Here is a 53,379-nt window from a genome sequence, read left to right as displayed (position 1 = left end):
ATGACGACACCATCGTCATGAGCTTCGACCTCGACGCGGGGCAGAGCCTGGCAGGCCACGGCATGGACGAGGCGGCGAAGGTTCACCTGGGGCACACATGCATCAGCTTCAAGGACGTCTGCGGCACCGGCAAGAGCCAGATCAGCTTCGCCGAAGTCCCGCTCGACAAGGCGACTGAATATGCGGCGGAGGATGCCGACGTCACGCTTCGCCTGTGGAAGCTGTTCAAGAGCCGCGTCGCGAACGAAGGCGCCAGTCGCGTCTACGAACTGGTGGACCGCCCGCTCGTCGCGGTGATCGCGAAGATGGAGCATGAAGGGATCAAGGTCGACCGCGAGGCCCTTTCCCGTCTCTCAACGGAATTCACCGCCGAGATCGCAAAGCTGGAAGGCGAGATCCATGGCCTCGCGGGCCAGCCCTTCGCCATCGGATCGACCCAGCAACTGGGCGCGATCCTGTTCGACAAGATGGGCTACAAGGGCGGGAAGAAGGGCAAGTCCGGCGCCTATTCGACCGACGTCACCATATTGGAGCAGCTCAAGGCCCAGGGCGCGGAAATAGCGGGCAGGATCCTCGACTGGCGGCAGCTTTCCAAGCTCAAGTCCACCTATACCGACGCGCTCCAGGCGCAGATCAACAAGGACACCAGCCGCGTCCACACCAGTTACAGCCTGTCCGGCGCGCAGACCGGCCGCCTGTCATCGACCGACCCCAATCTCCAGAACATCCCGATCCGCACCGAAGTCGGCCGGCAAATCCGCCACGCCTTCGTCGCAGAGCCGGGCAATGTCATTCTGGCGGCCGACTACAGCCAGATCGAGCTGCGCCTTGCGGCCCATATGGCGGACGTGCCCGCGCTGAAGGAGGCGTTCGCGAACGGCGAGGACATCCATGCCGCCACCGCGCAGCAACTCTTCGGAGAGGTCAATCGCGACACGCGCGGCCGGGCCAAGACCATCAACTTCGCGATCCTGTACGGCATCAGCCGCTGGGGCCTTGCCGGACGGCTGGAGATCAGCGCCGACGAGGCGCAGGACATGATCAGCCGCTATTATGAACGCTTCCCCGGCATCAGCCTCTACATCACCGACACGATCGAAAAGGCGCGCTCCAAAGGCTATACGGAGACGCTGTTCGGCCGGAAGACGTGGTTCCCCCGCATCAAGGCATCCATCCAGCACGAGCGCCAGGGCGCCGAACGCGCCGCGATCAATGCGCCGATCCAGGGCACCAGCGCCGACATCATCAAGCGCGCCATGGCCCGCATGGGACCGGCGCTCGCGGCCCAAGGGCTGCACCAGGTCAAGATGCTGCTGCAGGTTCACGACGAACTGGTCTTCGAACTGCCCGAAAGCGACGTGGAGCAGGCGAGCGCCATTATCCGGCGCGTGATGGAGACTGCTGCCGAACCGATCGTGAAGCTCAGCGTGCCGCTGGGGGTGGAAATCGGCCATGGCCCAAGCTGGGGCGCAGCGCATTAAAGCTTTCCTGTGAGAGGAAACGCTCCAGTCTTTTGATGCCGCATTTCCCGAGCCGTTGGCCGTAAACGGTCAACTTGAAAAATACTCCGAAGTCCCTTTCCCGACCCGTCGTCCCAGCGCAAGCCGGGATGACGGGTGAGCTTCACTTCCGCGCGTATCGATCCTCGTACCGCACGATGTCATCCTCCCCGAAATAGGTGCCGGTCTGCACCTCGATGAAGACCACGGGTATCTTGCCCGGATTCTCCACTCGATGCCTCGCGCCCGAAGGGACATAAAGCGACTGGTTTTCCGTCAGCAGCGTCACGTCGTCGTCCACCGTGACCTTGGCGGTTCCTTCGACGACGATCCAATGTTCCGACCGATGGAAATGGCTCTGCAGGCTCAACGACTGCCCTGGCTGCACCACAATCCGCTTCACCTGGAAACGATCGCCGGCCAGCAGACCTTCCACCCAGCCCCAGGGCCGGTGATCCTTGGGAAAGCGCTCTGCCTGCGCTGCGCCCTTTTGCTTCAGCGCCTCGACGGCCAGCTTCACATCCTGCGCGCGCGCCTTGTCCGCGATCAGCACCGCGTCGTTCATCGCCACCGCAATGATGTTGCTGAGCCCGATGCCGACCAGTTCCATGCCCTCGCTGTCCGACCGCAACAGCGTATCGCTGCAATCAATGGCCGTCGCGCCACCGCTTAGCGTCACGCCGACCGCATCCGGGCCGGCATGGCTCCACACCGCGTCCCAGCCACCCAGGTCCGACCATGCCGATCCATAGGGCACGACCGACAGATTGTCGGCCCGTTCCATGATGGCATAGTCGATGGAAATATCCGGCGCGCCGTCCCACGCCTCCGCCGCCAGCCGCAGGAAGCCCAGATCGCCCTCCGCGACCTCGACCGCCGGCCGCACCGCAGCCAGCACGTCAGGCGCATGCACCTCGAAGGCGGCGATCAGATCCTTCGCCGCGAACAGGAAAATCCCCGCATTCCAGAGATGATCGCCGCTCGCCAACATCTCGGCCGCCCGCAGCGCGTCCGGCTTTTCGACAAAGCGCGCCAACTTGATCGGTTCACCCGATCCATCCGGCCGGGCGACAACCTGCAGATAGCCATAGCCCGTTTCCGGCCGCGTCGGCTGAATGCCGAAAGTCACCAGATCGCCGGCACGCGCCGCCGCCAGCCCCTGACTCACCGCCGCGCGGAAGGCCTCTGCGTCGGGTACCACATGGTCGGAGGGCGCGACCAGCATCACCGCCTCCGGATCGCCCGCCATCAGGTGCAGCGCGGCCGCCAATATGGCGGGCGCCGTGTTGCGCACCGAAGGCTCGATCATGATGGCCCGCGGATCGGCGCCCTCCTGCGCCAGTTGCTCCGCAACGATGAAGCGGAAGGCCGCGTTGGTCAGAACGACGGGGCGGCCAAAGGAGAAACCCTTCCCTTCCCCCGAAAGTCGCCGCACGACAGAGCGGAACAACGTCTCATCGCCCAGCAAAGGCACGAACTGCTTGGGATAGGATTTGCGCGAAAGCGGCCAAAGCCGCGTCCCTGATCCACCGGCCAATATGACTGGCGTAACCTGCTGAAATTCCTTTTCGTCAATACGCGGCATGCAACTCACTCGAACAAGGCGATCCGTCGTGATGGGACCGTATCCGACCTCTTAGCGGCATTCCATGAAAGCACCTATGGCGCAGCCCCAAAAAAAACGGTCCGCAACCAGGGCCGCTTCTGTCAGTCGAAAAGCTCTTCCAGAAAGCTCTTCTTCCGCTTTTTCTGATAATATCGGCCATCGTCCTGGCGGCCCCGGTCCGGGCGGTAGCTTGCCGGCGGAGCCGGGATGCCGCCTGACGAACGCTCGATGATCTTGTCCAGTTCACCCCGGTCCAGCCAGACGCCGCGACATTGAGGGCAATAATCGATCTCCACCCCCTGCCGGTCCGTCATGGAGAGCCCCACATGACAGACCGGGCAGAGCATGGCCGACACAGCGGCCTGGTCCCGCATTGGCTGTTACTCCCGCTCGCCGGTCAGGTTGAGCAGCATCTGGAACAGGTTGACGAAGTTCAGGTAGAGCGACAACGCACCCATCACCTGCATCTTCTGCGCCACTTCATGGCCAGCGTAATAGAAATATTCCGACTTGATGCGCTGAACGTCCCAGGCGGTCAGACCCGTGAAAACCACCACGCCGATGATCGAGATCACCATCGCCATGGCCGAGGAGCCGATGAATATGTTGATCAGGCTCGCGACCAATATGCCGATCAGGCCCATGATCAGGAACGATCCGAATTTGGACAGGTCGCGCCCAGTGGTATAGCCCCACAGCGCCATCGCCAGGAACATCACCGCGGCGGAGAAGAAGGCCTGCGCGATCGATCCGCCGGTAAAGACCAGGAAGATGCTGGCGAGCGACACGCCCATCACCGCCGAAAAGGCGTAGAAGGCCATGCGCGCGCCTGTGGTCGTCATCTTTTCGATGCGGAAACTGAAGAAGAACACGAAGGCCAGCGGCGCGAAGATCGCCACCCATTTGAGCGGCGTGCCGAAGATCGCGGCGGCCAGCGCCGGCGTATTGCCGATGAAAGCGGCGACCAGCCCGGTGATGACCAGGCCTAGGCCCATGTTGCGGAAAACGCCCAGCATGTGCGCGCGCAGCCCGGCATCGGTCTGCGCCGTCTGGCTCGCACCATAGCCCGGCATAGGAACGCGATTGTTCACGGCGTTATCACTCCATCCAAAAAACCAGTCTTGACGGATCGAGTGGCCCGGCGCGGTCTTCGTGCAACGTCAGAGGGGGGCAAACGCACACGAACCTGCACCGAGCACACTCGATGCGGTCCGACATCGCGGTTGGATGTCACATCATCCAACCACCAGAGGGGCCCGGCCCGCATCAGCAATATCGGTGGGCAAACGCGCCAATGCAAGGGATGGCGCGGAGGGAGGCTCTGCCAGCAACAATTTATTACAAATGCCAAGGCCAGTTGACGCCTTGGCCCGATCGCCGCATGGCTGCGCGCATGAGCGACCAGTTCACCCCCGCCCAGCAGCATGCCGACGCGTCCCTGCGCCTGTTCAACAGCCTGACGCGCAGCGTGGAACCCTTCGCCCCGATCGAGCCGAACCACGCCCGCGTCTACAGCTGCGGCCCGACCGTCTACAACTATCCCCATCTCGGCAACCTGCGCGCCTATGTCTTCACCGACACACTGCGCCGCACCCTGCAGTGGAAGGGGCTCATCGTCACCCATGTCATCAACATCACCGATGTCGGCCATCTGACGTCGGATGCGGATGCCGGCGACGACAAGATGGAGGCCGCGGCCCGTGCCCAGGCCAAGAGCATCTGGGACATAGCGGCCCATTATACCCAGGCGTTCAAGCAGAACATCACCGATCTCAACATCATCCCTCCCAGCGAATGGACGGTCGCCACCGACTATGTCCCGCAGATGATAGCCTTTGCGGAGAAGATCGCCCCGGCCCATTGCTACGAACTGGAAACGGGCCTCTATTTCGACATCAGCACCGTGCCCGATTATGGCGCGCTGGCCGGGGGCCGGGACGACGCGGCGCATGCCCGGATCGATCCGGTCGCGGGAAAGCGCAACCCCAGCGACTTTGCCATCTGGCGCAAGTCGCCACCCGGCGAGCAGCGCCAGATGGAATGGGATTCACCCTGGGGCAGGGGCGCGCCGGGCTGGCACCTGGAATGTTCGGTCATGAGCGAAGCCCGGCTTGGCCATCCGTTCGATATCCACACCGGTGGCATCGACCATCGCGAAATCCATCATCCCAATGAAATCGCGCAGAACCAGGCATTCCGCAGCTGCTGCGGCGAAGCGGACGCGGCGACCGCGGGCTTCACCGGTGCGAAATGGTGGATGCACAACAATTTCCTGGTGGATCGACAGGGGAAGATGAGCAAGTCGAAGGGCGGCTTCACCACCCTCTTCTCGCTGATCGACGCGGGCGTCCATCCGCTCGCCTATCGCCTTCTTTGCCTGGGCGCGCATTATCGCAGCGAGCTGGAGTTCAGCGCGGACAATGTCGGCGCCGCGCTCACCCGCCTGAAACGCCTTGTCATGGGCGTGGAAAATCTGAAGGCGCGGGCCGAGGGCGTGACATGGCAGTCGCTGCGGCTCGACTGGCTGCGCGCCAATCTGCATCCCAGGCTCGCGCCTTTGCTCGAACAGTTCGACGCGGCGATCAGCGATGACCTGATGACGCCCCGCGCACTGCCGCTGCTGGAGGAAACCATCGCCATGAAGAAGGTGCCGGTGGACGAAAAGCTCTGCCTTATCGCGGCTTTCGATCAGGCGCTGGGCCTCAACCTGCTGACCATCGGGCGCGCCGACCTGCGGATCCGGCCCCGGGATGCGGCGATCATGCCCGAAGAGATCGAGGCCGAACTGGATCGCCGCCAGCAGGCTCGCGCCGAAAAGGAGTTCGCGTTGTCGGACGGGATACGCGACGCCCTGATAGAGCGGGGGGTGGAGGTCATGGACGGCGATCCGCTGCGCTGGGACTGGCGCCTGACACTCGAGGCGGCTTAAGGTTCCAACCACTGAGGCAGAGCGTGCGGCGGATCAGCCCGCCCGTTTGTACTTATGTCAGGCAAGCGGGCATATTCCGCCCATGCTAAAAGCCGCAACCGCAGCGTTCATGGGGATTGGCGCCATGGCGACAATGCCCCCCGTTGCCCCGGCGCAAAGCTATATGTTCGAGACGGGCACGACCCTGCTCGCCAAATGCCGCAACAAGGCGCCGGAATATGCGCTCGCCTGCACCGCCTATATTGTCGGTGCGGTGGACGGCATCAAGAAAGACGTGTTCATCGGCCGGGCTCAGCCCAATTGCTGGCCAGCCCAAATGGATGCGCAGGAAGTGAAGCGTATCGTCCTGGCCTATCTCGCCCGCTACCCCGACCAACGCCAGGCGCCCGCCTCCGTCCTTGTCAGCGTGGCGCTCAACGAACATTATCCTTGCCAGAAATGACGCCCCCCGGCCCACAACTGCTATAAACTTGCGTTGGCCACTGGTTGCGCGTAGGTGCGGCCCCTATTTTACGATCTTTGGGAGACTCGACGTGGCGGCGAAGTGGACGCCGGAAAGCTGGCGCAGCCAAAAGGGCATTCAGATGCCCGTCTATCGTGATGCCCAGGCGCTTGGCGCCGTGGAGGCGCAGCTCAGCCAGTTTCCCCCGCTCGTCTTTGCCGGCGAAGCGCGCAGCCTGAAGGCCGAACTTGCCAAGGTGACCGCAGGCGAGGCGTTCCTGCTGCAAGGCGGCGACTGCGCGGAGAGCTTCGCGGAGTTCCACCCGAACAATATCCGCGACACCTTCCGCGTGCTGCTGCAAATGGCCGTGGTGCTGACCTTCGCGTCCAAGCTGCCGATCGTGAAGGTCGGCCGCATGGCGGGCCAGTTCGCCAAGCCGCGTTCCTCCGATACGGAGACGATCGGCGGCGTGGAACTGCCCAGCTATCGCGGCGACAATGTGAACGACATCGCCTTCACGGCGGAGGCGCGCGAACCCGACGCAGGGCGCATGATCCGCGCCTACAACCAGTCTGCGGCGACGCTAAACCTGCTGCGCGCCTTTTCGACCGGCGGCTATGCCAGCCTGGACCGGGTCCATGGCTGGATGCTGGATTTCATGGGTCGCAGCCCCTGGGCCGCGAAATTCGAGGCGATGGCCGACCAGATCGGCCAGGCGCTCGATTTCATGCGCGCCTGCGGCCTGTCGCCCGACACCGTGCCCCAGCTTGGCGGAACCAGCTTCTATACCAGCCACGAGGCGCTGCTGCTGCCCTATGAGCAGGCGCTGACCCGGCAGGATTCGCTGACCGGCGACTGGTACGACACCTCCGCCCATATGCTGTGGATCGGCGATCGCACCCGGTTCGAAGGATCGGCGCATGTCGAATATCTGCGCGGCATCGGCAATCCGATCGGCATGAAATGCGGCCCCAGCCTGGAGCCGGATGCGCTGATCCGCCTGCTGGACGTGCTGAACCCGAGCCGGGAAGCCGGTCGCATCACGCTCATCACCCGCTATGGTCATGACAAGATCGAAGCCGGCCTACCCAAACTGGTCCGCGCTGTCCTTCGCGAAGGTCATCCGGTGGTCTGGTCCTGTGATCCGATGCACGGCAATGTGATCAAGGCAGCCAACGGGTACAAGACGCGGCCGTTCGACCGCATTTTGGCGGAAGTGCGTGGCTTCTTCGCCGTTCACCGGGCGGAGGGCAGCTTCGGCGGCGGCATCCATGCCGAAATGACCGGGCAGAATGTGACGGAATGCACCGGCGGAGCGATCGCCATCACGGACGAGGGGCTGGCCGACCGCTATCACACCCATTGCGACCCGCGCCTCAACGCCGCGCAGAGCTTGGAACTCGCGTTCCTGCTCGCGGAAATGCTGAACGAGGAGCTGAAGGAACGCCGGGCGGCCGCCTGATCCTTCGCAACGAACCATCTCATCCCGCCGTGCCTTTGCCGCGCGGCGGGATTTTTCATGCCGTCGCCGCCGTGTCGTCGGACATGACCCACCCTGTCACGACGCTGTAACATTGCCGTGATTCAGCCCTTGCTTTGGCGGTGCAGCAAGATAGCCTCCGCACATGGCAAAGGAACCGCAAGTGGCGACCATCGCCGTTTACAGCCTGAAGGGCGGAGTTGGGAAAACCACCTTCGCGATCAACCTCGCCTGGGCGTCGGCCAGCATCTCGAAGCGGCGAACGCTGCTCTGGGATCTCGATCCGCAAGCCGCGTCAAGCTGGCTGATCTCCACCGACAGCGAAAGCCGCGATGCCGCGCACGCGATCTTCAGCAAGGATGTGGAGGTTCGCAAGCTGATCCAGCGGTCCACCGTGCCGGGCCTGGACCTGATCGCCGCGGACACCTCGCTGCGCAGCCTCGACCATCTGTTCCGGGAGATGGACAAGAAGAAACGTCTCGCCAAGCTGATCGAGAGCCTGGGCAAGGATTATGACCGCATCATCCTGGATTGTCCGCCCGGCCTGACCGAAACCAGCGAGCAGGTGTTGCGGGCGGCCGACATGATCGTTATTCCCGTCATCCCCTCTCCCCTGGCCCAGCGGGCCATGGGAGAAGTCGCCCGCTATCTGGTGCAGCGCGGCGGCAACCACCCACCGATCATGCCGGTCTATTCCATGGTCGATCGCCGCCGCGCGCTGCACCGCGCTGCGCTGGAAGCGCAACCCGGCTGGCCAGCCATTCCCATGGCCAGCGCGGTTGAGCAAATGGCTGTTCGTCGCAAGCCGCTTGGCGCTTTTGCGAGTTCGTCCCCGCCCGCTCAGGCCTTTGCGGGACTTTGGACGATGATCGAGCGGCAGGTTCAGAAACGTTAGGAGGTTGAGAGCAGGTTCGCTTGTTTTCCGCGCTTTTAACCAGCAATCGGTTCCGATCGCTCGAAAATCGCTCTAGGCGCTGGCCCGTGCCTGACGTGCCGGAAAGAGCGCCGCCGCTTCGGCCGCCGGCATGGGCCGCCCGAAATAGAAGCCCTGAATCTTGTGGCAGCCCAAACCACGGACCATCGCCAGTTCGGCCTCGGTTTCGACACCCTCCGCGGTGGTCGCCATGTCCAGGCTTTCGGCCAGCGTGACCACCGCGCGCATGATCGCGAGACTCTCGGCCTTGTTGTTCGATGCGCCCACCACGAAGCTGCGATCGATCTTGATCGTATCGAACCGCGTTCGGCTGAGATAGCCGAGCGAGGAATAGCCTGTGCCGAAATCGTCGAGCGACAGTTGGACGCCCAACCCTCGCAATTGGTCCAGGATCTTGAGCGCTCCGGTATCAGCGTTGACGAACACGCTTTCGGTCACTTCCAGCTCCAGCCGCCGCGCCTCCAGGCCGCTTTGGGCAAGCGCCGACACCACGGCGCCGACAAAGCTGGGATGGGTAAGCTGCTGGGCCGAGACATTGACCGCGATCCGTATATCCTCAGGCCAGCATGCCGCTTCCTTGCATGCGGTCCGCAGCACCCATTCGCCGATCGGTCCGATCAGCCGCGCCTCTTCCGCGACCGGAATGAACTTTGCCGGTGAGATCGGTCCCATGTCCGGGTGGGTCCAGCGCACCAGCGCCTCGAACCCGACGACACTCCCCTGCCGCGCTTCCACCACCGGCTGGAACAGCACATGCAGTTGATTCTTTTCCAGCGCATCCCGCAGCGCCAATTCCAATTGGCGCCGCTCCTCCGCCTGGGCATGCAATTGCGGTTCATAGGGGCAATGCACGCCGCCCCCGTCGCCCTTCGCTCGATAAAGGGCAAGGTCCGCGCTCCGGATCAGCGCTTCTGATTCATGACCGTCCTGCGGCGACACGGCCGATCCGACAGACGCGCCCACGTAAAGCGTATGTTCGTCGACCTGATAGGGCGCGGAAAGGCCATTGATGATCCTGGCAGCCAGCTTTTCGACGTCCTGATTGTCTCCCAATTGCGTGATGACCACGGCAAATTCATCGCCGCCGATCCGCCCGCAAAATTCCGCGCCGGAACAAATATATCGCAACCGGCGCGCGACCTGGGTCAGCAGCTGGTCGCCGATCTGGTGACCCAAGGTGTCGTTCACCGCCTTGAACCGATCGAGGTCAATCATCAGGAAAGCGCAGCAGCCAGCACGCACCGGCCCCCGTGATGCCGCGCCGCTCATGCTTTGATCGAGCACGTCGCGCAGATGAGTCCGGTTCGGCAAGCCAGTCAGGGGATCGAACCTGGCGAGCTGCGCGATCCGATCCGCCGATTCCCGCTGCTCGGTAATGTCGGAGCCGACACCGCGAAAACCGAGAAAGGCACCGCCCTCGTCATAACGTGGGGAGGCGGACAGTTCCCACCATCGCACCGCGCCATCCTGCTCAACCGGCAGCACGATATTGCTGAAGCTTTCCCGCTGCATCAGATGGCCCGCCAGCGCATGCAGCTCGGTGGGGAACAGGCCGCTCTCCCACGCACTGCCTGCCAGCAATTGCACCAGCAACAACCCTTCCACCTCGGCCGGGGTACGGCCCAGCATTTCGGCGAGGCGCGGCGATACGTCGCTCAACCGCCGCGCCGGATCGGTCTGCCACAGCCAATCGGACGCGCCATGCTCATATTCGCGCAGCAGCAGGCTGACGACCTCGCTCTTTTCCTCCAACTGCACGCTGGCGCTATGCTGCCGGGCGAAAGTCCGCGCATAAAGAAAGCAGCCGACCAGAAGCGACAGGGCGTAGCTGGTGGCAAGGGCAAGCAGCGGCGTCTGATCCCGCGCATCGAAGAGAAAACAGAGGCCGACGATGCAGGGCAGCAGGAAGCCTGTCGCCGCCAGCGGAGTGGCCGCATAGCTGATCGCGCCGCAAACCATGATGCAGCTGATCAGCGTCCAGTGCGCCACCAGCAGGGAAGCACCGTGCCCCGAGGAAAGCGTCATCATGCAGGTCGCCCAGATGAGGCCATGAAGCAGCCCGGTAAAGCCATGGAGCCGGAGATCGGCAACGCTTGCGGCCGCGCCATTCCGTCTGCGCCGCAGAAAGGCGCCGATGACCATGGAGAAGAGCAAGGCCGCGCTCCACAGCATCAGCCCCCGTACGGATCCATGGTGGCCGAAAACCTGCCAGAGGAACAGCAGGCCAAAGACGTTCATTGCCTGCCGGAGAAGCGCAACATCATCGGCCGAGCGCAATTGTGCGGCGAGCACGCGCTCGGCGGCGTCGCCCGGCACAATGACGAGACCCATCATGGCTCGAAGCGATATCCGCTCCCGAGAAATCGGTTCAGAAGATGGCCCTTGCCCGCGTTTCACCCGGTCGGATTAGCAGCAAGCAGTTAGCAATCCGTAACAGCGGCGCACGGGAAGGCGAAAAAAGCGATACCGCCAGCGCTGCCGCGCAAGGGGTCAGGCTGCGATATCGTAAGGCCGGATTTCGCCGGTCAGATAGAGGTTGCGCGCCTTCGACCGGCTGAGCTTGCCCGAACTGGTGCGCGGCAAAGTGCGTGGCGGCACCAGCTCCACAACGCAGTTCATGCCGGTGATCGCGCGGACCCGTTCACGGATCTGGTCGCGCAACCGCGTGCGTTCGTCATTGTCGGAGGTACGGCAATGCACCAGCACCGCGGGCGCTTCCTCACCACCCGGCGTGGTGATCGCGAAGGCCGCGATGTCGCCTTGCTTGAAGCCGGGGAGCTGCTCCACCGCCCATTCAATGTCCTGGGGCCAATGATTCTTGCCGTTGATGATGATCATGTCCTTGGCGCGGCCAACGATGTAGAGATAGCCGTCGCTGAGATACCCCATGTCGCCCGTGTCCAGCCAACCGTCGACCATGCAGGCTTCGGTCGCTTCAGGATCGCGGAAATAGCCGACCATCAGCGATGGGCCGGTGGTCCACACCTTGCCGATCTGGCGCTCGTTCATCAGGCCGCCATCCTCGTCCCGAATCTCCACGATCATGCCGCGCGCGGGCTTGCCGCAATTGACGATGGAACGGAAACGCTGCGGACGGCCCTCGGTCGCGTCGCCGCCCGAGAGGTCGGTTTCCTCGACTAGTTCGACGATGATCCCCTCGCCCGGCGGCATGATGGTGACGGCCAGCGTCGCCTCGGCCAGGCCATAGCTCGGCAGGAAGGCCGTGGGGCTGAACCCCGCGTCGCCGAATGCATCGACGAAGCTCTGCATCACGTCGGGGCGGATCATATCCGCGCCATTGCCCGCCAGCCGCCAGCGCGACAGGTCGAAGCGATCCTGCGCCTTGGTCTGGCTGGACATGCGGCGCGCACAGATGTCGTAGCCGAAGGTCGGCGAATAGCTGATCGAGGTGCCTTCATTGCGGCTGATGAGGTCCAGCCACGCCAGCGGACGGCGCGCGAAATCCTCGGTCTTCATATAGTCGGTCGACACCTGGTTGGCGACCACGGACAGGAAGCAGCCGACCAGCCCCATGTCATGATACCAGGGCAGCCAGCTGATGCAGCGGTCGCTGTCCTGCAATTCCATGCCATGGCTGTGCGCGGCAAGATTGCTGAGCAGCGCATGATGCGTGACCGCGACGCCATGGGGGAAACGGGTCGAACCGCTCGAATATTGCAGATAGGCGATCTCCTCGCCCCTCGCCTGCGGCAGGTCGCAGGGCACGACATCCCGCGCGATGAAATCCTCGAAGGCGATGCTCTCGACATTCTTCTGCCGACCGGACTCGCCCGCCATCTCCTCCAGTTCCTTGGGAAAGAGGAACAGCATCGGGTCACAGCTCGACAGCTGAACATTCAGCTGGTCGATATAGCTTTCCTTGCCGCCGAAGCTGGTCGGCAGCGGCAACGGCACGGGCCAGGCGCCAGCGTAGACGATGCCGAAGAAAAGCTGCGCGAAATCGGCGCCCGTTTCTGCGACCAGCGCCACGCGATCTTCCGGCTTCACCCCATGGGCGATCAGCCGGTGCGCGCAGGCGACGGCATCGGCCCGCAGCTCCGAAAAGGGATAGGGCCGGGCCAGATTTCCACGGGCATCGTGGAAATTCAGACCCCGCCGCCCGGTCGCAGCATAATCCAGCGCTTCCCCCAGCGTCTCGAAATCCGAGAAGCGGCGGGGCAGGTCGTCGGTGGTCGGCGTCGGTGCCATCATGCTTTGCGAACCCGTCATATTGGTGTCACCCAATGTCATGTTTGTCATATTCCGGCGCGCCGCTAACAGCTTTCAAGCCTCTTTGCACCGGATAGTTGCATTCCAGCTTGGGCTTTTACCGTATAAGGGGCGGTAAAATTCCGGCCCGACTGTGGCATAATCAAGGCGGCGGAGGCATGAAGCATTGCCATGGCCGATAAACGCTCCCCTCCCCCGCTCGATGAAGAGGCCTTGCGCGAACTGGCGCTGCGCTATGTCGGGCGCTTCGCCACGAGCCGGGCGAAGCTGCTCGCCTATCTCGGCCGCAAGATCAGGGAACGCGGCTGGACGGGAGAGGCGCCCGCCGATCAGCAGGCGCTGGTCGATCGGTTGAGCGAACTGCGTTATGTCGACGATGCGAGTTATGCGGTGATGAAAAGCGGCGCACTCAGCCGCCGCGGCTATGGCCCGCGCAGGGTCGCGGAAGCCCTGCGCGCCGACGGCATAGCAGAAACCGACCGCGAAGAAGCCGACGCCCAGACGAAAAAGGAGAGCTGGTCCGCCGCCGACCGCTTTGCCCGCCGCAAGCGGATCGGACCCTATGCGCAGGAGCGGCCAGACCCCGGGCAGCGGGAAAAATGGATCGCCGCCTTCCTGCGCGCGGGGCATGATTATGCCACCGCCCGGCTCTGGGTCGACGCCGCGCCGGGGGAAGTACCGGAAGCGGAGACATAAGCTGCACGGACCAGCCCGGCTCTGCATGCGGCCGCCAGACAGTCATGCTGTTTTCAAACGCAAAGCTGCGCTACTCCCCGATCATGAAGCGCCTTTCCCTTCTCCTTGTCGCAACGCTGCTGGCCGCATGCTCCCCAAACGCTCCCAAGGCGGAAAACACCTCCTCTGCCCGGCAGATCAGCGCCCTGCCCCTCACCATCCGCACCGCCGATGGCTCGCACCGTTTCACGGTGGAGGTTGCGCTCACCGAAAGACAGCAGGAACGCGGCCTCATGTTCCGGCAATCGATCGCTCCTGACGCTGGCATGCTGTTCCCGATGGACCCACCGCGTACCGCCAGCTTCTGGATGAAGGACACGCTGATCCCGCTCGATATGCTGTTCATCCACACCGACGGCAGCATCGCTTTCCTGAAGGCGAACGCCGCCCCCTATTCCCGCGAGCCGGTCTCCGCTGGCATCCCGGTCGCCGCCGTCCTTGAACTGCGCGGCGGCAGGGCGGCGGAACTGGGCATCAGGGAGGGCAACCATGTGCAATGGGGCGACTGCACCGTGTCCCTGCCCGCAAACCCCCTCAATTTCTGCCCCCGCTGACCAGAACCGCCTTGCCAAGCGCGGGCAGCAACGGCTAAGCGCTTGGCCCATGGGAATCCTTGGCAAGATCTTCACCTGGTGGGATGGCGCGACCATCGGCACCGCGCTCTACACCTCCCGCAAGGGCAGCAAGGTGGGTGAGGACCATCAGGGCAATGTCTATTATGAAGGCGGTACGGACCCCAATGGACTGACCCGTCGCTGGGTCATCTATAATGGCGCGAACGATGCCAGCCGCGTGCCGGCCGAATGGCATGGCTGGCTGCACCATTCGATCGAGGGCGCGCCGGAAAGCTTCCTGCCGCCGCCGCGCATCTGGGAAAAGGATTTCACCCCCAACGCCACCGGCACGGCCCAGGCCTATCGCCCCAGCGGCGCGCTGGAAAAGGGCGGCCTGCGCCAGAAGGCCACCGGCGATTACGAGGCATGGAGCCCCGACGCACCATGATGCGGCGCCCGGCGGGACGTTTCCTGCCGATTCTCGGCTGTACCCTGATATTGGCCGGTTGCGGCGGCGACGACCTGCCGACACAGAACCAGAGCGGTCCTGTTCGAATCGAGGGGCAGAAAATCCGCAATGGCAACGAGTCTCGCCTCACCGGCACGCCGATGAACGAGCGGGTGGCGGTGATCGGCCTGCTCAACAAGCGCAACGGGATCACCACCGACCTGACGATGAAGCCGGGCGAAGCGCTGCGCGTGGGCGATGCCATTGTTCGGCTGCAAGCCTGCGAAACCACAGCGCCCTGGGAAAATGTGAAGGAAACGGGTGCCTTCGTTCAGCTCGACGTTCGCAGCACGGCCGACAATAAATGGCGCCGCAATTTTTCCGGCTGGTTGTTCCGGGAAAGACCGGACCGCAACGTCGTGCAGCACCCGATCTATGACGTCTGGGTCAGGAGCTGCACGATGTCGTGGCCCGAAACCGGCCCCGATACGGTGAAGCTGGGCGACAAGGGTGACGTGCCCGACGGCGCGCGCGCCAATGCGTCCCCCGCCAGCGGGGAGAATGCCAGCTCTGCCCAGACGCCGGAGCCAGTCGCCAGCACGCCCCGCCCAGCCCCCAGCGCCACCCCGTCCAACGCGCCGGCCAATGATTGAAGATAGTCGCGCTGGCTGATCTCGATCGCGCCCAATGACCGCAGATGATCGGTCATGAACTGGCAGTCCAGCAGGGTGAAACCGCCAAAACGCATGCGAGCGGTCAACCAGGCGAGTGCCACCTTCGACGCGTCGGTGCGCCGCGACACCATGCTTTCCCCGAAAAACGCCCGTCCCAGCGCCACGCCATACAGGCCGCCGACCAGTTCCTCCCCCTCCCACACCTCAACGGAGTGGGCGAAACCAATTTCATGCAGATGGCGATAGGCCCGCTCGATCGGATGATTGATCCAGGTGGAGGGCCGATCCGGCGCGGCTTCGGCGCAGAGCCTGACTATGGCAGCAAAATCGCGATTGGCGGTCACCCGGAACCGCTCCCGCCGGATCGTCTTGGCCAGTGAATGGGAAATGTGGAAGCCGTCGAGCGGCATGATCGCCCGCTGTTTTGGCTCGATCCAGTAAACCTCGTCAGCCTCGCGATCATCGGACATGGGAAACACGCCGATCGCGTAAGCCTGCAACAGCACCAGCGGGTCAATCGTCATCAAGGAAAAGCTTAACGCCAGACATGGCAGCGCGCCAGTGCGACTTTCAAGGGTTCAACAATGCGGCGCCGCAGAAAATCGTGCCCGCCGGAGGAACGGGGCTGCATCGCATCGACAGCCAGCCCGCCGTCCTCAGCGCTTTGGCAGAAGCAGGCTGGAATCGCCATAGCTGTAGAAACGATAATCCCCATCGATGGCATGCCGATAGACCGACTGCATCTCTTCCGTGCCCATCAAGGCGCTGACCAGCATGAACAGGGTCGATTTGGGCAGGTGGAAATTGGTCATCAGCCCGTCCACCGCCCGGAAACGATAGCCCGGTGTGATGAATATCCGGGTCTCGTCGGCGAAGGGACGGACGATGCCATCTTCCCCCGTTGCGCTTTCCAGCAGGCGAAGGCTGGTGGTGCCGACCGCTATCAGCCGGCCGCCAGCCGCCCGCGCCGCGTTGAGGCGGTCAGCCGTCGCCTGGTCGATCCGTCCCCATTCGGCGTGCATCCGGTGATCGTCCGTATCCTCGGCCTTGACCGGCAGGAAGGTGCCGGCGCCGACGTGCAGGGTCAGCGTTTCAGTCCGGATCCCCACCTTCTCCACCGCCGCCATCAGTTCGGGCGTAAAGTGCAATGCCGCCGTGGGGGCGGCGACCGCGCCGTCCTCCCGCGCGAACATGGTCTGGTAATCGCTGCGGTCACGCTCGTCGGTGGGGCGCTTGCTGGCGATATAGGGCGGCAGCGGCATCCGGCCTGCCCGTTCCAGCAACAGTTCGACCGGCTCATCCCCCTCGAAACGGAGCGTGACGCCGCCCTCCTCATCGCGCGGGCCGGCCACAGCGCTGACGCCGTTGCCGAAATCGATCCGGTCGCCGTCCCGCACCCGCTTGGCGTTGCGCAGAAAGGCCTGCCATTGGCGCAGACCAAGCCGCTTGTGGAGCGTCGCGCCAATCTTCGCCTGACCGCGCACGCCTTCCAGTTGGGCCGGTATGACCTTGGTGTCGTTGAACACCAGCACATCGCCAGCACGCAACAGGTCCGGCAAATCGCGCACGATTCGGTCCTGGAACGGCGCATCGCCCGACACCAGCAGCAGCCGGGCCGAATCGCGCGGAGAGGCGGGCCGGAGCGCGATGCGATCGGGCGGCAGGTCGAAATCGAACAGGTCTACGCGCATGGTTGATGCCCCGCCGGACGGGGAGAGTTATTTCTTCTTCTGCGCCACCGGCTTCTTCGCGGGCGCCTTGGCCGGGGGCGCGATGATCGACGGCACCGGCGGAGCGGGCGGCGTCGGCAGTGCCGTCACCGGCGGCTTGCCGTCGCTTTCGATAGAGGCCTGTAGGATGATCGTCGGATCGGCGGGCGGCTCGCCCTCATGGATGGCGTCGACATATTGCATGCCCTCGATCACCCGGCCGAACACCGTATATTTCTTGTCGAGTTGCATGCGCGGCAGAAGGACGATGAAGAACTGGCTGTTCGCGCTGTCCTCGCTCTGGGCGCGGGCCATGGAGACGGTGCCGCGCAGATGCGGCATCGGGTTGAACTCGGCCTTCAGGTCCGGCAGCGTCGAACCGCCGGTCCCGTCGCCCTTGGGATCACCGCCTTGCGCCATGAAGCCGGGGATGACGCGGTGGAACTTCAGCCCATTATAGAAACCCTGGCGCGTCAGCTCCTTGATCCGCTCGACATGGGCCGGCGCGATGTCGGGACGCAACTGGATGCGCACGCGGCCACCGCTCGACAGGTCAAGATCCCATATATTCTGGGGGTCGACAGGCACCGTGGCCGGCGGCAGCTTGGACGCGGGGTCCAAGCCGAGCTGCTTGGCGGTCTGCTCCGCACGTACGGCCGCTTCTTCCTTCTTCATTTCCTCGGCATTGCGCCCGCCGCCCTGGGCCAGCGCCGCGCCGCTCGATGCATAGAGGGCGAATCCGATCGCCACGGTCTTGAGCGCCGACGTGAACCGCATGAATGAAGCTTTCCTCAAATTTTGCCCAGGTGCTGAGTTGCCCCTGATAGCGCCCTCTTCGCGATTGGCAACTGAACGAAGGCTGAGTGGAGCCTTCAGCCCTGCCCTTTCCGCCCAATGGCGGCAACCCTCGCCTCCACCTCCGCGCGCACGGCGGGGCTGACAAACCTGTGGATCGGCCCGCCATAGAGCGCGATTTCCTTGACCAGGCGGGATGCGATCGGCTGCAAGGAAACGTCCGCCATCAGGAAAACGGTTTCCACCCGGCCGTTGATCTGCTGGTTCATCCCCGCCATCTGATATTCATATTCGAAGTCCGCGACGGCGCGCAGGCCCCGGATGATGACGCTCGCTCCCTGCGATTCGGCAAAGTCCATCAGCAACGAGTTGAAGCCGGTGACGACGATTTCCGTGTCGATGTCGGCGCATTCGCGCCGCACCATCTCCAACCGTTCCTCGTCGGCGAACATCGGGGATTTGGAGATGTTCGTGGTGACGCCGATCACCAGCTTGTCGACCAGCTTCGCGCCCCGCCGGATGATGTCCATATGACCCAAGGTGATCGGATCGAATGTGCCGGGATAGACCCCCACCCTCTGCCTGCTCATGCCCCTAGCGATCCCTTTCCACGATATAGTCGGCGATGGCGCGCAACAGATCGGCCTCCGGCCCGAATCCGTGCAGATGCGCCTTTGCCTGTTCGACCAGGAGGCGTCCCTGTTCCCGCGCCCGATCCACCCCCAGCAGCGAGACGAAGGTTTCCTTCCCCGCCGCCGCGTCCTTGCCCAGCGCCTTGCCGGCCAGCGCGGCGTCCCCCTCCACATCGAGCAGGTCGTCCGCGATCTGGAAGGCAAGGCCGATGTCGCGCGCATAGCCGTGCAGGCGCGTCCGCCCTTCCGGCGGGATACGGGCCATGATCGCCGCCGCATCCACGCAAAAGCCGATCAGCGCGCCGGTCTTCAACTGCTGGAGCCGGGTGACGGTCGGCAGGTCGAAGCTGGTCTTTTCCGCCTCCAGGTCCATCATCTGGCCGCCCGCCATCCCGCTGGTGCCGCTGGCGAGGGCCAGCGCCTTCACCAGTTCCACCCGGACGAAGGGGTCGGGATGCGTCTCCTCATCCACCAGCACTTCAAAGGCCAGGTCGTGCAGGCAATCGCCCGCCAGGATCGCCGTCGCCTCGTCGAACGCCTTGTGCACGGTCGGCTTTCCCCGGCGAAGATCGTCATCGTCCATCGCCGGCAGATCGTCATGCACCAGTGAATAGACATGGATGCACTCGACCGCGAGGCCGACGCGCAGCGCCGAAACCCGCGAGATGTTGAACAGGTCGCTGGCCGCCTGCACCAACAGCGGGCGCAGCCGCTTGCCCCCGCCCATGGCGGCATGGCGCATCGCCTCGTACAGGCGCGCGCGCGGATCCTCGGGAACCGCCAGCAGCAGGTCGAACAGCCGGTCGATGTCGGCCGCCACCGCCGCAGCGCGGCCAGCCACCAGGCCGATCGCCGGGGGCAAGACGGAGTCGGCTCCGCTCATGGACGCCTCTCCCGCACGCTGCACGCTCAGTCCGAACCGAAAGGCTGGGCGCCGGTCACCGCACCGCTGGCATCGATGGTCAGCTTGGCGATCCGCGCTTCGGCCGCCTGAAGCCGTTCCATGCAGCGTTTCCGCAACTCCTCGCCCTGCGAATAGAGCGAAATGGATTCGTCGAGCGGCACATCCCCGCTCTCCAGCCGACGGACAATCGATTCGAGCGCGCGCAACGCATCTTCGAACGACATCTGCAACGGATCGCCCTGCTGGGTCATGCTGTCTTGCGCCATGTCCCTGCATTGGCGGCCCCCGTCCGCCCGGTCAAGCCCGCATGGGCCCGCGGCGGCCGATTCCGGCGGTTGTTCATAAAAACGTCATGACGTCGCGCCACAGGCTGGCGGACTTGTGGCAGTTTTGCGTTGACGCTGGGCATGGCTAGTGCACATAGAAGGACCGCTATGAAACATTATCTCCCCCTGATCCCCGTGGCGGCGCTTGCGCTGCTTTCCGCCTGCAACAAGAATGACGAACCTGAAGTCGTGGGCGGCCCCGCCGACCCCATGGCCGAAAAGCTGGCGAACGCCGCTCCCGTCGAGCTGCCGCCGATGGTGAAGGAAAGCCATCAATATCGCTGCAAGGACAACAGCCTGATCTTCGTCGACTTCATGAGCGACGACAAGACGGTCAACGTGCGCACCGAAAAGGATGGCGCCCCCACCAAGCTGACGGCGGCCGAAGCCGGCAAGCCCTTCGAAGGCAGCGGCTTCAAGGTCGAGGGCACGGGCAAGCAGATCACCGCCACCCTGCCGGGCAAGAGCGCGCTGAGCTGCAAGGCCTGACACCTTTCATTTTTCCTGCACATCCGGGCCGGCCCTTCCCCTGCGGAAGGCCGGCCCTTTTCTTTGGCGATGCCGATCAGGCGGCGCATCGGCGCTCACCGGCAGCAGCAGGGCGCCGGATCCCTGCCTCCTGCATAAACAGTTCCCTCAGCGGAATTCGGGCTCACCCACCTCGACAGGATCGGGGCCGAAGCGATTGGGTCCGCGTGTGCCGCCCATGATGAAGAAGATGAGCAGGACGATGCTGCCGATGATGGGAAAGAAGAGGATCAGCAGCCACCAGCCGCTGCGGTCCGTGTCATGCAGCCGGCGGACCGAAAGCGCGACATGGGGAATGATCATCGCCAGCGTGAACGGCCCGGTCAGCGGACCGCCACGGGTGCTGTAACCGGCAGCCGCCCACCAGGGGCCGTGCTGGAACCAGCGATGCGTCGCGCCAAGGCCCAGCGCGCCTTCGACGATCGCGATAGCCACGTAGCAGAGCAGCAGGAACAGAACGAACATCCAATATTCCCGGGGTCGCGCCCGGCCAGAGAATTTGGCGTAGCGGCGCAACGGCAACAGCATCCATTCCACAGGCAAGCTTCCTCATGTCGACCAGCCCGGCAAAGCTATCATGTTTTCGCGCACGCGCGAGCCTCAGCATTGTCTATCGGACGCTCCCCCGCTAAAGGCGCGCACATGTCCAGCACCGCATCCCAGATCACGCCCCAGGTCGTTGCTGACCATGGGCTTTCCCCGGAAGAATATGATCGCGTCCTGAACGCACTCGGCCGGGAACCGAATCTTACCGAACTTGGCATCTTTTCCGTGATGTGGTCGGAGCATTGCTCCTACAAATCCTCGCGAATCCATCTGAAGAAGCTGCCGACCGAAGGGCCGCAGGTGATCTGCGGTCCCGGCGAGAATGCCGGCGTGGTCGACATCGGGGACGGTCAGGCAGCAATCTTCAAGATGGAGAGCCACAATCATCCGTCCTATATCGAGCCCTATCAGGGCGCGGCGACGGGCGTGGGCGGCATATTGCGCGATGTCTTCACCATGGGCGCGCGGCCGGTGGCAAACATGAACGCGTTGCGTTTCGGGCGGCCCGATCACCCGAAGATGAAGCACCTCATCAGCGGCGTGGTGCGTGGCATTGGCGGTTACGGCAATTGCGTGGGCGTGCCGACCGTGGGTGGCGAGGTGAATTTCCACCCGGCCTATGACGGCAACATCCTGGTCAATGCGATGACCGTGGGCGTCGCGGAAACAGACAAGATCTTCTATTCGGCGGCTTCGGGCGTCGGCAATCCGATCGTCTATGTCGGCTCCAAGACGGGTCGTGACGGCATTCACGGCGCAACCATGGCCTCGGCCGACTTTGGCGAGGATTCGGACGAGAAGCGCCCCACCGTGCAGGTTGGCGACCCCTTCACCGAAAAGCTGCTGATCGAAGCCTGCCTCGAACTCATGGCCTCCGACGCGATCGTCGCGATTCAGGACATGGGCGCGGCCGGCCTGACCTCTTCCTCGGTGGAAATGGCGTCCAAGGGCGGCGTCGGCATCCAGCTCGACATGGACAAGGTGCCGCAGCGCGAAACCGGCATGACCGCCTATGAAATGATGCTGTCGGAAAGCCAGGAGCGCATGTTGATGGTGCTCCAGCCAGGCAAGGAAGGCTTTGCCGAAGCCATTTTCCGCAAATGGGAACTGGACTTCGCGGTGATCGGCCATGTGACCGATACGGGCCGCATGGTGCTGGTCCACAAGGGCGAGACGGTGTGCGACATTCCGCTCGCCCCGCTGGCGGACGATGCGCCGCTCTACGACCGCCCGGCCATGGCGAGGGACGAGTACAAGGTCTGGTCCGGCGTGCAGCCTCTGGGCGAGATAACCGAAAGTGCCGATATCGGCGCGGATCTGGTCAAGCTGATGGGATCGCCCGACATCGCTTCGCGCCGCTGGATCTGGGAGCAATATGATCACATGGTCGGCGCCGACACGGTGCAGCGCCCAGGCGGCGACGCGGCGGTGGTTCGGATCCACGGATCGCAGAAGGGGATCGCGATCAGCACTGATTGCACCCCGCGCTATTGCTATGCCGACCCCTATGAGGGCGGCAAGCAGGCCATTGCGGAATGCTATCGCAACATCAGCGCGGTCGGCGCCACGCCGCTCGCCGTCACCAACTGCCTCAACTTCGCCAATCCGCAGCGTCCGGAGATCATGGCGCAGTTCACCGGCTGCCTGGATGGGATGGGCGAGGCCTGCCGCGCACTGGATTTCCCGATCGTGTCGGGCAATGTCAGCCTCTACAATGAATCCAAGGCGACCGGCGGCGGCTCCGCCATCCTGCCGACTCCCGCCATTGGCGGCATCGGCCTGCTCAAGGACATCGATGGAATGGCGACCGTGGCCTTCAAGAATGAGGGCGACGCGATCTGGCTGATCGGTGGCGAAGGCAGCCATCTCGGCCAGTCGATCTGGCTGCGTGAAATCGCCAGCCGGGAGGCGGGCGAGGCGCCGAAGGTCGATCTGGCGGCGGAGCGCGCCCATGCCGAAACCGTCCGGTCGCTGATCGCGGAAGGCAAGGTCAACGCAGTACACGACATTTCGGACGGCGGCCTGCTGGTCGCGGTGGCGGAAATGGCGCTGGCCAGCGGCATCGGGGCAGAACTGAGCATCGCCCTGACGACGGCGGGCGCCTTTGGCGAGGATCAGGGCCGCTACATCGTGACCGCCGCTGGGGGCGTCGATATTCCGGGCGCTGCGAAGATCGGCACAACGGGCAGCGACAGGGTTGCGGGCGTCCCCCTGACCGACCTGCGCGGCGCCCATGAGGGCTTCTTCCCGGCGTTGATGGACGCTGAACTTTAAAGATGCATTGCGCATGCTCCTGCGCGGGCAGGAGCATGACGGCATTTGTCGTTGGCTGTTGAGGAAATCCCATGGCTTTCACCGCGAAGATCCTCCTCCTTGGCTCAGGCGAACTGGGTCGCGAGTTCGTGATATCGGCCAAGCGGCTGGGTGCCCAGGTCATCGCCTGCGACAGCTATGAAGGAGCGCCCGCCATGCAGGTGGCGGACGGGCATGAAGTCTTCTCGATGCTGGATGCCGACCTGCTCGCCAAGGCCATCGAGAAGCACCAGCCCGACTTTGTGGTGCCCGAAATAGAGGCGATCAGGACCGAAGTCCTGGCCGATTTCGAGGCCCGCGGCGTCACCGTCGTGCCTTCCGCCCGTGCGACGATCATGACCATGAACCGCGATCGCATCCGTGAAGTCGCGGCGGTCGAACTGGGGCTGCGCACCTCGCGCTATCGCTACGCCGAGACGCTGGAGGAAGTGCTGGCCGGCGCCGAGCACACTGGCCTTCCCTGCGTCATCAAGCCGGTCATGTCCTCTTCCGGCAAGGGGCAGAGCACGGTTCGCGCGCCGGAGGAGCTGAAGGCCGCCTGGAACTATGCCGTCGCCAATATGCGCGGCGACCGCAGCCGGGTCATCGTCGAGGAGTTCATCGCCTTCGACTATGAGATCACGCTGCTGACCGTGCGCAGCCGGGAAGGCGTCAGTTTCTGCCCGCCGATCGGCCACCGGCAGGAGCGCGGCGATTATCAGGAAAGCTGGCAGCCCACGCCGATGTCCGGCGCCGCGCTGGCGGCCGCGCAGGACATGGCGCGCAAGGTGGTCGACAATCTGGGCGGCTACGGCATTTTCGGCGTGGAATTCTTCGTGAAGGGAGAGGATGTCATCTTCTCCGAACTCTCTCCCCGGCCGCACGACACCGGCATGGTGACGCTGATCTCGCAGAACTGGAGCGAATTCGACCTTCATGCCCGTGCCATATTGGGTCTGCCGGTACCGGAAGTGACGCTGCGCAGGGCCGCGGCATCAGCGGTGATATTGGCGGATCGGGAATCGGACGATTTCCGGTTCGAAGGGCTGGCCGAAGCGCTGTCGACGCCTGGAGGAGAAATCGACCTGCGCCTGTTCAGCAAGCCGACGACCCGCCCCTATCGCCGAATGGGCGTCGCGCTCGCCGTCGCGGAAGATGCCGACAAGGCGCGCATGCTGGCGGCCGAGGCTGCGTCGAAGGTACGGATCGTCTACGGTCAATAGGCAGAAAGCCGGGAGCCGGCTTCCGGCACTTGGCTGGCGGCTGAACTTGCCAATTCCCTGTCGGCGTTCGACATGCGTGCTGAACCGAAGCAAGGAGCCGTTCCATGACCATCATCCGCCGCGTCACTGTACATGAAGGGCCTGGCGGCCGGTTCGAGAGCATGGCGATATTCGACGAAGCGATCGCCGCGCCGCGCCCAGGCCTCCTTCTCTTCCCCAATGTCCTGGGCACGAAGGAGGCCGATTTTGCCTATGCCGAAAAGGTCGCGGCGCTCGGTTACACCATCCTGGTCGTGGACGTCTTCGGCCAGGGCAAGCGCACCACCCGCGCCGATCCCGACATGGGCCGGTACATGGCCGAACTCAACAATGACCGCAGTCTGTTGCGGGACCGGGCGAACGCCGTTCATGCACTGCTGAAATCACTGGACGAAGCAGACGAAACACGAACCGCCGCGATCGGCTTCTGCTTCGGCGGCAAATGCGTGCTCGACCTTGCCCGTTCCGGTGCGGACATAGCGGCCGGCGTCAGCTTCCACGGCGTCTATGACGCACCGCCCTTCCCCAACGCGAAGATCGCGGCCCGGCTGCTGGTCTGCCACGGCTGGGACGATCCGATCGCGCCGCCCGACGCCACTGTCGCGCTTGCAAAGGAACTCACCGACGCCGGATGCGATTGGCAGATCCACGCCTATGGCCGCACCGGCCACGCCTTCACCGACCATGACGCCAGGATGCCGGAAAAGGGCCTGGCCTATAATGCCGACGCAGACCGCCGCAGCTTCCGCGCGATGGCCGATTTCCTGGGCGACATTTTCGGCTGACCCGGCGTGGGTCGGAGATCAGATATCGTCGATCATTTCCGCCAGCACGCCGAGGCAATCTTTCGCGAGCTGGATTGATCGCGCAGGCGACCAGCCGAAATCCGAATCGGGAAGGTCGTCATTATCCTTGAACGGCATTTCCAGCGTCATCGCCACCGCGCCAAAGCGCTCTGCCAGCTGGTTTGTGGACATGGACAGGTTCGCCCTGCCCGGCGGTGTCGCTGGATAGCCCTTCTTCGTCTGGAAATCGGGCGTCCGGGCGGCCAGCGTGTCGCAATAGCGGCGATAGAGGGTCGACTGACGCTCCGTGATGGAGGGAATACCCTCGAACCCGGCGAGGAACACGGCCGCAATGGCCTCATCGCCATGCACGTCCATGGCGAAGTCAACCCCGACCTCAACCATCGCCCTGCGCACCAGGAAAACCTCAGGGCTCTTCTCCAGCGACGGATCATGCCATTCGCGGTTGAGGTTGATGCCGACCGCATTGGTCCGCAAATGACCGCGACGGCTTCCGTCCGGATTCATGTTGGGCACGATATGGAAGGTCGCCTCCCTGCGCAGCAGCCGCGCCACAGCGTCCTCTTCGTCGCAGAGCCGCTCCAGCGCACCCTCCATCCACCATTCGGCCATGCTCTCGCCCGGATGCTGCCGCGCGTAGAGCCAGACCTTCTTCGGTCCATCTCCCAGCACCAGCAGGTCGAGCGGCTGCCTGTCCAGCGTCAGCCCCAGTTCGCGATGCTGCACCCCCGGCTGCGACGCCGCCCAGGCGACCAGATCATGGTGCCGTTCCATCGAATAGGGCGCGAAATAGGCAAGCCACACCGCATTGCTGTCGGGCGACAGGCGGATCGTCAGCGTGCCGTCGGCATAGCCGGTGTCCGCCAGCAGCCAATTCTCCCGATCCTCGCTGAACCGCGCCTGATAGCCGGGCCAGCCATCGGGATAGGCCGACGTGCCGCAATTCACGATCGCCAGTTCGACTTCCCGCCCGGCGACGCCAGCCACGCGGAAATGGAACCACTGGTAGAAGTCGCTCTGCCGGTCCTTGACGATTTCCAGCTCGGCGCGGACGCCGGTGCCGGTATCGGAGATCGAAAGGACGCGAATATTGCCACTGTCAAAGGCACTTGTGATCGAGATGCTCATTTGACGGTTATAGTCTGGCCCGATTCGCCCGGATAGCCCCCCAGCAATGCCGCCGCCAACTTCTGCGCCGCCAGGCCGGGCTGCGATGCAGGCGTGCCCTCCCTTGCCCCGGTCTGCGCGCGGCCTTCCCATATAGTGGTCGAATCGGCCCGACGGCGAATCTGCACCTGCAATTCGGTGAACACCTGCCCCTTGGGCTTGCCAGACAGGTTGATGCCGATGCCCAGGCCGAGGCCGGAATAACCGCCGCTGCCCACGGCGCCGCCGACGCCGACGCTCACCGGCTTGCCATTGGCGCCATAGCTTTCGGGTTCGCGAAACGTCCGGCGGAAGCTCACCAGCGCGACATAGTCGCTCCTTGCACCCGGTGCCGCGCTGGTGAAGCCGACGCGCTGCAATTCCTGCTCCACGGCGGCGGCATAGGTCCGGAATTCGAGGCCGACGTCGGGGTTGCCGGCCATTTCCTCGACCGCGATGCTCCCGCTGCGGGCCGGATTTTCGATGTGGAATCGCGTCACTTCCACGGGGGGAACAGCGGTGGCGCAAGCACTCAGGCCCAGGGCGAGCAGGGCGGGAAAGGCGATCTTCTTCATCATTGACGGATTCAGCATGGATGGGCACTCCGGGGGATGACAAGCTCTACACGACACCGGGCCGCTAATCCCTTAAAAGCGTCAAGCCACGGATTTGCTGCATGGAGGATGAACAGCGAGGCAATGGGGTGAAATCCGGGCGGCTGCCCTTGACTTTCGACCGTCCCACCCATAGGGGCTGCGCTTCGATTTTTCGATCATGCAAGATTCATTCAAAGGCTGGTTCCATGAAGATCCGCAATTCGCTCAAGTCGCTCAAGGGCCGTCACCGGGATAACCGCGTGATCCGCCGCCGCGGCCGCACCTACGTCATCAACAAGACCAACCGCCGCTTCAAGGCCCGCCAGGGCTGATTCATGGCGGATATTGCCGTCATCTTTGATGTCGGCAATGTCTTGTATCACTGGAACCCCAGGGTTCTGTACGAGCGCCTGATCGATGACGATCGGGCGCTTGATGCGTTTCTCCGCGACGTCGTGACGCTGGATTGGCATTTCCAGCATGATCAGGGGCGGCCCTTCGCGGAAACCAGCGCCGAACTGATCGCACGCCATCCCGAACAGGCTGCGCTGATTCGCGTCTGGGGCGAAAGGTTCATCGACAGCATAGGGCCAGCCGTCGAGGGCATGCCGCAGATCGTCCACGAACTGCACGCAGGCGGCATTCCCCTGTTCGCCATCACCAACTTCAGCGATGAATTCTGGGCGCCCTTTCGCGCGCGCGAAGCCGAGCTGTTCGCGCTTTTCAGCGACATTGTGGTTTCCGGCACGGAAAAACTGGTGAAGCCCGACCCTGCGATCTACCGGCTGGCGCTGGGGCGATTCGGCTTGAACACGGGACAGGCGTTGTTCATTGATGATCGCGAGGAGAACATCCTCGGAGCCGAGGCGGAAGGCATGCGTGGCCATCTGTTCCGCGACGCGGCCACGCTGCGCCGGGACCTGGCAGGATTGAACCTGATTGGCCCGGCGGCAGCCTGAGTTGACCTTCGTTCGCGCGAGGCTGGAACTCGCGTCCATCAGATCTGCTTGGGAAACGCCCTAGGACGGATCCTAGTCCCGCCCCCTCAGCTCATCGCCGCGCACCGCGGCCACGTGCAGCACATTGGTCGATCCCGGCGTCCCGAACGGCACGCCCGCCAGCACGACGATCTTGCCGCCCTTCTCGACCAGGTCATGGCGCAGGGCCATGCGGCGTGCCTTGCCGATCATCTCTTCGAAAGTGCCGATATCCTTTGTCCGCACCGCATATACACCCCAGGTCAGCCCCAGCTTGCGTGCCGTGTCCTGCCGCGGCGTCAGCGCCAGGATCGGCGTCATGGGCCGTTCGCGGGCCACGCGGCGCACGGTGCTGCCCGAGGAGGTGAAGCAGGTGATGGCGCTCGCCCCCACCACGGACACGATGCTGCCCGCGCCCTCCGCCAGGGCGTCGGCGGTGGTTGGGTCCGGCTTCGTCTCGGTATAATGCAACCGCCCGAAATAGCCGGGATCCCGCTCCACGCTATGGGCGATGCTGTCCATCATCGTCACTGCCTCGACCGGCCAATCGCCCGCCGCCGTCTCCGCCGACAACATGATCGCGTCCGCCCCGTCGTAAACCGCCGTCGCCACGTCCGACACTTCGGCGCGGGTGGGCGTGGGCGCCTTGATCATCGATTCGAGCATCTGCGTCGCGACCACGACGGGCCTTCCCATGCGCCGCGCCGCCGCCACGATCTGCTTCTGAAGAGGCGGCACCGCCTGGGGCGGCAGTTCGACGCCAAGGTCGCCGCGCGCCACCATCACGCCGTCGGCCAGTTCGATGATCTCCTCCAGCCGCTGCACGGCGGCCGGCTTCTCGATCTTCGCCATCAAGGCGCCATAGCCGCCCATCAGCTTGCGCGCCTCGGCCAGGTCTTCGGGCCGCTGGACGAAGCTCAGGGCGATCCAGTCGCAGCCCTGCTCGACCGCGAAGCTGAGGTCGCGCCGGTCCTTTTCGGTCAGCGCCGGCACCGGCACGACCACGTCGGGCACGTTCACCCCCTTCCGATTGGAGAGGGTACCGCCGACTTCGACCACCGTGTCGATGCGGTTTTCCGTCACCTTCTTGACCCGCAGCACCATCTTGCCGTCGTCCAGCAGCAACCGGGTTTCGGGTAGCAGCGCCGCATAGATCTCCGGATGTGGCAGATTGACCCGCGTCGCGTCGCCCGGTGCCGGATCGCTGTCCAGCACGAACGCCGCCCCCGTCTCCAGCATCGCCAATCCCCGATCGAACGTTCCGACCCGCAGCTTGGGGCCCTGAAGGTCGCCCAGGATGGTCGTCGGACGGCCGAATTCCTTTTCCAGTGCCCGGATCGCCGCTATGCGCGCGGCATGATCCTCATGCGCGCCATGGCTCATGTTGATGCGGAAGGCGTCGGCCCCGGCGACGAACAGCGCGCGGATCATCTCCGGGCTGTCGCTCGCGGGGCCAAGGGTCGCCAAGATGCGAACCTTGCGCGAACGGGGCGGTAATCTCGTCATTCCTCTTGTCTCCTGACCGTCATGGTCGCCTCTGGGTTGCCAGGGCGCGGTTTTCGATTATCCGTGCTGCACGACAGGATGATGTAGATCAGCGAAAGGATCGCCGTGAACGATACCATACTCAGCGATGCGGTCGCCGCAACCGCCTTCCGACGACTGGTGGCGCATTTGCAGCACCGCACCGACGTCCAGAACATCGATCTGATGGGAATGGCGGGCTTCTGCCGCAACTGCCTGGCGGACTGGATCGCGGAAGCGGACGGCACGATGGGCAAGGACGAGGCGCGGGAGGTGATCCACGGCATGCCCTTTGCCGAATGGAAATCCCGCTACCAGGGGGAGGCCACGCCGGAACAGATCGCCCGCATGAAGGAGAGCGTGGCGAAGAATGCCGACGGGCATTAGACTATTTCAGGCTGGCCGTTTACCGCCAAACGGCTCGGAAAATGCGGCCTTGAAAGACAAGAGCGTTTTCACTCATCGTGAAAACGCTCTAGAGGCTGGGGCCGACCGATTCACCCACCGATTCACACTCACTGGAGATTCTCATGAGCGATGGCAATGTCGCCGCCGAACAGCTACGCCTTTTCATCGAGCGCATCGAGCGCCTGGAAGAGGAAAAGAAGGGCATCGCGGACGATATCAAAGACGTCTATCTGGAAGCCAAGGCCAATGGCTATGATGTGAAGACGATGCGGTCCATCGTTCGCCTGCGCAAGATGGAACGCAACACCCGCATGGAAGCCGAAGCGCTGCTGGAAACATACAAGTCGGCGCTGGGCATCGAATAGATCGCAACACAGGAGAGCGCTCATGACCGAGATCATCGTCAGCACCACGCCTTCGCTGGAGGGCCGCCCTGCAAGGGAATATCTCGGCATCGTCACCGGCGAGGTGATCGTGGGCGCCAATCTCTTCCGCGACCTGTTCGCCAGCGTCCGCGACATCGTCGGCGGACGGTCCGGTGCCTATGAGGACGTGCTTCAGCGCGCCCGCGAACAGGCGATCGCGGAAATGCGCACCCGCGCCGCGACGCTGGGCGCCAATGCGGTCGTCGGTGTCGATCTGGATTATGAGACGGTGGGATCGAGCGGATCGATGCTGATGGTCACGGCATCGGGCACGGCGATCCTCGTCTGACATTGCGCGAATGGGGCGCGCTCGCTAGAGAGCGCGCATCCAACAAACAGACAAGTCAGGAGCAGGCCGTGGCCGGCCATAGCAAATTCAAGAACATCATGCATCGCAAGGGCGCGCAGGACAAGAAGCGCTCCTCGATGTTCTCCAAGCTCAGCCGCGAAATCACCGTCGCGGCGAAGATGGGCATGCCCGACCCGGACATGAACCCGCGCCTCCGCCTCGCGATCAACGCCGCCAAGGCGCAGTCCATGCCCAAGGACAATATCCAGCGCGCGATCGACAAGGCGATCGGCGGCGACATGGAGAATTACGAGGAAATCCGCTACGAGGGCTATGGTCCCGGCGGCGTGGCGATCATCGTCGAGGCGCTGACCGACAATCGCAACCGCACCGCGACCAATGTCCGGACCGCCTTTTCCAAGAATGGCGGCAATATGGGCGCTTCAGGTGCGGTCAGCCACGGTTTCGACCGGATGGGCCTCATCAGCTATCCAGCAAGCGCGGGCGATGCCGACGCGATCTTCGAAGCGGCGCTGGAGGCGGGTGCGGACGACGTGTCCTCGAACGAGGACGAGCATGAGATCTGGACCGCCATGGACGCGCTGCACGAAGTCGCAAAGGCGCTGGAAGCCAAGCTCGGCCCGGCGGAAGGCGCCAAGCTCGCCTGGAAGCCTCAGACCACCGTTGAAGTGGACGAAGGCAATGCGGCGACGCTGATGAAGCTCGTCGACACGCTGGAAGATGATGACGACGTCCAGACCGTCTGGGGCAATTACGAGGTCTCCGACGAAGTCATGGAGAAACTGGGTTGATCCTTCGCCTTCCCTTTCCCCTGCGGGGAGAGGGAAGCGAAGCACTGGCAGCTTTGCCGCCTTGGCGGATCTTTGAAGGCCGGGCGAGCGACGTGCATGACCACCGCTTTCTCCTGACAGGCAGTGCCATTGTCTCCCGCCAAGGGTCGAGAGAGAGATCATGATCATCCTGGGTCTGGATCCCGGTCTTGGCACGACCGGTTGGGGACTGATCGCCGCCGACGGCAACCGCCTGACCCATATCGCCAACGGCCAGATCAAGACCGATTCGGCCATGGCGCTGGCGAGCCGATTGCTGGTGCTCGATCTGGCGCTGACCGACCTCATATTGGAACATCAGCCCAATGGCGCCGCGGTCGAAGAGGTGTTCCTCAACGTCAATCCGCAATCGACGCTGAAACTCGGCCAGGCCCGCGGCGTGGTGCTGCTGGCAGCTTCGCGCTCCGGCATGGAGGTGGGCGAATATGCCGCCCGGCTGGTCAAGAAATCCGTGGTCGGCGTCGGCAATGCATCGAAGGAGCAGGTTCACGCCATGGTCTCCCGCCTCCTCCCCGGCGCCAAGGTCGTCGGCCCCGATGCCTCAGACGCGCTGGCCGTGGCGATCACCCACGCCCATCACCTGGCCAGCGCGCGAAGGATTCCGAGAAAATAGAAGGCGCCGGCCAGATCGGCCTACACCATCTCGCCCGTCAGCAGGCGGGGCAGTGCGCCGGATTGCCCCCGCGCCTCCGCCATGAAGCGGTTCTTGAGCAGGGACGTGCGCTGCACCGCCGCCAGCCCGGCGCGGCGGACAAGCGAAGGCATGCGGCCGGGCACATCGAACAGCCGGACCAGTCCATCCATCGCCACGCTGGTCATCATCGCGTCCAGCCCGCGCCAACGCTGATAGCGGGCCATCAACTGCGCATCGCCGGGATCGAGGCCGAGCCGCATACCTTCGACCAGCACCTCGACCAGCGCGGCGACGTCGCGGAAGCCCAGGTTGAGGCCCTGCCCGGCGATCGGGTGAATCGCATGAGCGCTGTCCCCCACCAGTGCGAGGCGCGTGTCGGTGATTCGTGCCGCATGGTGGAAGCCAAGCGGATAGCTGGAGCGCGGGCCCGCAAGTGCAATTTCGCCCAGGAATCCACCCATGCGCTTCTGCGCCTCTGCCAGCCAGGCGCGTTCGGAGAGCTTGAGCATGGCGGGCGCCTGCTCCGTCGGCACGGTCCACACGATCGCGGAACGGGTGCCCGGCAGCATCGGCAACAGCGCGAAAGGGCCGCCGGGATAGAAGATCTCATAGGCCGTGTTGGCGTGCGGCACTTCATGATCGATCGCGGTCACCATCGCGACATGCTTGTAGGCCCAGCGCGTGGTGCGGATGCCGGCTGCCTCGCGCGTGGGGCTGTTGCGTCCCTCCGCTGCGACCAGCAGTGCGCCGTGAATGGTTTCGCCACTGGCCAGGGTCAGCGTCACGCCATCAGCATTGCGATCAACATGCAGCGCCCGGTCGGGCTGGAAACGGGTGAGATTTTCGGCCTGCTCCGCCGTCTTCGCCAGAGCCACGCGCAGGTCGCGATTGGGGAACATGATGCCCATCACCCCATCGTCCGCATCCGGAGCGAAATCGAGCGCGCCGGGCGCCAGCCCGTCGCTGACCCAGATGCGGTCGATCGGGCAACCCTTGCCCTCCAGATGGTCGGCCACGCCGATCGCCGACAGCATGGCGAAACTGGTCGAGCTGATCGCCGATACGCGGCCGTCGAAATCCGTGGCGGTGGTTTCCACCGGGTTGGCCGGATCGATCACGGCGCAGCGCACGCCATGGCCGGAAAGGGCGATGCCAAGGGTCAGGCCGACAAGGCCACCGCCCAATATGGTGACGTCAAAGCGTTGCATGACGGCGGTTCTAGGCGCTCCTGAACGGATTGGGAAGGGCGTCAGAGCGCCTCGCCTCCCCCCGTTCGCCCATCCGGAGCGTGCGTCCGGCCGTTAAAGCTTCCGCACCCAGTTCGCCGGATCGGCCACCGTGCCGCGCTGGATGCCGGTCAGTTCCGCGCGCAGCGCTTCCGTCACGATGCCGCCATCGCCATTGCCGATGGTGAAGTCGCCGTCGACGCTCTTCACCGTGCCAATCGCGGTCACGACCGCCGCCGTGCCGCAGGCAAAGGCCTCGCGCAGCTTGCCGCTGGCGGCGTCGGCGCGCCATTGGGCAAAGCTGTAGAGCTCCTCACGCACGTCATGCCCCCTGGCGCGGGCGAGCGAGAGGATGCTGTTGCGGGTGATGCCCGGCAGGATCGTGCCGGACAGCGGCGGCGTGACGATCGAACCGTCGTCCATCACGAAGAAGACGTTCATGCCGCCCAGTTCCTCGACCCACTTGTTCTCGGCAGCGTCGAGGAAGACGACCTGGTCGCAGCCATGCTGGATCGCTTCCTTTTGCGCCACCAGCGAAGCGGCGTAGTTGCCGCCACATTTGGCAGCGCCGGTGCCGCCCCGCGCGGCACGGGTGAAATGTTCCGACACCCAGAGCGTGACCGCCTTCTTCCCGCCCTTGAAATAGGCGCCGGCAGGCGAGGCGATGACGCAGAAAATATACTCGTTCGCCGGGCGCACCCCCAGGAAGGTTTCGCTCGCGAACATGAAGGGGCGCAGGTACAGGCTGCCCTCCCCGGACGGGATCCAGTCGGCGTCGATCTTCACCAATTCCTCGACCGCCTCCAGGAAAAGGTCTTCGGGCAGAACGGGCATGGCCATGCGCTCAGCCGATTCAGCGAAGCGGCGGGCATTTTCCTCTGGCCGGAACATGGCGATGCTGCCGTCCTCGAGCCGGTATGCCTTCATGCCTTCGAAGATTTCCTGGGCATAGTGGAGCACGGCGCAGGCGGGATCGAGCTGGAAGGGCTCGCGCGGGCCGATCGCGTGGCTGTGCCAGCCCTGCCCCTCGGTATAGCGAATCGTCACCATATGGTCGGTGAAGAGCTTTCCGAAACCGGGATCCACCAGCAATACGGCGCGCTGATCAGCCGACACAGCCTTGTTGCTGCGGGTGACGGTAAAGCGCGATGTCTGCTGGACGTCCATGTCGAAAAACTCCTTTGGATCGGACGGGCCGCCTATGTCACAGATGGCGGCGCGAAACAATGGTCAATATTACTGACCCAAGTTGCGGTCCATGGCCGATCCCGTCGGGGTGGCATCTTGGCGCTGGGCCGCAGCACGGCTATCCCGTGGGTCATGCACTTTTTCTCCGACAATGCGACGCCGGTCTGCCCGGAAGTCATGGCAGCCATCGTCGCGGCCGACCAGGCCGATCATGGCTATGACGGGGACCGCTGGAGCGCCCGCTTGAACGGTGCCTTTTCCGATCTGTTCGGGACGGAATCGGTGGCGCTCTGGATCGCGACCGGGACGGCGGCAAACAGCATAGCACTGGCCTCGCTCTGCCCACCCTATGGCGGAATATTGTGCCATGAGGAGGCGCATATCGTCGTCGATGAATGCGGCGCGCCCGGCTTCTACACCCATGGGGCGACCCTGATGGCATTGCCTGGCGAGGGCGCGAAACTGTCGCCTGAAACAGTGCTGGACCGGTTGAAGGCGATCCGTCCCGACGTGCACCAGGTGCCCGCACGGGCGATCAGCATCACCCAGGCGACCGAATATGGCCTGGTCTATACGCCCGGCGAAGTCGCGGCACTGGGCAATCTGGCACGGGAGCATGGGCTGGGTTTCCACATGGACGGGGCACGCTTCGCCAATGCGGTGGCCTATCTGGGCTGCCATCCCGGCGATGTGACCTGGCGCGCAGGAGTCGACATCCTCTCCTTCGGCTGCGTCAAGAATGGCGGCATGGTGGGCGAAGCCCTCGTCTTCTTCGGCAATCAGGCGCAGCCGCGCGCGGCCGAGGCCGCGCGCTGGCGCAAGCGGGGTGGACACCTCTTCTCCAAGGGCCGCTATCTGGCGGCGCAACTATTGGCGATGGTCGAGGGCGACCTGTGGCTGCGCAACGCGCGGGCAGCCAATGCCGCGGCCCAGGCGCTGGCGGCGGGCGCGGCGGGACGGCTGCTGCATCCGGTCCAGGCCAATGAACTGTTCGTGCGGCTGAGCGAGGCGGAAAGGACGCAATTGCGGGCGCAGGGCTTCGATTTCCATGACTGGGGCGGGGATGCGGCGCGGCTCGTCACCAACTGGTCGCAGCATGCCTCCAGCGTGCAGCCTCTGGCCGAGGCGATCAGGACATTGGAGGGATGAGCGAGGACAAGGGCGTTTTCCTGCCCTTCATCCTCGTCACGCTGATCTGGAGTTCCACCTGGATCGTGATCCGGGACCAGTTGGGAAATGTGCCGCCAAGCTGGTCTGTCTGCTACCGCTTCCTGTTGGCCGGATCGGCGATGGCGATCTTCGCCCGGCTGCGCGGCTTGCCGCTCAACATCGGTGGCAGCGGGCTGGCCTTCGCGGGATTGCTGGGTACGGCGCAGTTCGTGATGAACTTCAATTTCGTCTATCGTGCGGAGCATTATCTGACATCGGGCGTGGTCGCGGTGATCTACGCGATGCTGCTGATACCCAACAGCATCCTCGCCTATCTCTTCTTCCGTCAGCCGGTGAGCCGCGCCTTCATCGCAGGGTCGGGGGTCGCACTGGCGGGCATCGCGCTGATGCTGACGCATGAATATCATGGCGCCCGGGTCCGGCCGGACATGGTGCTGCTGGGCGCGGCATTTTCGATCGCCGGGCTGCTGAGCGCGTCGGCGGCCAATGTCATGCAGGGGATGGAGATCGCCCGGCGGCTGCCGATGGCGGCAGTGCTCGCCTGGGCAATGCTGATCGGCGCGGCTGTAGATGGGCTGTTCGCCTGGGCGACGGCCGGACCGCCGGTCATCGAGATGCGTCTGGGCTATTTGGCAGGAATTGCCTGGCTGGGGCTGGCGGGTTCGGTCGTGACCTTCCCGCTCTATTTCCGGCTGATCCAGCAAATGGGCGCGGGGCGGGCGGCCTATACCAGCGTGCTGATCCCGGTGATCGCGATGCTGATCTCGACGCTGGTCGAGGGCTATCGCTGGACGGCGCTGGCGGGTGCGGGGGCGCTGCTGGCAATTGCAGGGATGGTCGTCGCGCTGCGAACCAAGCCGGTCTGAGGGCGGACGCCCGGCTGGTAAAGCCGCTTGGCCGCATTGACCCTGTCGATCAGGCTGGCGAGCGGCACCGGCGCGGATGCGGTGCGTTCGGGTAGGGACAGGCTGTTGATGCGCTGGCCCAGAGCGGTGAAGGCATGATCGAAGCGGTCCATCTCTTTATTCCCCGGAAGCTGACGGGCCAGCCATCGGGCAGGGATGGTTAAGAAGTCGTTAGTGATGATCCTGCTTTGCGGCGGAGCGAGTCACAGACAGGCGCGCAGCCCTTCGCGATAGGTGGGATAGAGGGGAGACCAGCCCAGCAGGCGCTTGGCGCGTCCGTTCGCCACCCTGCGGTTTTCAACGTAGAAGGAGCGCGCCATGGGGGAAAGCTGCGCCTCCTCCAGTGTCAGCAGCGGCGGGGCAGGTTGGCCAAGCAGGGCGCAGGCTTCCTCGATCAGCCGGTTCTGCGCGCAGGGCAGGTCGTCGGACAGATTATAGATGCCCGGCGGACCATGATGGATCGACGCGAGGACGCCAGCGACGATATCATCGACATGGGCGCGGCTGAACACCTGATCGGGCAGGTCGATGCGGTGCGCCCGCCCTTCCCGCACACGATCGAGCGCGGAGCGGCCGGGGCCGTAAATACCCGGCAGGCGGAAGCGGCGGAGGTCCGGACGCAGAGCGCCCCAATCCGCATCGGCCTGCGCGCGCGCAGCCCGCCGGGCCACGCCGGTCGGGCTTGCTTCATCGACCCAGGCGCCCGCCGCATCTCCATAAACCCCGGTGGAGGAGAGATAGCCGGTCCAGATGGCAGGCGCTGCGGCGATGGCGCCGCCATAGCGGGTGAGGACCGGATCGGCATCACCCTCGGGCGGAACGGAGGACAGGATGTGGCTGGCCCGCGCGATGGCGGTCAGCACAGCGGTTTCGTCGCTGAAGTCGAGCGTTTCGGCATCGGCGGCGCGACGAACGCCGGTAACATGCCATCCCTCGGCCCGCAGGCGCATGGCGAGCCGGGAGCCGGTGTAGCCCATGCCCAGGATGAGCATATGGGGCATGTTCAGGCGGCCGCTGGCCAAGTCAGACCGTGAAGCTCTCGCCGCAGCCGCAGCTACCCTTGGCATTGGGATTGTTGAAGACGAAACCGGCGGTGAAGTCATCCTCCACCCAGTCCATGGTCGATCCGACCAGATAGAGCACGGAGGCGCCGTCTATATAGAAGGTGCCGCCCGGCGTTTCGATCTTCTCGTCGAACTTGGCCTCCTCGTTCACATAATCGACCGAATAGGCAAGGCCGGAGCAACCCCGGCGCGGCGTCGACAGCTTGACCCCGATCGCGCCTTCGGGCGCCTGCGCCATCAGGTCGGCAATGCGCTGCTCGGCGCTCGCCGTCAGCACGACGGCAGCCGGACGGGCACGGATCTTTGTTTCGCCAGTGTGAGGAGGAGTCATCAGAGCATTCCCAGTTCGAGCTTGGCTTCGTCCGACATTTTCTGCGGATCCCACGGCGGATCCCAGACGAGGTTCACCTGCGCATCGCCCACGCCCGGCACCGCGCCGACACGCAATTCGACTTCGCCCGGCATGGATTCGGCCACCGGACAGTGCGGCGTGGTGAGCGTCATGGTGACGACGGCATGGCCATCCTCCGTCACGTCTACGCCGTAGACGAGGCCCAGATCATAGATGTTGACCGGGATTTCCGGGTCATAGATTTCCTTGAGCGCATCGATGATCGCATCATAGAGGCTGCCGCCCGGTTCGCCCCTGGGCATGTCGGCAGGCTTCTGCGCGAGGAAGCCATCCAGATAGTCGCGCTGGCGCGCGCCGGAACCGGCCACCTCCTCGACGCGCGCCTTCGGGGGCGTTTCCACCCCCTCGACCTCTTCCACCAGAATCTTGCGCTCTTCGCGATTCACTTCAGTCATTGGCGAAGATTTTCCTCACTCTTTCTATGCCCTTGACCAGCGCATCCACATCGCTTTCGTCGCTGTAGATGCCGAAGCTGGCCCGTGCCGTGGCCTCGACGCCCAAATGGCGCATCAGCGGCTGCGCACAATGATGCCCAGCCCGGATGGCAACGCCGGTTTCGTCCAATATGGTGCCGACATCGTGCGGATGCACCCCCTCCACCTCGAAGGAAAGAATGCCCGCCGAATCTTCCGGGCCGAACACGCGCACGCTGTTGAGGCTTTGCAGCGCGGTCCTGGCCTTCGCGACAAGCGCGCATTCATGGGCGTGGATCGCGTCCAGCCCAATGGCCTGCACATAGTCGATCGCCGCCGACAAACCCACAACGCCGGTGATATGCGGCGTCCCCGCCTCGAACCGGGTGGGCGCGGGGGCATAGGTGGTTTTTTCGAACGTCACCTTGTCGATCATCGATCCCCCGCCCTGATAGGGCGGCATGGCGTCGAGCAGCGCCTTTCGCCCCCAGAGCGCGCCAATGCCGGTGGGACCGTAGAGCTTGTGCGCGGAAAAGACGTAGAAATCGCAGTCCAGCGCCTGTACGTCCACGGCAAGGCGCGGCACGGCCTGGCAGCCGTCGATCAGGATCTTCGCGCTCACGCCATGCGCGATTTCGGCGGCGCGGCGGACGTCGAGCACGCTGCCCAGCACATTCGACACATGGGCCAGCGCGACCATCCTGTGCGCGGGCGTGATCATCGCGGCCATGGCATCCAGATCGATCTTGCCGTCCGGGGTCAGCGGCACGACATCGATCCCGGCCCCGACTTTTTCGGCGACAATCTGCCACGGAACGATATTGCTGTGATGCTCCAGCATGGAGAGCAGGATGCGGTCGCCGGCCTTGAGCTGCGTCCCTGCCCAGCTTTGCGCGACCAGATTGATGCCTTCGGTCGCGCCGCGGACATAGACGATCTCGCTGTCCGACTGCGCGCCGATGAACTGCGCCACCTTCCGGCGCGCCGCCTCATAGGCAAGCGTCATATTCGCCGAACGTTCGTAGACGCCGCGATGGACCGTCGCATAGTCCGGGCCATAGGCGCGGGCGATGGCGTCGATCACGTCATGGGGCTTCTGCGCGGTCGCGGCGCTGTCCAGATAATGCCAGCTACCTACGCCGGGAAAGTCGTCCCTGAGCTGCAAAGCCTGGGCCAGGTCGGTCATACCAGCCTCTCCAGCTTGGCGAGGGCGGCGGACTCAAGCCGGTCCTTGACCGCTTCGTCGGCCACATCGTCGAACACGCCCGCGACAAAGGCCTTGAGCAGCAGCGTCTTGGCGGTCGCCGGGTCCATGCCGCGGCTCGCCATGTAGAAGAGGGCCTGCTTGTCCAGTTCGCCCACCGTCGCGCCATGGGCGCATTTCACGTCGTCGGCGTAGATTTCCAGCTCCGGCTTGACATTGGCCGTGGCGGTGCGGTCGAGCAGCATCGCCTTCACCGACTGGAAGGCATCGGTGCGCTGCGCATCGCGGGCGACATTGATGCTGCCCAGATAGCTGCCGGTGGCGCGCTGGCCCAGGATCGAACGGATCGTCTGGCCGCTGGTCGCGTCCGGCTCGGCATGGGTGACGGAGGTGATGATCTCCAGCGTCTGCTCGCCGCTGCCGATGATCGCGCCGTTCAGTTCGAAATGCGCGCCCCGCCCCAGCGTCACGGTAAAGGCCACGCGACCGAATTTCCCGCCGATATTGAGGAGGTGGAAGTCGAGCCGAGCGCCGTCCGCGATGCTGATGACATAATCATGCACCGCCGCCGCGCCTTCGCCCGCATCCTGCAACAGATGATGGTGCGCAGTTTCTCCGGCCGCGACATCGATGTGCGTCGGCGCGGGCGTCGGCCAGATGGCCGCCAGCGCATCAAGGTCGCTGTAGCGCCATTCCTCGGCCCTTCTTGTAGGGAGGGGGCGTGCGGCAAGGGAGAGCGTGGTCACGCCGCAACCACCTCCGCATAACCCTCGCGCTCCAGTTCCAGCGCCAGTTCCGGGCCGCCGGACTTGACGATCCGGCCAGCGGCAAGGACGTGCACGAAGTCCGGCTTCACATAGTCGAGCAGGCGCTGATAATGGGTGATCAGCAGCACCGCCTTGTCGGGCTTGCGCATGATGGCGTTGATGCCGGCGCCCACGATCTTGAGCGCGTCGATGTCGAGGCCGGAGTCGGTTTCATCGAGGATCGCCAGCTTGGGATCGAGAATGCCCATCTGCACCATTTCAGCGCGCTTCTTCTCGCCGCCGGAAAAGCCGACATTCACCGGACGCTTCAGCATTTCCATGTCGAGGCCGAGGAGAGCCGCCTTTTCCTTGGCGAGCTTGATGAACTCGCCGCCCGACAACGGTTCCTGGCCGCATGCCTTGCGCTGGCTGTTGAGACTCTCGCGCAGGAATTGCAGGTTGGAGACGCCGGGGATCTCGACCGGATATTGGAAGCCCAGGAACAGGCCGGCGGCGGCGCGCTCGTGCGGCTCCAAGCTGAACAAGTTCACACCGTTAAAAGAGGCATTACCGCCGGTAACCTGATACCCTGGGCGGCCGCCCAGCGTATAGGCCAGCGTCGACTTGCCCGCGCCATTCGGCCCCATGATCGCGTGGATCTCGCCCGCCTTGATGGAGAGCGACAGGCCCTTCAGGATCGCCTTGCCGTCAATCTCGTTGGTGAGGTTCTCAATCGTCAGCATCATTCACACCCCAAAAATCAACGACCATGCGCGCGCTGGAGCGTCCGCGCGGTCCAGAAGGCCATGTCCCGCACATCGCCCGGCGCGGGGAACAGCGTGTCGATATGGCGCTTGATCGGCATATAGGGCCACCAGTCGGCGCCGGGTTCGGGCGCGCCCTTTTCCAGCACGCCGGTCACGAATTCGGTCACCGGACCCATGCGGGCGAGATTGGGCGCCTTCGCCTTGTGGAAGGCCTTGTCGCTCTTCAGCTTCTCGGTGAAGGCTAGGTCGCCCGTCTCCAGCGCGGCGCGGCATTCGGCCTGATAGGCGTCGAGGTCGCCGAAATCCTTGGCGGCGCGGGCCTGAAGCTCGCCCTCTTCCAGCTCATAATCCTCGGTCAGGATGCGGATCGCGGCGGTCCATGCCTGACCATTTCCGACATCCTCCGCGAAATCGGCGAGGGCATCCTGAATATCGTCTTCGTCGCTCAAGAGTCTTGTCCTTGGTGTTCGTGTGGCAGGCCTCAGCCCACCGATCCTTCGAGAGAAATGCCGAGCAGCTTCTGCGCCTCGACGGCAAATTCCATCGGCAGTTGTTGCAGCACTTCGCGGGCAAAGCCGTTGACGATCAGGCTGACCGCCGCTTCCTGGTCCAGCCCGCGCTGCATCGCGTAGAAAAGCTGGTCGTCGGAAATCTTCGACGTCGTCGCCTCATGCTCGATCTGCGCCGAAGGATTGCGCACCTCGATATAGGGCACGGTATGGGCGCCGCACTGGTCGCCCAGCAACAGGCTGTCGCACTGGGTGAAGTTGCGCACGCCCTCCGCGCCCGGCGCGACGCGCACCAGCCCGCGATAGGTGTTGTTCGAGCGGCCCGCGCTGATCCCCTTGGACACGATGGTCGAACGCGACCCCTTGCCATTGTGGATCATCTTGGTGCCGGTATCGGCCTGCTGGAGGTTGTTGGTCAGCGCCACCGAGTAGAACTCGCCCACGCTGTTCTCGCCGTTCAGCACGCAGCTGGGATATTTCCAGGTGATCGCGGAGCCGGTTTCCACCTGGGTCCAGCTGACCTTGCTGTTGCGGCCCTGGCAGAGCGCCCGCTTGGTCACGAAATTATAGATGCCGCCCTTGCCGTTCTCGTCGCCCGGATACCAGTTCTGGACGGTCGAATATTTGATCTCCGCATCGTCCAGCGCGACCAGTTCGACCACGGCGGCGTGTAGCTGGTTCTCGTCACGCATCGGGGCAGTGCAGCCTTCGAGATAGCTCACATAGCTGCCCTCGTCCGCGACGATCAGCGTACGTTCGAACTGCCCGGTATTCTCCGCATTGATGCGGAAATAGGTGGAAAGCTCCATCGGGCAGCGCACGCCCTTGGGGATGTAGACGAAGGTGCCGTCGGAAAAGACCGCGCAGTTGAGCGTCGCGAAATAATTGTCGTGCATCGGCACGACCTTGCCCAGCCACTTCTTTACCAGATCGGGATATTCACGCACCGCTTCGCTGATCGAGCGGAAGATGACGCCGGCTTCCTCCAGTTCCTTGCGGAAGGTGGTGGCGACCGAGACGCTGTCGAACACCGCGTCGACCGCGACCTTGCGACTGCCCTTCACCCCGGCCAGCACTTCCTGTTCGGCAATGGGAATGCCCAGCTTCTGATAGGTCGCCAAAATCTCCGGATCGACCTGATCCAGCGAGTCCAGTTCGATCTTCTTCTTCGGCTCCGCGTAATAATAGGCGTCCTGATAGTCGATCGGCGGAATGTTGAGCTTGGCCCAGTCCGGCGCCTCCATCTTCTGCCACATGGCGAAGGCCTTCAGCCGCCATTCCAGCAGCCATAACGGCTCCTTCTTCTTGGCCGAAATGAAGCGGACCGTGTCTTCGTTCAGCCCCTTGGGCGCGAAATCCTGTTCGATGGCGGAGGACCAGCCATGCTCATAGGTGGAGGCGCGATCGGCCGCCTCATGCGCTTCACGGTTGCGGACGGTGGTGGTTTCCTCGGTCATGCCATTTCTCGGGTAAGGCTAGCGATGGTGACGCTCGCGAGCGCCGATCGGATCGCATTGTTCGCGACGTTCATATGCGGCCGGACGCGGCAATCCTGCTCCAGCGTGCAGTCATGGGCGCCCATTTCGGTACAGGCGGTCATGGCGATCGGGCCTTCCACCGCCTCCACCACATCGGCCAGCGTGATCGCGGCGGGCGGCCGGGCAAGGCGCACGCCGCCGCCTGTCCCCCGGCTCGATTCGAGCAGACCCGCGGCCGACAGCCGGCTCACCAGCTTCTGCGCGGTGGGCAGGGGAATGCCGGTTTCGGCCGAAAGTGTGGTCGCGTTCATCCTGGCCGCGCCGCAATGGCGGGCGGCGGCGGACATCAGCACCACGGCATAATCTGCGAAACTCGAAAGCCTCATGACCCTGCGTCTTGCGAACCATTCTCAAATCGGATCGAATCAATCCGATTGGCATGTGGTCCCGGCAGAGGCGGGAATCAAGGCATTTTTGCTGATGGATGAGGTTTAGAGCGGGTTTCGATCTGATTGAATCAGATCGCCGCTCCGGATTCCTTGTTTGCCGCGATTCTTAACCAGCGATCGCTTGGAAATCGCTCTAGCTGAAACGGTTGATCACGGCGACGTCTCCACCCAGCGAGCGGCGCAGCAGGGTGAGCTGCGCCACCGCGCTCGGCTCTGTCTGTAACTGGTGCGGGGTCAGGCCGATGAAATGCTTGATCTCCCGAATGAAATGCGACTGGTCGTAGAAACGCCCGTCGTCACACAGCGCCTGCCAGCTTTCATGGTCCAGCGCGATCCGCGCGCTGCACCGCAGCGCCCGATATTTGCGCGCCAGCAGCTTGGGCGGGCAGCCATAATACTTGTTGGTGAGCCGGGCGAGCTGGCGTGGCGAAAGGCCGGTGATGTCAGCCAGCGTCTCGATCCGCGGAGAACCTTCATCCATCAGCCAGCCGTCCACCGCCTTCAGCAGCCGCCATGTCGAATCCGACAGGGGAACAAGACGTTCCGACAGGAATGACCAGCAGAGCGTGGCCATCTCCTCCGCATCGTCGGTGGCGCGGAGTTGCTCCAGCAATTGCCGGTAGCCGGGAAGGTCGACCATCTCCTGCAACCGATCGGTGAGAATGCTGGCATCCCCCCCATGCAACGCGATCCAGCCCGCAGGGAGCAGCGAAATGCCGACCACGCGGCCCGGCCCCGTCAGTTCAAAGCGAGTCGCCCCCATGGTCGGGCCCAACAGGCAGACTTCCGGCGTCGGCACTATCGTTCCATCATGGAAATGATAGTCGCCGCTGTTGTCCAGCATGAAACGAAGCTGCGGCACATCGGCACGGGTCACGTCGGAATAATGTTCCGCCGTTTCGGTGAAGATGTAGAGCGAACCGAAATAGGCGTTGAGCTGGTCGGGTGGCGCGAAATAGCGCAACCGTACCGCTCCCTGAGCCGCGTCGACTGTATAGGACAGCGGCGCATGACCATCTTTCGCCTTGATATTCAACGCCCCCCCGGACGTCTCGCTGTCATGCGGCCCCATATTATCACCCCGGTGATGCAATATGCTCCATCGGCGTGAAGGTGCAAGGGTTATGCGTGGCGGAAATGCGCTTTCCACCATGCCGGGCCCGTCAATAAATGTCGCAGGGCAGGGAAAAAACGACCCGGCGGTTTTCACCGCCGGGTCAGGAAAAGGTCTCGTCAGCCATATGGCCTAGAGCCTTCGGGTCGCAGGACTCTCTTACGTCCGAATCGCTGAAACTTTATTGGATGGATCGGACATTGGCCGAACCAAAACGGGACGAATCCCAAGGAATTTTGTTAAGAAATGTCATTCCGTCCTTACTGTTGCCGCGCTGCAACAGCGACTCGACCTGTGCGCTTTGCGATGGCATAGCGCCGCCATGTCCTATCGCCTGATCCGCCCCCTGTTTTTCGCGCTGGATGCCGAGCGCGCCCACCATCTGTCGATCAGATTGCTGCGCCTGATGCCGGTGCCGCCCGCGCTCGAACCCGATCCGATGCTGGGCCAGACGGTGGCGGGCATCGCCTTTCCCAATCCGGTGGGCCTGGCGGCGGGTTATGACAAGGAGGGGCTGGTCGCGCACAAGATGCACGGGCTGGGCTTCGGCTTTACCGAACTGGGAACGCTGACGCCCCTGTCGCAGAAGGGCAATCCCCTGCCCCGGCTGTTCCGGCTGGCCGAGGACCGGGCGGTGGTCAACCGCATGGGCTTCAACAATGGCGGCCAGGCGGCAGCGGCTGAGCGAATCGCGAAGCGCAGGCGGCCCGGCAGGAACGGACAAAACCCGGTGATCGGCATCAATATCGGGGCCAACAAGGACGCGACCGATCGGATCGCGGACTATGCCACGGGCGTGACCTGCATGGCGCCCCTGGCCGACTATCTGACGGTCAATATCTCGTCGCCCAACACGCCGGGACTGCGCGCGCTTCAGGACCGGGCCGCGCTGGACCAATTGCTGGGCGCGGTCATGACGGCGCGAGGGACGAATCGGACGCCCATCTTCCTGAAGGTGGCCCCGGACCTGGAGCCCGCCGATATCGAGGATATTGCCGACGCCTGCATCGACCACCGGATCGACGCGCTGATCGTGTCCAACACCACCATATCCCGGCCTTCGCTGCGGTCGCCGCTCGCCGGGGAGGCGGGCGGCCTGTCGGGTGCCCCGCTGCACGATCTGGCGCTGCAAAGGCTGCGCGACTTTCGGCGGGTGCTGGGCACTCGCCTGCCGCTGATCGGCGTGGGCGGCATCGCCACGGCGGAACAGGCCTATGCCCGCATCCGCGCCGGTGCGAGCCTGATCCAGCTTTACAGCGCGCTGGTCTATGAGGGGCCTTATCTCGCCCGGCGGATCAATAGCGGCATCAAGGCGCTGATGGCGCGCGACGGGGTGAGGAATATCAGCGAGATAGTGGGTGTCGACGCCTGATTCGTCCAGCGGGTTGCGGAGCGCAATACAGCGATCGAGCGCGCTATCGGTTCCGATCGCCTGGAAATCGCTCTGGAGCGCGTTGCGCTGAATCCGAGTCACGCAGCGCGCTCTATGCTTTTGATGTCGCATCGTTTTCGCGCAAAACCGGTTCCCACTTTTGCGCACGATGCTCTAGGGTACCCGACATGACCTTTCGCCTTTTCGGCCTGCTGGCTCCCTTCGCTCTTTATGCCCTTTCCCCCTCCCCGCTGGCCGCGCGGGAGCCGGTCGCGGTCAACGCCACCGTGTCCGCCGCCGATCCGCGCGCGGCGGAGGCAGGGCAGGAGATATTGCGCAGGGGCGGCAGCGCCACCGACGCCGCCATCGCCATGATGCTGACGCTGAATGTCGTGGAGCCGCATAACAGCGGTATCGGCGGGGGCGGATTCCTGATGCATCATGACGGGCGGACCGGCGTGCTGGAATCGATCGACGGGCGGGAGACCGCGCCGGCGGCGGCGCGGCCCGATCGCTTCATGGGGGCGGACGGCAAGCCCCTCTCCTTCCGCGATGCCTGGCCGGGCGGCTATTCCGTCGGCGTGCCCGGCAATGTCCGCCTTGCCTGGGAGGCGCACCGCAAATGGGGCAAGCTGCCCTGGGCCGAACTGTTTCAGCCGGCCATCAGACTGGCCGAACAGGGGTTCGAGGTGCGCCAGCGGCTGGACACGGCGATGAAGGCGGTTGCGCCGGTGTGGGCTGATTTTCCCGAGATCCAGAAATATTTCTGGATCGACGGCAAACCTGCGCCGATGGGCACGATCCTCAAGAATCCGCCGCTCGCCGCCCTGTTCAGGCGGATCGCGGCGGAGGGGCCGGACGCCTTCTATCTGGGCGACAATGCGCGCATGATCGCGGACACGGTCAGCAAGGCGCCGAAAAATCCCGTGCCGATGACGGAGGCCGACCTCGCGGCCTATCAGGCCAAGCCGCGCAAGCCGGTTTGCGGGCCTTATCACGGATATACGATATGCGGCATGGGACCGGCCTCGGCGGGCGGCATCACCGTATTGCAGGTGCTGGGCATGGTGGAACGCTTTCCGCTGGCCAAGTGGGGCAAGGACGATCCCCGGTCCTGGCATGTCATCGGGGAAGCGATGCAGCTCGCCTATGCCGACAGGGACAACTGGCTGGGCGATCCGGAATTCGTGTCCGTGCCGATCGCCGGGTTGATCGATCCCGGCTATCTCCGGCAGAGGTCGGCGCTGATCAGCATGGGCAGGACGCTGAACGACTATCGCCCCGGCACGCCGCCGGGTGCGGAAAAGCGCACCGCAGCCCTGCCCCAGCCCGAATCGGGCACCAGCCATTTCGTCGCGGTGGATCGTAACGGCGACATCGCTGCCTGGACCTCCACCATAGAGAGCTTTTTCGGCAGCCAGCTCGTCGCCAATGGCGTGATCCTGAACAATGAACTGACCGATTTCAGCTTCACCCCCGAAAAGGACGGCGCGCCCGTCGCCAACCGGGTCGAACCGGGCAAGCGGCCGCTGTCGTCCATGTCCCCCACCATCGTCTATGATGCGGCGGGAACCCCGGTCTTCACCATCGGCGCGGCGGGCGGCAGGACCATCATCATGCAGGTCGCCAAGGCGCTGATCGCGCATTTCGACTGGGGCCTGTCGGCGCAGGATTCGATCGCGCTGGGGTTCGAGTTCTTCGACCGGGACGGGCTGGTGCTGGAACAGGGCACATCGCTGGAGGCGATGAAGGCGCCGCTGGAGAAGCTGGGGCACAAGGTGTCGATCAGCCGCTTCGGCCTGAAAGCCAATGCGGCGGAGCGCACGGCCGACGGCCATTGGGTGGGCGGCGCCGATCCGCGCAGTCCGGGCGTGTCGTTGCAGGAGTGAAGCCCTGTTGGAACGCGCCGTGCTCCTGCGGCGGCTACACTTTCAGGTCCAGGCCCGCGACGTTGAACTGGAAGGGAAAGCTCTTGTCCTTCGGCCCCACCACCAGGTTCACCTTGATCGTCCGGCTGTCCTTGATCGCATCATAGGCCTTGGCCGCGGGCAGGACTTCGATACCGTCCTGGTTCTCGGTCATCCGGCCTTTCCATTCATGCGTCTTGCCGTCGTCCGTGACGGCCGTGACCTTACAGTCCGACAGGTCGCAGGTGAAGGGCGCGCCGACCAGCTTGACCGTGACATCCGCCCCGCCTTCCTGCAGCGGCTGGACCAGCAGCACGCCGAACGTATCTGCGGCGGTCATGGTCTGGACCGTGTTGGCGCTGCCGATATAGGCGACCTTGGCCTTTCCGCCCTCGCCGCCTTCATATTTCCAGACCTGTCCGATCTGGTCGCGCTGCGTCGGCCCCTTGTCGTCGGAGGATGAGCAGGCGGCGATCAGCCCCAGGGCGGCAAGCATCGCTATCGATCGCATCGCTTTTCTCCTTCTGTCCGTTTCGTTGGCGGAAGGAGAACGCATGGCGTCGACGTGGTTTCCCTCCGCTCAGCTATAGCGGGCGGCAGTATCCCGGATCAACGCGATCATGTTGGGAATGCCCTGCGTCCGGTTGGAACTCAACTGGTTGCGCAGGTCGAAGGGGGCGAGCGCGGCTTCGATATCCGTCCCGGCAATGGCGGCAGGCGACTGATCCTGCACGGTGAGGAGGACGAGCGCGATGATCCCCTTGGTGATGGCGGCGTTGCTGTCCGCCAGGAAATGGAGCCGCTTGCCCCTGGCGGAATCGGCGTCGATCACGGTGGGATAGACCCATACCGCCGCCGAACAGCCGCGAACCAGCGTGGCGTCGGTCTTGAGCGCGTCGGGCATCGGCTCCAGCGCCTTGCCCAGGTCGATGAGCAGGCGGTAGCGGTCGTCAGCGTCGAGGAATTCATATTCTTCGACCAGATCGGCAAGGACGGGCAATTGGGTCATGGCCGCCCATATAGGGTGAAATTCAAGCGGGGAAAGCTCTTCCCGCTGCCGTCCCCCTCCCGCCGGGCGGGAGGAGGAAATCGGCCTTTTTCAGATATCCACGCCCGCGGCTATGGCTTCCAGCTTGCGGATGCGTTCCTTGAGGTCGGCAACCTCGATCCGGGTCGCGGTGGAGGGCGGCGCTGCCCCCTCCGTCCCGCGGGCGAGTTCCGCGCGCTTAAGGTCCAGCCAGCCATTCCAGCCCCGCAAGGCCGCGGCGGTGACGATGATGAGTCCCGACAGACCCGCAATCGCCAATGTCAAAGTGATAAGGGGGTCCTGCATATCGTCCTCCCTGTGATGATGATGCCCGCGTCAGTCGCGGTCCCGGAGCTTGTCGAATTCGCGCTCCAGAGCGGTGCTGCTGTCCGTCGCCAGCCGTTCCAGAACGGCGACCCGGTCCTTCAGCGCTTTAACCTCCGCCCGGAGGCGCTCGGCTTCCGGATCGGGGCCGCGCTGGACCAGTTCTTCGCCCTTGTGGCGGCGAACGATGCCATATTTGGCGCGAACGACGCTGGCGACGGCTGCTATGGCGACTATGGCGACGACCATTTCAAACGGATTCATGATTTTTTCCCTTGCTGAGCCTGGGGCCGTCAGTTGGCGGGGCCGCGCAGACGCTCGATTTCCCTGTTCAGTGAGTGACTTTCATCGGTGACGATGCGCTCGACCACGACCATCCTGTCCTTCATCGATCCGATTTCGGCGCGTAGCTGGGCATTTTCCTGGCTCAGCAGGCTGATCCGTTCCATCGCCTCATTGCCCGCCTGCGGATAGATGGCCTGGCCCCACGCCCCGTCCAGCGGATAGCCATGCTTGATCCGCAGCCAGGTGGTGACGATCCAGCCGCCCACACCGATCCCGGTGCAGATCACGATCAGCGGTGCGAGTTGCGCAACCAACGCAAATTGTTCCGACATGGCAAACCTCCCTCGCTACCCGCAGGTGCGGCATATCAGATGTTGAATTTCTCAGACAAAATGCCGATTTTTCGACAGACCCCCAAGCCCGTTCGATAAACGGCGTGGGCCACGCGATTCCGTCAGCGCAGGTTGTCGATCTCATCGGCGAGCCGGGTGTTACGGCTGGTATAATAGGTTTCGATATCGGCCAGGCGACGGTCGATGTCGCGGAACTTGGACCGCACATCGCGGGTCGAGCGTGCCGGATTGGTGCGAACGCCCTGCCAGAATTTCTCGTCATCCCGGTCGGCATAGAGGCCCGCCGGCTTGTTCTCCGCAAAATAGGCCACGATGAAATAGGCGATCAGCGTCCAGGGAAAGGCCCCCATCAGCGTCACCAGCACGGCACCGACGCGAACCCACAGCACGTCGATCCCGCTATAGTCGGCTATGCCGGCGCATACGCCCATCCATTTGCCGTTCTGCTTGTCGAGATAGAATTTGGTGCGACGGGCAGCCATCTCAGTTCCTCCTGTGGGGATATTGGCGGTCGAAGTCATAATCCTCGTCCTGCGAAGGACCGGCGGGACGGAAATCGGGGTTGTCGGCGGCGACGATCCGTTCGACGGTCTGAAGCCGCTCCTCCAGCCGCCGGGCGAGCAGGTGAAGCTCGTCCAGCAGCTTCTCGTCCTCATCGGTGATCTTGGGGGCCTGCTTCCACTTGGTGACATAGTGGAAGATCAGCCAGGGCATGCCGATGAACAGCATGCCGCAGATCATGAGGGGCAGGAACACGTCCTCCATGCGTCATTCTCCCCTGTTTGTACCGGCGTTCATCGACGCCTTCAGCGCGGCCAGTTCGGCGTCGACCTTGTCGGACGTCTTGAGCTCCGCGATCTCCTCCTCCAGCGTCTTGGGCTGGTTGCCCAGGCTCAGGGCGTCGGCGCGGCCCTCGGCCATGTCGACCCGGCGCTCCAGCATGTCGAAGCGGGCAAAGGCGTCGTTCACCTTCTCGCCGGCATAGGCTTCGCGCAGGCGCAGGCGGTTCTGGGCGCTTTCCATGCGCGTGACCAGGCTGTTCTGGCGCGCGCGGGCCTCGCGCAGCTTGCCCTGCAACTTGGCGATGTCCTCTTCGGAGGCGCGCAGCGCTTCGTCCAGCACCTCGATCTCATGGGAAAGCTGCTCCGCCATGTCGACCGCCTTCTGCTTTTCCACCAGCGCGGCCTTGGCCAGATCCTCGCGGTCCTTGCTGAGCGCGAGCTGGGCCTTTTCCGTCCAGCTGTCCTGCAGGCCCTGGAGCTTGGCGATGTGACGCCGCATTTCCTTCTGGTCGGCGATGGTGCGGGCGGCGGAGGCGCGCACCTCGACCAACGTTTCCTCCATTTCGAGGATGATCATGCGGATCATCTTCGCCGGGTCTTCCGCCCGGTCGAGCAGGTCGGTGACATTGGCGGCGATGATGTCGCGGGTGCGGGAGAAAATACCCATTTGAACTTCACTCCTGGTACGAACGTGTCGGGGCGAGCCTTACGCCAGATAGTGCAAGGCTGCGGGGCATTCCGGGTTCGCGATCATCGGGACTTCGCTGGCGCGGGCCGGGCCTACCGCCGAAAGGATCAGGGTCGATCCGAACAGGACGGAGGCGATGGCGACGGACAGGAACTGACCGATTTCGCGGACGCTGTTGCTTTGCTTTTCCATGATAAACTCCTGAACCTTGGCCTTCATATGCGTGCCGCTCGATAGGTCAGCGGCTTCGCTTTCCGACTTTGCAGAAGCCGTGCCAATTTTCGGAAATGGCAGAATTTCGCGGTTTTTTACGATCGTGCAAGAATAGGACTTGCCGAAATATGGGAATTTTCACCATAAGTTGGGGCATGGAGAAAAACACCCAGTTCGTCGGCCAGTCGCTGGCCTTTCTCGATGCGGTCGAGCAGGCCGGACGGGCGGCGGAACTCAACCGGCCGGTACTGGTCATCGGGGAGCGCGGCACCGGCAAGGAACTGATCGCGGAGCGCCTTCACCATCTTTCGCCCCGCTGGGACGAACCGCTGATCGTCATGAACTGCGCGGCGCTGCCGGAAACGCTGATCGAGGCGGAATTGTTCGGTCATGAACAGGGCGCCTTCACCGGCGCGGCGCGGGCGCGGGCGGGACGGTTCGAGGAGGCCGATCGCGGCACGCTGTTCCTGGACGAGCTGGGCACGCTTTCCATGGCGGCGCAGGAGCGGCTGCTACGCGTCATCGAATATGGCGAGGTGACACGAATCGGCGCGTCGAAGCCACTGACGGTCGACGTGCGCATCGTCGCGGCGACCAATGAGAACCTGCCCGCCGCTGCCGATGCCGGGCGGTTCCGGCCCGATCTGCTGGACCGGCTGAGCTTCGAGGTGATCACCCTGCCCCCGTTGCGGGCGCGGGAGGGGGATGTCGCAGTGCTCGCCAATCATTTCGGGCGGCGCATGGCGGCGGAGATCGGCTGGCCGCAATGGCCGGGCTTTTCCGCCGCCTGCATGGCCGAGCTGGAGGCCCATTACTGGCCGGGCAATGTACGCGAACTGCGCAATGTGGTGGAGCGCGCGGTCTATCGCTGGAACGAGCCGGGGCGGCCGGTCGCGGCGATCGTGTTCGATCCCTTCGCCTCGCCCTGGAAACCCCAGCCGCTGATGCCGGTGCAGGTCGTGGCGGAGGGTCGGGCCATGGGTTCACCAGCTCCCGTCGCCAACGGCCATGACGCGGTCACGGACCTCAAATCCGCCGTGGATGCGCATGAGGCGGCCATCGTCCGCGCGGCGCTGGAGCGCTTTCGCTACAACCAGCGGGCGACGGCGAAGGGGCTGGGGCTGACCTATGACCAGCTTCGCCATTGCATGAAGAAGCATGGGTTGAGCGCGGGGTAGCCCAACCCCCACATCACCGCGTCGGCACCGGCTCCGCACCGGAATAGTCGTAGAAGCCCTTGCCGGTCTTCCGGCCCAGCCAGCCGGCCTCGACATATTTCACCAGCAACGGCGCAGGGCGATATTTGGGGTCGCCGGTCGTGTCCTGCAGCACCTTGCAGATTTCCAGGCAGGTATCGAGACCGACAAAATCCGCCAGCGTCAGCGGCCCCATGGGATGGTTGAGGCCCAGCATCACGCCCTTGTCGATGTCGGTCACGCTGCCGACGCCCTCACCTAGCGCGAACATCGCTTCGTTGAGCATCGGCAACAGGATGCGGTTCACCACGAAGCCGGGCGCGTCGAAGGCATGGACCACCTGCTTGCCCAGGCTGGCGGCGAAGGTCTCGACCGCGGTCACCGTTTCCGCGCTGGTGGCAAGGCC

At 64.1% G+C, this 53,379-nt stretch carries 61 protein-coding genes and 1 pseudogene (2 of these 62 running past the window's edge); 25 read left to right on the top strand and 37 right to left on the bottom strand.

The features are described from left to right. Nucleotides 1-1,481, top strand: the 3' portion of a protein-coding gene (gene polA, locus MRBLMC3_RS21070) for a DNA polymerase I (RefSeq protein ID WP_363832087.1). Its footprint begins 1,306 nt before the window's first position; the window shows 1,481 of its 2,787 coding nt (coding positions 1,307-2,787); its start codon lies off the left edge, out of view; the stop codon is at nt 1,479-1,481. Nucleotides 1,482-1,623: 142 nt separating this feature from the next. Here the strand turns inward: polA and MRBLMC3_RS21065 are convergent, their stop codons facing one another. The 3 genes from MRBLMC3_RS21065 to MRBLMC3_RS21055 form a co-directional block, all read right to left on the bottom strand. After that, nucleotides 1,624-3,084 (bottom strand): mannose-1-phosphate guanylyltransferase/mannose-6-phosphate isomerase, encoded by a 1,461-nt coding sequence (locus tag MRBLMC3_RS21065; protein ID WP_363832084.1) that lies wholly within the window; start codon nt 3,082-3,084, stop codon nt 1,624-1,626. Between the two features lie 122 nt (nt 3,085-3,206). After that, entirely contained in the window at nt 3,207-3,479 is a 273-nt protein-coding gene (locus MRBLMC3_RS21060; RefSeq protein WP_363738028.1) for a zf-TFIIB domain-containing protein, read from the bottom strand. A gap of 6 nt (nt 3,480-3,485) precedes the next feature. Then, nucleotides 3,486-4,178 carry a Bax inhibitor-1/YccA family protein gene (locus MRBLMC3_RS21055; RefSeq protein ID WP_363832115.1) on the bottom strand — a complete coding sequence of 231 codons (693 nt, stop codon included), beginning with the start codon at nt 4,176-4,178 and terminating at the stop codon, nt 3,486-3,488. 320 nt (nt 4,179-4,498) lie between these two features. Here MRBLMC3_RS21055 and cysS point away from each other — a divergent pair, with 320 nt between their 5' ends. The 4 genes from cysS (at nt 4,499) to MRBLMC3_RS21035 (ending at nt 8,851) form a co-directional block, all read left to right on the top strand. Continuing rightward, complete coding sequence (gene cysS / locus MRBLMC3_RS21050) at nt 4,499-6,034, top strand: cysteine--tRNA ligase (RefSeq protein WP_363832082.1); 1,536 nt, start codon at nt 4,499-4,501, stop codon at nt 6,032-6,034. A 124-nt stretch (nt 6,035-6,158) separates the two neighbouring features. Continuing rightward, on the top strand, nt 6,159-6,476 hold the full coding sequence (locus tag MRBLMC3_RS21045) for a Rap1a/Tai family immunity protein (protein ID WP_363738024.1): 318 nt from the start codon (nt 6,159-6,161) through the stop codon (nt 6,474-6,476). Nucleotides 6,477-6,567: 91 nt separating this feature from the next. Further along, on the top strand, nt 6,568-7,938 hold the full coding sequence (locus MRBLMC3_RS21040; RefSeq protein WP_363832080.1) for a class II 3-deoxy-7-phosphoheptulonate synthase: 1,371 nt from the start codon (nt 6,568-6,570) through the stop codon (nt 7,936-7,938). Nucleotides 7,939-8,101: 163 nt separating this feature from the next. Next, nucleotides 8,102-8,851, top strand: coding sequence for a ParA family protein (locus MRBLMC3_RS21035; RefSeq protein ID WP_363832077.1), 750 nt, complete (start codon nt 8,102-8,104; stop codon nt 8,849-8,851). Nucleotides 8,852-8,923: 72 nt separating this feature from the next. Here MRBLMC3_RS21035 and MRBLMC3_RS21030 read toward each other — a convergent pair whose 3' ends face one another. Beyond that, nucleotides 8,924-11,224 (bottom strand): putative bifunctional diguanylate cyclase/phosphodiesterase, encoded by a 2,301-nt coding sequence (locus tag MRBLMC3_RS21030; protein WP_363832074.1) that lies wholly within the window; start codon nt 11,222-11,224, stop codon nt 8,924-8,926. A 156-nt stretch (nt 11,225-11,380) separates the two neighbouring features. Continuing rightward, nucleotides 11,381-13,141 carry a fatty acyl-AMP ligase gene (locus MRBLMC3_RS21025; protein WP_363832071.1) on the bottom strand — a complete coding sequence of 587 codons (1,761 nt, stop codon included), beginning with the start codon at nt 13,139-13,141 and terminating at the stop codon, nt 11,381-11,383. Between the two features lie 150 nt (nt 13,142-13,291). Here MRBLMC3_RS21025 and MRBLMC3_RS21020 point away from each other — a divergent pair, with 150 nt between their 5' ends. From MRBLMC3_RS21020 to MRBLMC3_RS21005, 4 genes and pseudogenes are all read left to right on the top strand, one after another. Continuing rightward, complete coding sequence (locus tag MRBLMC3_RS21020) at nt 13,292-13,816, top strand: regulatory protein RecX (RefSeq protein WP_363832069.1); 525 nt, start codon at nt 13,292-13,294, stop codon at nt 13,814-13,816. 83 nt (nt 13,817-13,899) lie between these two features. Further along, the gene (locus tag MRBLMC3_RS21015) at nt 13,900-14,409 is read left to right on the top strand and encodes a DUF192 domain-containing protein (protein WP_363832112.1); all 510 of its coding nucleotides are present in this window, start codon (nt 13,900-13,902) and stop codon (nt 14,407-14,409) included. 49 nt (nt 14,410-14,458) lie between these two features. Next, nucleotides 14,459-14,857: an NADH:ubiquinone oxidoreductase subunit NDUFA12 gene (locus tag MRBLMC3_RS21010; protein ID WP_363832066.1), complete on the top strand. Its 399-nt coding sequence runs from the start codon at nt 14,459-14,461 to the stop codon at nt 14,855-14,857. Next, a pseudogene (locus MRBLMC3_RS21005) lies at nt 14,836-15,255 on the top strand (DUF2155 domain-containing protein); the annotation flags it as partial. The gene MRBLMC3_RS21010 and the pseudogene MRBLMC3_RS21005, both read left to right, overlap by 22 nt. A gap of 35 nt (nt 15,256-15,290) precedes the next feature. Here the strand turns inward: MRBLMC3_RS21005 and aat are convergent. From aat to MRBLMC3_RS20975, 6 genes are all read right to left on the bottom strand, one after another. Then, nucleotides 15,291-16,055 carry a leucyl/phenylalanyl-tRNA--protein transferase gene (gene aat, locus MRBLMC3_RS21000; RefSeq protein WP_363738014.1) on the bottom strand — a complete coding sequence of 255 codons (765 nt, stop codon included), beginning with the start codon at nt 16,053-16,055 and terminating at the stop codon, nt 15,291-15,293. Between the two features lie 132 nt (nt 16,056-16,187). Further along, nucleotides 16,188-17,222, bottom strand: coding sequence for a tRNA preQ1(34) S-adenosylmethionine ribosyltransferase-isomerase QueA (queA, locus tag MRBLMC3_RS20995; RefSeq protein ID WP_363832064.1), 1,035 nt, complete (start codon nt 17,220-17,222; stop codon nt 16,188-16,190). A gap of 27 nt (nt 17,223-17,249) precedes the next feature. Then, nucleotides 17,250-18,017, bottom strand: a complete 768-nt coding sequence (locus tag MRBLMC3_RS20990; protein WP_363738010.1) for a peptidylprolyl isomerase — start codon at nt 18,015-18,017, stop codon at nt 17,250-17,252. 95 nt (nt 18,018-18,112) lie between these two features. Further along, nucleotides 18,113-18,625 (bottom strand): pantetheine-phosphate adenylyltransferase, encoded by a 513-nt coding sequence (gene coaD, locus MRBLMC3_RS20985; RefSeq protein ID WP_363756220.1) that lies wholly within the window; start codon nt 18,623-18,625, stop codon nt 18,113-18,115. 4 nt (nt 18,626-18,629) lie between these two features. After that, nucleotides 18,630-19,550 carry a polyprenyl synthetase family protein gene (locus MRBLMC3_RS20980; protein WP_363832061.1) on the bottom strand — a complete coding sequence of 307 codons (921 nt, stop codon included), beginning with the start codon at nt 19,548-19,550 and terminating at the stop codon, nt 18,630-18,632. A gap of 26 nt (nt 19,551-19,576) precedes the next feature. Beyond that, entirely contained in the window at nt 19,577-19,837 is a 261-nt protein-coding gene (locus MRBLMC3_RS20975; RefSeq protein WP_133653287.1) for an exodeoxyribonuclease VII small subunit, read from the bottom strand. Nucleotides 19,838-20,005: 168 nt separating this feature from the next. Here MRBLMC3_RS20975 and MRBLMC3_RS20970 point away from each other — a divergent pair, with 168 nt between their 5' ends. Then, nucleotides 20,006-20,386, top strand: a complete 381-nt coding sequence (locus MRBLMC3_RS20970; protein ID WP_363832058.1) for a hypothetical protein — start codon at nt 20,006-20,008, stop codon at nt 20,384-20,386. A 147-nt stretch (nt 20,387-20,533) separates the two neighbouring features. On the opposite strand, the gene MRBLMC3_RS20965 is transcribed toward MRBLMC3_RS20970, so the two are convergent. Then, a complete protein-coding gene (locus MRBLMC3_RS20965) occupies nt 20,534-20,953 on the bottom strand; it encodes a DUF805 domain-containing protein (protein ID WP_363832109.1) in 420 nt (139 codons plus the stop codon). 114 nt (nt 20,954-21,067) lie between these two features. Here MRBLMC3_RS20965 and purL point away from each other — a divergent pair, with 114 nt between their 5' ends. The 3 genes from purL to MRBLMC3_RS20950 all read left to right on the top strand — a co-directional run bounded on the left by purL (nt 21,068) and on the right by MRBLMC3_RS20950 (nt 25,310). Continuing rightward, entirely contained in the window at nt 21,068-23,245 is a 2,178-nt protein-coding gene (purL, locus tag MRBLMC3_RS20960) for a phosphoribosylformylglycinamidine synthase subunit PurL (RefSeq protein ID WP_363832056.1), read from the top strand. Nucleotides 23,246-23,316: 71 nt separating this feature from the next. After that, the gene (gene purT / locus MRBLMC3_RS20955) at nt 23,317-24,486 is read left to right on the top strand and encodes a formate-dependent phosphoribosylglycinamide formyltransferase (protein ID WP_363738003.1); all 1,170 of its coding nucleotides are present in this window, start codon (nt 23,317-23,319) and stop codon (nt 24,484-24,486) included. Nucleotides 24,487-24,590: 104 nt separating this feature from the next. Beyond that, nucleotides 24,591-25,310 (top strand): dienelactone hydrolase family protein, encoded by a 720-nt coding sequence (locus MRBLMC3_RS20950; protein WP_363832053.1) that lies wholly within the window; start codon nt 24,591-24,593, stop codon nt 25,308-25,310. 18 nt (nt 25,311-25,328) lie between these two features. Here the strand turns inward: MRBLMC3_RS20950 and MRBLMC3_RS20945 are convergent, their stop codons facing one another. Then, nucleotides 25,329-26,459, bottom strand: coding sequence for a M14 family metallopeptidase (locus tag MRBLMC3_RS20945; RefSeq protein WP_363832050.1), 1,131 nt, complete (start codon nt 26,457-26,459; stop codon nt 25,329-25,331). Next, nucleotides 26,456-27,070 (bottom strand): DUF4136 domain-containing protein, encoded by a 615-nt coding sequence (locus MRBLMC3_RS20940; RefSeq protein ID WP_363737997.1) that lies wholly within the window; start codon nt 27,068-27,070, stop codon nt 26,456-26,458. The genes MRBLMC3_RS20945 and MRBLMC3_RS20940 overlap by 4 nt, the downstream gene beginning before the upstream one ends. A gap of 209 nt (nt 27,071-27,279) precedes the next feature. Here MRBLMC3_RS20940 and ykgO point away from each other — a divergent pair, with 209 nt between their 5' ends. After that, the gene (gene ykgO / locus MRBLMC3_RS20935) at nt 27,280-27,405 is read left to right on the top strand and encodes a type B 50S ribosomal protein L36 (protein WP_004210176.1); all 126 of its coding nucleotides are present in this window, start codon (nt 27,280-27,282) and stop codon (nt 27,403-27,405) included. A gap of 3 nt (nt 27,406-27,408) precedes the next feature. Then, the gene (locus MRBLMC3_RS20930; RefSeq protein ID WP_363737995.1) at nt 27,409-28,032 is read left to right on the top strand and encodes an HAD family hydrolase; all 624 of its coding nucleotides are present in this window, start codon (nt 27,409-27,411) and stop codon (nt 28,030-28,032) included. A gap of 72 nt (nt 28,033-28,104) precedes the next feature. Here the strand turns inward: MRBLMC3_RS20930 and pyk are convergent, their stop codons facing one another. Next, nucleotides 28,105-29,556 (bottom strand): pyruvate kinase, encoded by a 1,452-nt coding sequence (gene pyk, locus MRBLMC3_RS20925; RefSeq protein WP_363737993.1) that lies wholly within the window; start codon nt 29,554-29,556, stop codon nt 28,105-28,107. A 105-nt stretch (nt 29,557-29,661) separates the two neighbouring features. On the opposite strand from pyk, the gene MRBLMC3_RS20920 reads away from it, so the two are divergent. From MRBLMC3_RS20920 to ruvC, 5 genes are all read left to right on the top strand, one after another. After that, nucleotides 29,662-29,961, top strand: a complete 300-nt coding sequence (locus MRBLMC3_RS20920; protein ID WP_363737991.1) for a DUF1244 domain-containing protein — start codon at nt 29,662-29,664, stop codon at nt 29,959-29,961. Between the two features lie 143 nt (nt 29,962-30,104). Next, entirely contained in the window at nt 30,105-30,347 is a 243-nt protein-coding gene (locus MRBLMC3_RS20915; protein ID WP_363832047.1) for a DUF2312 domain-containing protein, read from the top strand. A gap of 22 nt (nt 30,348-30,369) precedes the next feature. Beyond that, nucleotides 30,370-30,696, top strand: a complete 327-nt coding sequence (locus MRBLMC3_RS20910; protein ID WP_363756210.1) for a heavy metal-binding domain-containing protein — start codon at nt 30,370-30,372, stop codon at nt 30,694-30,696. A 68-nt stretch (nt 30,697-30,764) separates the two neighbouring features. Beyond that, a complete protein-coding gene (locus tag MRBLMC3_RS20905; RefSeq protein ID WP_363737987.1) occupies nt 30,765-31,508 on the top strand; it encodes a YebC/PmpR family DNA-binding transcriptional regulator in 744 nt (247 codons plus the stop codon). Between the two features lie 160 nt (nt 31,509-31,668). Then, complete coding sequence (gene ruvC / locus MRBLMC3_RS20900; protein ID WP_363737985.1) at nt 31,669-32,160, top strand: crossover junction endodeoxyribonuclease RuvC; 492 nt, start codon at nt 31,669-31,671, stop codon at nt 32,158-32,160. 20 nt (nt 32,161-32,180) lie between these two features. Here the strand turns inward: ruvC and MRBLMC3_RS20895 are convergent, their stop codons facing one another. After that, the gene (locus MRBLMC3_RS20895; RefSeq protein ID WP_363832044.1) at nt 32,181-33,389 is read right to left on the bottom strand and encodes an FAD-dependent monooxygenase; all 1,209 of its coding nucleotides are present in this window, start codon (nt 33,387-33,389) and stop codon (nt 32,181-32,183) included. 93 nt (nt 33,390-33,482) lie between these two features. Next, nucleotides 33,483-34,574 (bottom strand): branched-chain amino acid aminotransferase, encoded by a 1,092-nt coding sequence (locus MRBLMC3_RS20890; RefSeq protein ID WP_363832041.1) that lies wholly within the window; start codon nt 34,572-34,574, stop codon nt 33,483-33,485. A 153-nt stretch (nt 34,575-34,727) separates the two neighbouring features. On the opposite strand from MRBLMC3_RS20890, the gene MRBLMC3_RS20885 reads away from it, so the two are divergent. Together MRBLMC3_RS20885 and MRBLMC3_RS20880 are read left to right on the top strand one after the other, a co-directional pair. Next, nucleotides 34,728-35,744, top strand: coding sequence for a threonine aldolase family protein (locus MRBLMC3_RS20885; RefSeq protein ID WP_363832038.1), 1,017 nt, complete (start codon nt 34,728-34,730; stop codon nt 35,742-35,744). Continuing rightward, complete coding sequence (locus MRBLMC3_RS20880) at nt 35,741-36,631, top strand: DMT family transporter (protein ID WP_363832035.1); 891 nt, start codon at nt 35,741-35,743, stop codon at nt 36,629-36,631. Before MRBLMC3_RS20885 ends, MRBLMC3_RS20880 begins: the two co-directional genes overlap by 4 nt. A gap of 242 nt (nt 36,632-36,873) precedes the next feature. Here MRBLMC3_RS20880 and MRBLMC3_RS20875 read toward each other — a convergent pair whose 3' ends face one another. The 10 genes from MRBLMC3_RS20875 to MRBLMC3_RS20830 form a co-directional block, all read right to left on the bottom strand. Then, nucleotides 36,874-37,671 (bottom strand): SDR family NAD(P)-dependent oxidoreductase, encoded by a 798-nt coding sequence (locus MRBLMC3_RS20875; protein WP_363832032.1) that lies wholly within the window; start codon nt 37,669-37,671, stop codon nt 36,874-36,876. Nucleotides 37,672-37,693: 22 nt separating this feature from the next. After that, nucleotides 37,694-38,065 carry a HesB/IscA family protein gene (locus tag MRBLMC3_RS20870; RefSeq protein WP_363737974.1) on the bottom strand — a complete coding sequence of 124 codons (372 nt, stop codon included), beginning with the start codon at nt 38,063-38,065 and terminating at the stop codon, nt 37,694-37,696. Continuing rightward, complete coding sequence (locus MRBLMC3_RS20865; RefSeq protein WP_363832029.1) at nt 38,065-38,541, bottom strand: SUF system Fe-S cluster assembly protein; 477 nt, start codon at nt 38,539-38,541, stop codon at nt 38,065-38,067. The genes MRBLMC3_RS20870 and MRBLMC3_RS20865 overlap by 1 nt, the downstream gene beginning before the upstream one ends. Next, complete coding sequence (locus MRBLMC3_RS20860) at nt 38,534-39,745, bottom strand: cysteine desulfurase (protein WP_363832026.1); 1,212 nt, start codon at nt 39,743-39,745, stop codon at nt 38,534-38,536. Before MRBLMC3_RS20860 ends, MRBLMC3_RS20865 begins: the two co-directional genes overlap by 8 nt. Beyond that, nucleotides 39,742-40,509, bottom strand: coding sequence for a SufD family Fe-S cluster assembly protein (locus tag MRBLMC3_RS20855; protein WP_363737970.1), 768 nt, complete (start codon nt 40,507-40,509; stop codon nt 39,742-39,744). Before MRBLMC3_RS20855 ends, MRBLMC3_RS20860 begins: the two co-directional genes overlap by 4 nt. After that, a complete protein-coding gene (gene sufC / locus MRBLMC3_RS20850) occupies nt 40,506-41,252 on the bottom strand; it encodes a Fe-S cluster assembly ATPase SufC (RefSeq protein WP_363738231.1) in 747 nt (248 codons plus the stop codon). Before sufC ends, MRBLMC3_RS20855 begins: the two co-directional genes overlap by 4 nt. A 17-nt stretch (nt 41,253-41,269) precedes the next feature. Continuing rightward, complete coding sequence (locus tag MRBLMC3_RS20845; protein WP_363737969.1) at nt 41,270-41,725, bottom strand: hypothetical protein; 456 nt, start codon at nt 41,723-41,725, stop codon at nt 41,270-41,272. A gap of 32 nt (nt 41,726-41,757) precedes the next feature. Beyond that, complete coding sequence (sufB, locus tag MRBLMC3_RS20840; RefSeq protein ID WP_363832023.1) at nt 41,758-43,242, bottom strand: Fe-S cluster assembly protein SufB; 1,485 nt, start codon at nt 43,240-43,242, stop codon at nt 41,758-41,760. Beyond that, complete coding sequence (locus MRBLMC3_RS20835) at nt 43,239-43,649, bottom strand: RrF2 family transcriptional regulator (RefSeq protein WP_133653261.1); 411 nt, start codon at nt 43,647-43,649, stop codon at nt 43,239-43,241. Before MRBLMC3_RS20835 ends, sufB begins: the two co-directional genes overlap by 4 nt. 196 nt (nt 43,650-43,845) lie before the next feature. Then, complete coding sequence (locus MRBLMC3_RS20830) at nt 43,846-44,676, bottom strand: helix-turn-helix domain-containing protein (RefSeq protein WP_363738229.1); 831 nt, start codon at nt 44,674-44,676, stop codon at nt 43,846-43,848. A gap of 472 nt (nt 44,677-45,148) precedes the next feature. On the opposite strand from MRBLMC3_RS20830, the gene MRBLMC3_RS20825 reads away from it, so the two are divergent. Together MRBLMC3_RS20825 and ggt are read left to right on the top strand one after the other, a co-directional pair. Next, nucleotides 45,149-46,198, top strand: coding sequence for a quinone-dependent dihydroorotate dehydrogenase (locus MRBLMC3_RS20825; RefSeq protein WP_363832021.1), 1,050 nt, complete (start codon nt 45,149-45,151; stop codon nt 46,196-46,198). A 188-nt stretch (nt 46,199-46,386) separates the two neighbouring features. Beyond that, nucleotides 46,387-48,087, top strand: coding sequence for a gamma-glutamyltransferase (ggt, locus tag MRBLMC3_RS20820; RefSeq protein ID WP_363832018.1), 1,701 nt, complete (start codon nt 46,387-46,389; stop codon nt 48,085-48,087). Between the two features lie 34 nt (nt 48,088-48,121). On the opposite strand, the gene MRBLMC3_RS20815 is transcribed toward ggt, so the two are convergent. The 9 genes from MRBLMC3_RS20815 to MRBLMC3_RS20775 form a co-directional block, all read right to left on the bottom strand. Beyond that, nucleotides 48,122-48,616 carry a hypothetical protein gene (locus MRBLMC3_RS20815; RefSeq protein ID WP_363832015.1) on the bottom strand — a complete coding sequence of 165 codons (495 nt, stop codon included), beginning with the start codon at nt 48,614-48,616 and terminating at the stop codon, nt 48,122-48,124. Nucleotides 48,617-48,685: 69 nt separating this feature from the next. After that, nucleotides 48,686-49,114, bottom strand: coding sequence for a SufE family protein (locus MRBLMC3_RS20810; RefSeq protein WP_363832012.1), 429 nt, complete (start codon nt 49,112-49,114; stop codon nt 48,686-48,688). Between the two features lie 90 nt (nt 49,115-49,204). Then, on the bottom strand, nt 49,205-49,438 hold the full coding sequence (locus MRBLMC3_RS20805) for a hypothetical protein (RefSeq protein WP_363832009.1): 234 nt from the start codon (nt 49,436-49,438) through the stop codon (nt 49,205-49,207). 30 nt (nt 49,439-49,468) lie between these two features. Then, on the bottom strand, nt 49,469-49,720 hold the full coding sequence (locus MRBLMC3_RS20800) for a hypothetical protein (RefSeq protein WP_133653255.1): 252 nt from the start codon (nt 49,718-49,720) through the stop codon (nt 49,469-49,471). Nucleotides 49,721-49,749: 29 nt separating this feature from the next. Beyond that, the gene (locus MRBLMC3_RS20795) at nt 49,750-50,073 is read right to left on the bottom strand and encodes a hypothetical protein (RefSeq protein WP_363737955.1); all 324 of its coding nucleotides are present in this window, start codon (nt 50,071-50,073) and stop codon (nt 49,750-49,752) included. A gap of 122 nt (nt 50,074-50,195) precedes the next feature. Then, the gene (gene pspC / locus MRBLMC3_RS20790; protein ID WP_363737954.1) at nt 50,196-50,576 is read right to left on the bottom strand and encodes an envelope stress response membrane protein PspC; all 381 of its coding nucleotides are present in this window, start codon (nt 50,574-50,576) and stop codon (nt 50,196-50,198) included. Nucleotide 50,577: 1 nt separating this feature from the next. Next, entirely contained in the window at nt 50,578-50,859 is a 282-nt protein-coding gene (gene pspB / locus MRBLMC3_RS20785) for an envelope stress response membrane protein PspB (protein WP_133653252.1), read from the bottom strand. Between the two features lie 3 nt (nt 50,860-50,862). Beyond that, nucleotides 50,863-51,543: a phage shock protein PspA gene (gene pspA / locus MRBLMC3_RS20780; protein ID WP_363737952.1), complete on the bottom strand. Its 681-nt coding sequence runs from the start codon at nt 51,541-51,543 to the stop codon at nt 50,863-50,865. Nucleotides 51,544-51,582: 39 nt separating this feature from the next. Beyond that, complete coding sequence (locus tag MRBLMC3_RS20775) at nt 51,583-51,756, bottom strand: hypothetical protein (protein WP_363737950.1); 174 nt, start codon at nt 51,754-51,756, stop codon at nt 51,583-51,585. A 176-nt stretch (nt 51,757-51,932) separates the two neighbouring features. Between MRBLMC3_RS20775 and pspF the strand changes: the two genes are divergently transcribed. Then, entirely contained in the window at nt 51,933-52,955 is a 1,023-nt protein-coding gene (gene pspF, locus MRBLMC3_RS20770) for a phage shock protein operon transcriptional activator (protein ID WP_363832006.1), read from the top strand. Nucleotides 52,956-52,968: 13 nt separating this feature from the next. Here pspF and MRBLMC3_RS20765 read toward each other — a convergent pair whose 3' ends face one another. Further along, nucleotides 52,969-53,379: the 3' portion of a 3-hydroxybutyryl-CoA dehydrogenase gene (locus MRBLMC3_RS20765; protein ID WP_363832004.1), read on the bottom strand. Its footprint extends 468 nt past the window's final position; 411 of the gene's 879 nt are visible here — the last part of the coding sequence; the start codon falls outside the window, past its right edge — the gene reads right to left on this strand; it ends in the stop codon at nt 52,969-52,971.

Origin of the sequence: Sphingobium sp. LMC3-1-1.1 (genome assembly GCF_040676285.1) — a bacterium.
GTDB lineage: Bacteria > Pseudomonadota > Alphaproteobacteria > Sphingomonadales > Sphingomonadaceae > Sphingobium.
The sequence above is the reverse complement of the archived record's forward strand: the minus strand, read 5'-3'. Positions and strand labels throughout refer to the sequence as shown.

Excerpts from the sequence above, each read along its gene's own strand:
- MRBLMC3_RS21065 (WP_363832084.1), bottom strand. The coding sequence starts at position 3,084 with ATGCCGCGTATTGACGAAAAGGAATTTCAGCAGGTTACGCCAGTCATA.
- MRBLMC3_RS21060 (WP_363738028.1), bottom strand. The coding sequence starts at position 3,479 with ATGCGGGACCAGGCCGCTGTGTCGGCCATGCTCTGCCCGGTCTGTCAT.
- MRBLMC3_RS21055 (WP_363832115.1), bottom strand. The coding sequence starts at position 4,178 with ATGCCGGGCTATGGTGCGAGCCAGACGGCGCAGACCGATGCCGGGCTG.
- cysS (WP_363832082.1), top strand. The coding sequence starts at position 4,499 with ATGAGCGACCAGTTCACCCCCGCCCAGCAGCATGCCGACGCGTCCCTG.
- MRBLMC3_RS21045 (WP_363738024.1), top strand. The coding sequence starts at position 6,159 with ATGGCGACAATGCCCCCCGTTGCCCCGGCGCAAAGCTATATGTTCGAG.
- MRBLMC3_RS21035 (WP_363832077.1), top strand. The coding sequence starts at position 8,102 with ATGGCAAAGGAACCGCAAGTGGCGACCATCGCCGTTTACAGCCTGAAG.
- MRBLMC3_RS21030 (WP_363832074.1), bottom strand. The coding sequence starts at position 11,224 with ATGATGGGTCTCGTCATTGTGCCGGGCGACGCCGCCGAGCGCGTGCTC.
- MRBLMC3_RS21025 (WP_363832071.1), bottom strand. The coding sequence starts at position 13,141 with ATGACATTGGGTGACACCAATATGACGGGTTCGCAAAGCATGATGGCA.
- MRBLMC3_RS21020 (WP_363832069.1), top strand. The coding sequence starts at position 13,292 with ATGGCCGATAAACGCTCCCCTCCCCCGCTCGATGAAGAGGCCTTGCGC.
- MRBLMC3_RS21015 (WP_363832112.1), top strand. The coding sequence starts at position 13,900 with ATGAAGCGCCTTTCCCTTCTCCTTGTCGCAACGCTGCTGGCCGCATGC.
- MRBLMC3_RS21010 (WP_363832066.1), top strand. The coding sequence starts at position 14,459 with ATGGGAATCCTTGGCAAGATCTTCACCTGGTGGGATGGCGCGACCATC.
- aat (WP_363738014.1), bottom strand. The coding sequence starts at position 16,055 with ATGACGATTGACCCGCTGGTGCTGTTGCAGGCTTACGCGATCGGCGTG.
- queA (WP_363832064.1), bottom strand. The coding sequence starts at position 17,222 with ATGCGCGTAGACCTGTTCGATTTCGACCTGCCGCCCGATCGCATCGCG.
- MRBLMC3_RS20990 (WP_363738010.1), bottom strand. The coding sequence starts at position 18,017 with ATGCGGTTCACGTCGGCGCTCAAGACCGTGGCGATCGGATTCGCCCTC.
- coaD (WP_363756220.1), bottom strand. The coding sequence starts at position 18,625 with ATGAGCAGGCAGAGGGTGGGGGTCTATCCCGGCACATTCGATCCGATC.
- MRBLMC3_RS20980 (WP_363832061.1), bottom strand. The coding sequence starts at position 19,550 with ATGAGCGGAGCCGACTCCGTCTTGCCCCCGGCGATCGGCCTGGTGGCT.
- MRBLMC3_RS20975 (WP_133653287.1), bottom strand. The coding sequence starts at position 19,837 with ATGGCGCAAGACAGCATGACCCAGCAGGGCGATCCGTTGCAGATGTCG.
- MRBLMC3_RS20970 (WP_363832058.1), top strand. The coding sequence starts at position 20,006 with ATGAAACATTATCTCCCCCTGATCCCCGTGGCGGCGCTTGCGCTGCTT.
- MRBLMC3_RS20965 (WP_363832109.1), bottom strand. The coding sequence starts at position 20,953 with ATGCTGTTGCCGTTGCGCCGCTACGCCAAATTCTCTGGCCGGGCGCGA.
- purL (WP_363832056.1), top strand. The coding sequence starts at position 21,068 with ATGTCCAGCACCGCATCCCAGATCACGCCCCAGGTCGTTGCTGACCAT.
- purT (WP_363738003.1), top strand. The coding sequence starts at position 23,317 with ATGGCTTTCACCGCGAAGATCCTCCTCCTTGGCTCAGGCGAACTGGGT.
- MRBLMC3_RS20950 (WP_363832053.1), top strand. The coding sequence starts at position 24,591 with ATGACCATCATCCGCCGCGTCACTGTACATGAAGGGCCTGGCGGCCGG.
- MRBLMC3_RS20945 (WP_363832050.1), bottom strand. The coding sequence starts at position 26,459 with ATGAGCATCTCGATCACAAGTGCCTTTGACAGTGGCAATATTCGCGTC.
- MRBLMC3_RS20940 (WP_363737997.1), bottom strand. The coding sequence starts at position 27,070 with ATGCTGAATCCGTCAATGATGAAGAAGATCGCCTTTCCCGCCCTGCTC.
- ykgO (WP_004210176.1), top strand. The coding sequence starts at position 27,280 with ATGAAGATCCGCAATTCGCTCAAGTCGCTCAAGGGCCGTCACCGGGAT.
- MRBLMC3_RS20930 (WP_363737995.1), top strand. The coding sequence starts at position 27,409 with ATGGCGGATATTGCCGTCATCTTTGATGTCGGCAATGTCTTGTATCAC.
- pyk (WP_363737993.1), bottom strand. The coding sequence starts at position 29,556 with ATGACGAGATTACCGCCCCGTTCGCGCAAGGTTCGCATCTTGGCGACC.
- MRBLMC3_RS20915 (WP_363832047.1), top strand. The coding sequence starts at position 30,105 with ATGAGCGATGGCAATGTCGCCGCCGAACAGCTACGCCTTTTCATCGAG.
- MRBLMC3_RS20910 (WP_363756210.1), top strand. The coding sequence starts at position 30,370 with ATGACCGAGATCATCGTCAGCACCACGCCTTCGCTGGAGGGCCGCCCT.
- ruvC (WP_363737985.1), top strand. The coding sequence starts at position 31,669 with ATGATCATCCTGGGTCTGGATCCCGGTCTTGGCACGACCGGTTGGGGA.
- MRBLMC3_RS20895 (WP_363832044.1), bottom strand. The coding sequence starts at position 33,389 with ATGCAACGCTTTGACGTCACCATATTGGGCGGTGGCCTTGTCGGCCTG.
- MRBLMC3_RS20890 (WP_363832041.1), bottom strand. The coding sequence starts at position 34,574 with ATGGACGTCCAGCAGACATCGCGCTTTACCGTCACCCGCAGCAACAAG.
- MRBLMC3_RS20885 (WP_363832038.1), top strand. The coding sequence starts at position 34,728 with ATGCACTTTTTCTCCGACAATGCGACGCCGGTCTGCCCGGAAGTCATG.
- MRBLMC3_RS20880 (WP_363832035.1), top strand. The coding sequence starts at position 35,741 with ATGAGCGAGGACAAGGGCGTTTTCCTGCCCTTCATCCTCGTCACGCTG.
- MRBLMC3_RS20875 (WP_363832032.1), bottom strand. The coding sequence starts at position 37,671 with ATGCCCCATATGCTCATCCTGGGCATGGGCTACACCGGCTCCCGGCTC.
- MRBLMC3_RS20870 (WP_363737974.1), bottom strand. The coding sequence starts at position 38,065 with ATGACTCCTCCTCACACTGGCGAAACAAAGATCCGTGCCCGTCCGGCT.
- MRBLMC3_RS20865 (WP_363832029.1), bottom strand. The coding sequence starts at position 38,541 with ATGACTGAAGTGAATCGCGAAGAGCGCAAGATTCTGGTGGAAGAGGTC.
- MRBLMC3_RS20860 (WP_363832026.1), bottom strand. The coding sequence starts at position 39,745 with ATGACCGACCTGGCCCAGGCTTTGCAGCTCAGGGACGACTTTCCCGGC.
- sufC (WP_363738231.1), bottom strand. The coding sequence starts at position 41,252 with ATGCTGACGATTGAGAACCTCACCAACGAGATTGACGGCAAGGCGATC.
- sufB (WP_363832023.1), bottom strand. The coding sequence starts at position 43,242 with ATGACCGAGGAAACCACCACCGTCCGCAACCGTGAAGCGCATGAGGCG.
- MRBLMC3_RS20835 (WP_133653261.1), bottom strand. The coding sequence starts at position 43,649 with ATGAGGCTTTCGAGTTTCGCAGATTATGCCGTGGTGCTGATGTCCGCC.
- MRBLMC3_RS20825 (WP_363832021.1), top strand. The coding sequence starts at position 45,149 with ATGTCCTATCGCCTGATCCGCCCCCTGTTTTTCGCGCTGGATGCCGAG.
- ggt (WP_363832018.1), top strand. The coding sequence starts at position 46,387 with ATGACCTTTCGCCTTTTCGGCCTGCTGGCTCCCTTCGCTCTTTATGCC.
- MRBLMC3_RS20815 (WP_363832015.1), bottom strand. The coding sequence starts at position 48,616 with ATGCGATCGATAGCGATGCTTGCCGCCCTGGGGCTGATCGCCGCCTGC.
- MRBLMC3_RS20810 (WP_363832012.1), bottom strand. The coding sequence starts at position 49,114 with ATGACCCAATTGCCCGTCCTTGCCGATCTGGTCGAAGAATATGAATTC.
- MRBLMC3_RS20805 (WP_363832009.1), bottom strand. The coding sequence starts at position 49,438 with ATGCAGGACCCCCTTATCACTTTGACATTGGCGATTGCGGGTCTGTCG.
- MRBLMC3_RS20800 (WP_133653255.1), bottom strand. The coding sequence starts at position 49,720 with ATGAATCCGTTTGAAATGGTCGTCGCCATAGTCGCCATAGCAGCCGTC.
- MRBLMC3_RS20795 (WP_363737955.1), bottom strand. The coding sequence starts at position 50,073 with ATGTCGGAACAATTTGCGTTGGTTGCGCAACTCGCACCGCTGATCGTG.
- pspC (WP_363737954.1), bottom strand. The coding sequence starts at position 50,576 with ATGGCTGCCCGTCGCACCAAATTCTATCTCGACAAGCAGAACGGCAAA.
- pspB (WP_133653252.1), bottom strand. The coding sequence starts at position 50,859 with ATGGAGGACGTGTTCCTGCCCCTCATGATCTGCGGCATGCTGTTCATC.
- pspA (WP_363737952.1), bottom strand. The coding sequence starts at position 51,543 with ATGGGTATTTTCTCCCGCACCCGCGACATCATCGCCGCCAATGTCACC.
- MRBLMC3_RS20775 (WP_363737950.1), bottom strand. The coding sequence starts at position 51,756 with ATGGAAAAGCAAAGCAACAGCGTCCGCGAAATCGGTCAGTTCCTGTCC.
- pspF (WP_363832006.1), top strand. The coding sequence starts at position 51,933 with ATGGAGAAAAACACCCAGTTCGTCGGCCAGTCGCTGGCCTTTCTCGAT.